This is a genomic window from Solibacillus merdavium, assembly GCF_014836935.1.
Classification (GTDB): domain Bacteria; phylum Bacillota; class Bacilli; order Bacillales_A; family Planococcaceae; genus Solibacillus; species Solibacillus ferritrahens.
The window spans coordinates 173,015-227,339 of sequence record NZ_JACSPW010000003.1; the positions used below are offsets into that span (position 1 = coordinate 173,015).

The window sequence follows — 54,325 nt, forward strand, 5'->3', positions numbered from 1 at the left end:
TATCAAAGAAAATGTTGATTGATTTGACGGAATGGGGCGTAATTTTCAAAGAGGCAGAAAATAAAGTAGTTACTAAACAGGGACAATACCGTTTGGGAATGTTTGGATCCTTGTCAGAAGAAGATTCAACAACCTATACAGAACCATTAAAACTAACTGTTGAAGAGAAAAAAGATTTTGTTGAAGCATACGAACGCTTTCCAATTGTTTATGTAGTAGTAGTCGAAGTAAATTAAAAAGTATATTCAAAAGAGTATTGCCGGGATAGGTGCAATACTCTTTTTCGCTATTTATACTTCCTTCTAAACACTAAAGCAGACAATGTACCAAGAACAATAATCGTACTAAGTACAAATAGTAAACTCATCAAACTCGAAAGGATGGAACCATCAATTTCATAAATAACCCCGTAATCGACTTTGTACGTTTTAGCGTAAAGTTCATAACCGGCAAATACTTTTTCAACGGATTGTGCCGTAAATACATCGCGCAGTAATACAGTTATATGGCTTACTGGGAAGAAGTGAATGGCAGATTGGATCGCAGTTGGCAATACCGCCATTGGCACGTATATGCCGCATAAAAAACCTAATAATGTTCCACTAATGGTGCTCACTGTAGAAAATGCCGTTTCCGTATTAATGAATAACACGATAAATAAATTGATCATACTGCTCATGACCACCGCTAAAATTAAAATACCGACCGCTTTTAACATTGCGATGGGAGAAAGCAATTCACCGCCGATTGAAACGATGAAAATTTCACAGCAAATAAAGCCGACAAAAGTCATGGAAAACCCAATAATACAAGAACTGATTACATAGCTTAACTGAATTTTATAACGCGACGCAGCAGTTACTAAAAAATCTGCTGTCGTTTTTGCCTCTAAATCTTTAATATAAATCCCAAATACCCCGAGAGTTGCCGACATGGCGATTATTGATAAAAGTCCAGCGACCATCCATTCACTGACTAATACTTCAATTTCAGGTGTAACAGGAACATATTCAGCAATGGAGTTTAATTGAAGGTTCTGCAAAAAAATGGCGTAAAGCCCAATTAAAATAAGTACCGAAAGCAAAGAGAAGAAAACGAGCAATTTATTGCGAAAGAATACCTTGTTATTTCGGCTGACTAAACTAAGTAGCATTCATGTCACCTGCTTCCTCATTGATATGAATAAATACTTGATCAATCGAGCCTTTAATCACCTCAAATGATGTAAGGAATGGTTGAATCCGTTCGATAATCGGAATCGCATGTAAAGTAGAGGGGATATTCACTTTATAAACATCACCGAATTGCACCATTACATAGCCGAGTTGTTCGGCTATTTGTTGAATATCAGCTTCCTTTTTAAAGGAAAGTACCATCTGGTCAGATGCAAACCGTTCTTTCAATTCATTTGGTGTGCCTTGAGCAATAATTTCTCCTTTTTTAATAATGACTATTTGATCCGCATTTGCTGCTTCCTCCATGTAATGGGTAGTTAAAAATATTGTCATACCAATCTCTTTCCGTAGTCGTTCAATCGTTTCCCATACGAACTTTCGGGTGTGAGGATCGAGCCCAGTAGTCGGTTCGTCTAGAAATAAGATCGATGGCTTATGGATTATTGCACGGGCAATATCGGCTCGTCTACGTTGACCACCAGACAATTGACCATATTTTTTAAGCTCTATTTCTCCAAGCTTTAAATATTGCCAAACGAATTGATAATTTTCAATTAACTGTGCCTTCGTTAAATGATAAAAGCGTCCACGGTGGATGATATTTTCCTTTACAGTCAGCTCTTTATCAAGCAAACTTTGCTGAAAAACAATCCCAATTGATTTCCTAATCCGTTCATTATCCTTCATCGTTCCGAGTCGGTGCCCATTAATCGTTACTTCACCGCTTGTTTTCTCAAGTAATGTACATAAAATTTCAATTGTCGTTGACTTACCGGCACCGTTACTGCCTAAAAAGGCGAATAAAGAACCTTTTTTCACTTGGAAATGAATCCCTTTAACTGCTTCAATCGTACCAAAATGCTTTTTTAAGTTCGAGACTTCAATGGCGTAAGTCAATGTTATTCACCTCGGTTTTGTTTTAAAACATCGTTCATTCGTTTAATATCACGCTTAAGCGAAAAGAAAATAAAGCACCAAACGATAATATAGATGGCTGTAGATTGTATAAACAGAAGGATTAATGTTGATGGTTCATTAAATGAAAACCAATTCCCAAAAAGCCCGATAGTATATACGGAACATAAGACAACTCCATAATGAAGTGTTAAAACCGCTATATAAGGCCAATGTTTAATTAAAAATAAACTGTTTGCACAACCAATGATAACGCCTAATGAAAGGGCTAATAAAAATTGGTGTAGCAAATCTGCACCGGACCAGGTAATTGTCGCATCATTGTAAGTAATAAGTGCAATGATGAAATAAGACATAAAGACACTGACAAAGCAGCTTATTAAAAAGTTCCTCATTTGCCAACACCTCCTAAACCGAGTGCTTCTTTTAGTAGTTTGAAATAATTACGACTGACAGGGAAGACTGTTTCATTTGCTAAAACGACTTGAGGGTTGCCGAGTACTTTTGCTTGGATGGAGACAATTTTATCGATATTTACGAGCATCGATTTATTGACTCGTATAAAGCTTGATTGAAAGCGATCCTCTAATTCGTACAACTTACTTTTCGCTTCAAATTCCTCTTCTTCTGTCTGTAATAATACTTTTCCATTCTCGGTGAAAATTGAATAAATTTCCGATAGTTTAAGTAGGTGAATGTCTCCGTCTGAGTAACCTGCAATACTTTCGGGTGATGAACTATTAATTTTTCTCATCAATTGTTCGATTGTTTCATCAAATTTTGGGGCGTGGATATGAACTTCGATTTCTTTACAGTCATTTTCAATATGTAGATGAACTTTCATCAGTAACTCCTTTCATGAACAAAAGTGTAGCACTATTTTTTTCATGCTTTCTAAAATCGTTAGTAACAGGTTAAAAATAGTTAATAACAGGTTTAAATATTCGAGTGAAATGTGCCAAGTATTTCTCTGCTGTTCTTATTGTACTAAATTATGGTAAACTAATTATATATCGTAATTAACGATATAATCATTTCGAGCGATATAAAGGGGGTTATCAATTGGATAAAGAAATAAAGTTATTGAACCAGTACTGGACGGATATATATTTTTCCCTTCACTATGCACATGAAGAGCAGATTTCGCATCAAGCTGTACGTATTTTGCAAATGATAGAGAAAACAGATTTAAATAGTGTGGGAAATATCGCAGAGTATTTAAAGGTTTCGCATAATACTGCATCTGAACATGTGAAAAAATTAGTTGGCAAGGGATTTCTTTTTAAGTCAAGAAGTGATGTGGATGAACGAAAGGTAATTCTGCATTTAACGAAATTAGGTAAAGAGGTTCTCAAAAAAAACACCAGCTTAGATGAGTCGAAGCTTGAAAATATTATGCATTCTTTAAGTGATAAAGAAAGATTTGATTTGATGAATAGCCTAAAAATATTAAGTGAGCGTGCAAAATGATGTATACGATATTCAAAATAGCAGTTTCGGCTATCCTTATCGGTTTAGTGACAGAAATTGCGAGAAGATTTCCTACTTACGGAGGAATAATAGCGGCTTTACCTTTAGTTAGCTTATTAAGTATTTTATGGCTATCGATTCAGGGCGAACAAGCTGAGACATTAAATAAATTTATAGTAGGTGTTTTAATGGGGTTACCAGCAACGATGGTTTTATTGGTGATTGTATACATAGGAATGAAAAATTCAATGCATTTAATATGGTCAATCTCATTAGGTATAGCAGGGTGGATGATATTTTTAGCTATTCAAGAAATCTTTGTTAAAGTTTTTAAGAATATTTAAAAAATGATATAACGCTAAAATTATAAAAGAAAAGCCGAGAAACGTTAATTTAATTACGTTTTTTGGCTTTTTACGTTTTTATAGAAACTCCGGTTTGCTTAGCATTTGCTAAAAAGTCAAAAGTTTATGCAACGCGTCATCCAAAAATCACCAATAAAAAATCATTAGTTATTTATTCGAAACGAGTTCGTTCGTTTATAATGTACTGCTTCAATAATGAATTGCTCAGATTTCACATTCGAAATTCTTTAACTCATTTGGGGGAAAAGCTCTATCCAACGATTAATAAACCAGAATGGGGAAGCAAGTATATTGATAACTGCACAACAGTAGGAAAATAACTGAATCCACCGGCTCCCATTTAACAAATAAAAAAAGGTGAAATTTTCTTTATCGCTCCGCCAGCCAATTGTAAAATGGAACCGGTCTTGTACTTTGCTTCGGCTGTTGCTCTTTTGCTTCTGGTAAAACTGGACGTGCCAATGCCTTGTCATACGCCCCTTTATAAATTGCACGTAAAGTCGTCCGAACCGTTAATTTTCCGTCATAAATGTCTTGAATAATTCGCCACATGGCATCTTTAGCAACCGTAAATTCACGCATATTTTGAATCGGTGTTGCTAAAATAGCTGACCGTAACCCATCTTTTAGTTCATCATTTAACGGCAAGCTTATTAAAAACTCATACAATGTTTTTTGCCACTCATTCATCTGTGTGAGCGTATTATTATATATTTCTTTTAAAGAGCTTGTTTTAAAAAGATTAAAAGAGATAGTTTCGTTAGTTGAAAAACCTCCACAGTCCTCGATTTCATGCACTTCTTCAGCTAGGACCCGCTCGGACATTTCCGATGGGACATGTAAAATCTGATAAATGTTAGCCCCTTTAATCCCATTTAGTTTCGTGCTTGCAACAACACATAAAATCCCAAGTTCCGATGCTTTTTTTACAGTGCGATACACTGTTTTCGTGCTAATCCCGACACTATCGGCAATTGTTTTAGCCTTTAAATGCGCGGCCCCAGGATAAGCAAGTGCAGACTGAGCGATACGTAAAATTACATTACGCTCACTACCTGTTAATTCATGATCGGAAAGGTGAGTGGCTACTGCCTCGTCCATTTCTTTTACTGTTTTAAAAGTTTGATATGTTTTTAAATAATCGAATACCATAATGTGCATCTCCCTTCACCATACATATGTCAGTATTGAAGGTAAAAGGGGACATTTTTTTTTGGGGAATTTCTAACGATAAAGAAATAAGGGGAGATTTTACCGTTATTTGAATAATGTTGCTCATTTTTAGATAAATAAGGGGAAGTTTTACCATTTATGCACGTAGGGACCAAAGATTTTTTGTGGGAGTTTTATTTTTATCAGAAAATTGGGTAAAGAGAGGAGAAAGTTGAGTTCGGCTGACTAAATACGAGTTAAGAGATGTTTACTAAATCATTGGCTTTCTGTTACTCAAATGGAAGAATGTTTTTGATGAAAATTGTAGGTCATGCTTAATTTTTTTTAGAATAATGTCAAAAATCAAACAGAAAAAGCTTGTATTATGGTGTGGTGTCTGAATATGTTCTACAATAAGTATCTATTATTCTATAATACGTAAAAATTATCTAAGTAAAAGGAAGTGAGTTTATGAAACTAGCAACAAAAATTTTATGGGCGTTAGGGTTAGGGGCAATTGTCGGTATAGGATTAAACCTTGCTGCGCCTTCATTCTTTACTGAAGCAGACCGATTTTTCTTCACACCATTAGGGACGATCTTTTTAAACTTAATTAAAATGCTTATCGTACCACTAGTGTTTTTCTCAATTGTAGTAGGGGTAGCAAATATTGGTGACCCGAAAGCATTAGGTCGGATGGGAAGTAAAGCGATGCTGTTTTTCTTAACAACGACAGCTATTGCTATTACAATTGGTATTGCTTTAGCAGTGATTTTCCAACCAGGTAATAAAGGTCAATTCGATGTACAGGAAGCAAGCTATGAGGCTACTGAAGCACCACCTGTATCCGAAACACTGCTTGGTATTATCCCGGCGAACCCGATTGATGCAATGGCAAGTGGCGATATGCTGCAAATTATATTCTTTGCAATCTTTATTGGACTAGGAATAAGTTATTTAGCTTCAAAAGTAGATTTAGTAAAACGCTTTATGGAACAGGGAAATGAACTAATGATGTTCCTTGTAACCTTAGTTATGAAATTTGCACCGTACGGAACATTTGGATTAATTGCATCAGCGGTAGGTAAGCAAGGCTTTGATGCATTACAGGCGATGTTCTGGTATATGATGGTTGTATTATTGGCTTTATTTATACACTTCATACTGATTTATGGAAGTGCGTTAAAAGTATTAGCAAAACGTAATCCGATTGAAGTTGTTAAAGCTTATCTTCCTGCAATGACCGTTGCATTTAGTACATCAAGCAGTAGTGCTACACTACCAATTTCGATGGAAGTTGCACAAAATAAATTAAATGTACCAAAAGGAATTAGTAGTTTCGTTCAACCGCTTGGTGCCACTATCAACATGGACGGTACAGCAATCATGCAAGGTGTTGCAACAATTTTCATTGCACAAGTATACGGCGTGGACTTATCATTTTCTCAAATGTTAATTGTTGTTATGACGGCGGTATTGGCATCAATTGGAACAGCTGCAGTTCCGGGTGCAGGTATGATTATGCTTGCCATGGTATTGGAATCAGTAGGCTTACCTGTAGAAGGTATTGCATTAATTATTGGTATTGACCGTCTACTGGACATGACACGTACAATGGTCAACTGTTTTGGCGATTTAACATGTGCGCTTTATATAACGGAAAGTGAAAAAGACAAAGAAAAGTCAGCATTGGCTGAATAATAGTCTAAATAATAGAAGGGCAACGAGTTTATATTATCTCGTTGCCCTTTTTACTAGTTACCCAAGCCATTTCTAAACCCATTATATATTCCGTTACGTGACTAAAATTTTTATGGTAATATTTTGAATAATTTAAAATTATTGTTTGGAGGTTAGGTATAATGAAAGTGTAACATGTGTGTTTTATAAAAAAGAGATTGGGGGATGAAGAGTGGTAACTTTTAAAAAAGCAGGTGCAATGTTATCTGCAACAGCGTTATCTGTAGGTTTATTAGCACCAATGGCAAGCGCTTCAACGTTAGGAAATGAGCGTATGGAGACATTGCCAATTCAAGTAGCGCAAACGAATTCAACGGTAACAAAAGAGGATTTAATGAAGCGGTTTAGAGAGTTATTTCCGAATGAATTCTCAAATGTGAGTGAAAAAGATTTTCGTACAGGTGCAGGTTTCTCACGTACTACAGATTCTACGGTTAGTTATGAACTGAGTTTTACGAAGCATATTGATAATCAATATGTACATGGAAGTTTTAGATTTGTTGGAGAAACGTTAGAGTTAGAGAGTTTTTATTATCAACCAGTAAACACTAAGGATGTATTGTTCCCGGCAAAATATTCAAAAGAAGAAGCGCAAAAGGTAGCAGATAAATTTTTAGAAAAGTTCAATAAAGGCGAGGGGTATGAGCTTGTGCCAAACGCACATGATTTTTACTCATCTTCAATTTTAACGCAGCCTGTTGAATACTCGTTTATGTATGAAAAGAAAAACTCCGGTATACCAATTTCGGATCAAACTATTAATATACGAGTGTTAGGGGATGGCACAGTGTCATCATTTTACAGAACAACACCTCCAAAAAATAATTTTACGTATGATGATCCAGCCAAAAAACAAAATGAATCTTCCATTGCTAACCGCTTGCAAGATGCTTTAAAAGCACAGTTGTCATATACAATTGTACCTGATTATTCAACAGGGGATCACAAAGTAAAGCTTGTTTATGAACCAAATAGCCAAGTTATTTCAGGTATCCATGCGCAAACAGGGGAATGGTTAACTTTGGACGGGCTGTCATCAACATTATCTGCTAAACCAATTACATCAATTGTTTCTGCGCCCTTAGCGGCAAAACAGCCGAACATGACAGCAGAGCAGGCGCGAGCATTGGCTGAGAAATTACTTGCCACAGATATAAAAGGTGTTCAACTAGAAATTGGAGCAGTTGATGAAACAACATCGGAGACTGGTAAAGAAGTCTTCAACATTCAATATATGTATAACTATCGGAATGGTGGAACAGGAACTGTACTAACAATTGATAAAGCAACAGGAGAATTCATTCAGTATAGTGATATTAAAAGTCATCTCGAAGTAGAAAGTGATGACAGCGAGGCAGATGTAAAATTAACACAAAAACAGGCATTGGATAAAGCGATCGCCCTTGTGAAAGAATGGATACCTTCATCTGCTCACAAGTTTGCATTGCCTGTAAATGATGGCTACCACGAGAGTTACAATAACAGTTATAACTTTACGTTCCCACGCATCGTGAATGGCTTAACAGTAGTAGGAGACAATATCTCAGTAGGTGTCGATGCCAATACAGGTGCTTTAGTAAACTTGTATATAAGCGATTATGGTGATTTGGAGTGGCCAGCAGCAACTGATATTTTATCAGAACAGGAAGCAACAAAAATGTTGAAAGATGAGTTGAAACTAAAGCTGCAATATGTGAATCATCCAAAAGTGGGTAATGAACAGCATTATAGCTTAGTCTATCAATCGGTATTCAAAGAAGGGTCCTCTGCTGGGATTGATGCCAAAACAGGAGAATGGTTAGATGCTTATGGAATGAGCAGTTCAGACAAGCCTAAAATCACGCATCCAACAGCTGCAGAGGAATTAAATTATTTAATTCATGCAGGGATTTTAGAGGTAGATGAATCATTTAATCCAGATGCATCCGTTACAAAAGAGGAAGCGCTAAAAATATTATTGAAATCAGTAACCTATATGTATTATAGCTCGAGATATAACGAGTATGAAACGACGGATCAAACGTTTACAGATATAACGTCTGAACATCCTTTGTATTCATTTGTAACACGCGCCTTAAGTATGGGGATGCTTGATACCTCTACTAAAACATTTAACGCAACTTCCCCTCTTTCAAATCAAGAACTGGCAAAATGGGTAATCGGTACGCTGAAGCTTGATAAGCCAGCGCAACTTAGTGATATATATGATTTAAAATACAGTGATGCAGCACAAGTAAATCAGGAGCTACGCGGTTATGTTGCATTAGCGTATGGATTGGGATTACTTGAGGCAGAAAATAATCTGCTGAAGCCAAATAGTGAAGTAACGTATGCTCAATTAGCACAAGCAACAATTCGTTTAGCCCATAAAATGAACGAATATCAGATTAACAACTATTAATGAGTGAATGTTCAAAGCGAAAATAATTTTAAAAAAAGACAAGTGCTATATATAACAGCATTTGTCTTTTTTTAGATACAGTTGGTCGCTATAACGTGGGGAAGATTTTCTAATAAAATTTCACTTTATAAATGGGCTACAGCAAGACAGCGCTAAAACCACGTCTGCATGTCTTTATCACTGCACTTATTGCCGTTTGCGAGGCCCGCCAATCCGAAAAATTCCCCTGGTAATAAAGTGATGGAATAGAAGCGCTGAAGCTTCCGATAGATAGAAAGCGACATATCAAGTTTTTCGGTGCCCCCCTAAAATAAGGGAATATTTTACCGTTATTTGTATGATGTAGCTCATTTTTAGGATAAATAAGGGAACGTTTTACCGTTATTTCAAATAAAATCGTGAAATTTCATCTTTTTTAGGTCAATAACGGAAATTCTTCCCCTTATTTTTACTGTTTTTTAAGTTTTTTTAAAATAACGGAAATTAGTTCCTCTATTTTTCTGACTACGCAATTCAATCCAAAGAAACTTTGGAACCACGCCGCCGGGAAAGTCTGTTTTCCTTATTTTTACGCTTCCATAGAAACACGATGAAATAAATATAAAAGCAAAACAACAATACATTAGTTGCAAGAAGAATGATCTCGTAAAGGTCAACTGCAAAGTGTATGCCAATGTAAGTAAACAACTGAAATAACAATAGTAAGCTAATATAGAGCCTAGGAAACATACTCTCTTCACCACGTAAAATTTCTTTTGAAACAGAAAAAATACAGGAAAGATAGAGAATTGAAAGAAGCCCATTTAATATAGCAACGATTTGGAACGTTAAATTTGTAGATGGAACGAACATTTCAGGCTGTACTATTCCAATTATTGACGTTATGGCAAGTACCGTAGCACAGATCGCACCTAGTTTGGCATATTGGGCCTCCACTTTTGAAAACGCATAAACAATAATAATGAAGCCGATAAAATCCGGAAAAATATCAAAGGTGCCAAAATTGATGTCAAAAAACTGAAACAAAATCCCGATTATAATAAGTTTGTGAAAGTTCATAGCTCGCCACGCTCCTTCACTAAATTGTTTACCCAGTCCTCACTTGGTTTCGTATTTAAAAATTGGGTCAAGGTCAAAATTTTATCTTTTTGCTCGGCATCCATAATATGCAGTTCCAGTTTAAATAGCTCCATTTCATATTGAGCCTCGCCGTCTGTTGTCTCAATATATAGTTTATCTTCGGTGTTAAATTGAAGTGGTGCAGTTAGGGGAAGCTGTACATCCTTACCATTTATTTTGAAATTCAGCAGGTCAACCCGATTATCCACGACCGTTACTTGTTTTAAAGTAAAGGGTTCTAATACTTTATAAAAACCGGACGTGCCATCTGTCCCGACAGAACTAGATAATGACTGAAGCTGCGGGATCTCCTCATACTCATAAGTTGTAAGTGGGATCGTTGTTGTAATTCCATTCTTAAAATGAATTGTCCCTTTTGTAACGCCCTCTAAAGGAGTTAAATCTTCATTGTCATAAAGCCATATAACCGGTGAAATCATACTGTAATACGTATATTTAACATATGTTTCAAGCGTAGTCTGTGGCTGCGCATTAAACATCGAAAATGGCTGTTCCGGGTAATAATGGTGCCCGTTAAACTCTATCGATTGGAATTCATGCGGATCTAATGAATTTGTTACATATGAAAATTTAATCGTTTTGTTTGCAAAGTCAATCATACCAGCCACAGGAATCGGTTCATCCAGCATCTTTGTGTCATAGTATAGCGTACTCGCTATTTGTATAATACCAACTACAGCAAGTATCAGTAATAATCTTTTCATAAAATTCTCCTAACTTTACTCTTTGTTATAGTAAATAACCCGCTAAATTAGGGAATTATTACATAAATAGTATACGCTATGTTATTTTAAAAAGAATGAGCTATTGTAAGTGTTTATAACCGAAGAAGTTGCAAAGGGGAAAGATAACTTTCACAAATTTAAACATTTATTTAATTTAGGAATGTATTAAAACTTTCGTACTCGATGTTAAACAATAAAAGGCACTGTCTAAATTATTCAAATGAAAAAGTGGTATGAATTTTTAAATTCGTACCACTTTTCAAATTGATTAGCTAATATTTAGTTACTGTTTTTCCTTCTTATCCGCTTTAGAACCCCAATACGTAGCAAGAACTGGTCCGGAAATATTGTGCCAGAAACTGAAAATGGCACTTGGAACCGCTGCTACTGGATCGAAGTGGGCCATTGCTAATTGTGCGCCTAAGCCAGAATTTTGCATACCCACTTCAATTGAGACAGCTTTTTGATCATCGTACTGTAGTTTAAATAGTTTCGCTACTAAGAACCCGAGTAAGTATCCTAAACCGTTATGTAAAATGACAATTGCAAAGATAATTAATCCTGTTTCTAAAATTTTGTCGCGGCTTCCGCTTACTACAGCTGCAACAATCATGACGATGGCAACAACTGATACTGTTGGAAGAATATCAACACTTTTTTCAACAAGTGGTTTAAATAAGAACTGCGCAATGATACCTAAAATAATTGGAATTAATACCACTTTTATTACCGACATAAACATGGCCATAAATGAAACCGGTAACCATTCGCTTGCTAATAAGTAAATAAGAGCCGGTGTTACAAAAGGGGCTAGTAATGTCGTACATGATGTAATTGTAACGGATAATGCTGTATTTCCTTTTGCGAGGAATGTCATAACGTTAGATGAAGTTCCTCCCGGGCAGCAACCTACTAATATAACCCCAACCGCAATTTCCGGTGGCAGGTTGAAAATCTTGGCTAATGCAAACGCTAGTAATGGCATAATAACAAATTGTGAAACAATCCCAATGATGACGCCTTTAGGGTGCTGAAGAATTAACTTGAAATCATCTACTTTCAACGTCATCCCCATACCAAACATAACAATTCCGAGTAACAAGGTGATGTAACTGCCAATCCAAGTGAAATATTCTGGTAACCAGATGGCTAAACCAGCTGCGACGAGTACCCAAATCGCAAATGTATTCCCCGCAAACTTACCTATTTTCTGTAAAACTCCCATAATGATGTGACCTCAGCTTTCTATTGAATTCTAGTTATTGTAATATATTAAATTTTTAATTGCAATAAAATTCAGAAAATTTTGTTTATCAATATTGGTAATAATGATATTAATAATTAGTACATGCTCCAAAACATATAAATATCGTAATTTTTAATTAATCAAACATATTTCAAAAAATAGGTTTACTTAACTTTTAATAGGGGTATATGAAATTATTGGTTTTGTCTCAGCCAGTAAATTTCCCCAAGTGTAACATCTCCAATTTTAAGTGCAATCCTATTACAACCACCATTAGTAAACTAAAAAATAATAAATAAAGAGTAGGAGTGAGAATTGAATAAATAAAATTCTTTTTATTATGCAGTCATTTAATAAGTTCTTGAATAGACCTTAAAAAGATAACTATAACTGCGTGTTACATAGTGAACCGATTTTGTTGTCATGTAAATATTAATCGAATAATGGAAGAAAAAAGGGGGACTCCAAGTATGAAAAGGATGTTTTTAGTTAGTATTTTAATATTGTCAGTTGTTTTATCTGGTTGTGTAGGGAGTACAAGTAGTAATTCTGATAGTGGGGCCGGCGATGGTAAAACGAAAATTAGCTTCATTCATTGGCGAGGCGAAGATAAAGAGGCTTTCGATAGCCTAATAGCTGAATTCGAAGAACAAAATAAAGACATTGAAGTAGACATGACAATTTATCCATCAGAACAATATCAATCTACAGCGCAAACGTTATTACGTGACGGCTCAACAGGAGATGTTTTTACAAGCTATCCGGGTTCTCATTTTGAAATAATTAAACAGGCAGGTTTATTTGAGGATTTATCCAATGAAGATTTTCTTGAAAACTATAATGAGCGATTAATTTTAGCTGGTCAGGCAGATGACAAGCAATATGCAGTACCGTTACAGCTTGTATTTAATCAGCCTATATACAACGCTACATTATTTGAGGAATTAGGATTAGATCCAAACCCTAAAAGCTGGGAAGAATTTTTAGCCCTTTGCCAAGCAATAGCCGATGCAGGACATACTCCGATTGCCTTCCCAGGTGCAGATATTGGCCCGGGACAGTTCATGAACTCTATGATGATGAACAATGCTCCTGAAGAAGATGTTTTTGACAAGCTAATAGCCGGGGAAGCTAGGCTTACAGATGAGTGGTGGGTAAAAACACTTACACAATTTAAAGAGTTAAACGACAAAGGCTATTTAGGAAATGGTGCTCTAGGAACAAATCATCCAGGTGCTATTGCCATGATTGCAAACGGTGAAGCAGCTATGCTTGCAACTGGTTCATTTGCAGTAGCGGGCATTAAAGAGATCAATCCAGATATTGAATTAGGTTTACTTGCGCCAATTACAGTTTCAGAAAGTGAAGCTGTGTGGGAAGGGATTCATACAACTACATTCATGCTTGCAGTAAATTCGAAATCAAGTAAAAAAGAAGCGGCCAAAAAGTTTGTATCTTTCTTATCTGAAAAAGAAAACGCTGAGGAATACGCAAATAAAACAAGTCAACACGTAACAGTTAATGACGTAGAGTATACATCTGAAGAATTAAAATCAGCAGAAGAATGGTTTGAGAAAAACACCCGCTTCCAACCACGTTATTTAATCCCGAATGCTAATGTAGAAAAAGCTGTTATTGCTTCAATACAAGCTGTATTAAATGGAACGGATCCGGTAAAAGCAGCTGAAGATTCTCAAAAGATTGTAGATCAAAATATTTGATAAAAGGGGGATTTTTTTCCCCTACTCTATTTAATGTAAAGGGATGATTGGATGAACTTAAAAAGGAATAAGGTCTTACTACTATTTTTAATTCCAGGTTTAATTTTATATTCTATTTTCTTTATCATTCCTACTATTAATGCTGTAATATACTCTTTTACAGATTGGGACGGACTTTCGCCAGACTATAACATAGTTGGGTTTGATAACTACATAAATATACTTACAAATGATTCAATATTCTTAAAGGCAATGGGCAATAACTTGAAATTTATGCTCTTTGTATTAATTTTCCAAACAGGCTTTTCGTTACTGTTTGCACTGTTTTTAATTAAAAACACAAAGACGAATGTATTTTTACGTGCATTATATTTTTTCCCGACAATTTTAAGTTCAGTTTCTGTAGCGTTTATTTGGTCATTTGTTTATGACCCAAATATCGGCATATTAAACACGATTCTTGGTTATTTAAACCTTGAGTTTTTACAGCAAAGTTGGTTAGGTAATCAAAATATAGCTATTTATTCAGTAGCTGTAACACAAGTTTGGTTCCATACAGGTCAAATGTTAGTCATTTTCGTAGCAGGACTACAAGCAATTCCTAAAGATTTATACGAAGTGGCTAATATAGAAGGCGCAAGTCGTTGGCAGCGTTTTAGGTATGTTACTTGGCCGATGATTGCCCCATCAGCGACTATTGTTATGGCATATACGACCATTCAGTCCTTTAAAGCGTTCGACTTGATTTTCGCAATGACTCGTGGTGGCCCTAATTATTCAACGGAAATTTTGGCAACTCTCATTTATACGACTGCATTTAGAAGCTTTGAGTTCGGTTATGCTTCAGCTGAATCGGTATTATTTATGATTATTATTGCTATTATCACAGTACTGCAATTTAGAATTTTGAGAGCTAGCAAGGTCCAGGAATAGGGGGGAAGGGATATGCGGATTATAAGATTCATACTTCTAACATTATTTGCTTTAGTCGTCATTATACCTATGATGATTGTCGTACTTACAACATTTAAATCTACATCAGAGGTATTTTCAAATATATTAGGATTACCGAGCAGTTTAAGCTTTAAAAACTATGTATCTATTTTTACAGAACAACCAATGTCCCGTTATTTCTTGAACAGTGTAATTGTTACGTTTTTCTCTGTAACGCTTACTCTATTGTTTGCAAGTTTGATTGCATATAGTGTAACGAGAATGTTTGGATGGATTGGTGTCATTATCTTTTCTTTATTTACGCTGGGGATGATGGTGCCAGCTCAAGTAAATATGATACCGCTCTATCAGCTAGTATATAATTTAGGGTTAACTAATAGTTTGCTAGGTTTAATATTAGTTAATATTGCTGTCACAATGCCAGTAGCTATTTTTATAATAACTGGATTTATGAAATCTATTCCTAAATCATTATTTGAAGCAGCTACAATTGACGGAGCCAGTGAATTTAAAATGTATTATAAGATTGCTATACCTTTATCATTGCCTTCCATTGCAGCAACAGCAATTTTCCTATGCGTAATGCACTGGAACGATTTATTGTATCCATTATTATTTATTACGAACAATGATTATAAAACGCTTCCTCTTGCTTTGTTGGAATTCCAAGGAGAATATGCTACGAACTATCCGCTGTTATTTACGGGAGTCTTAATAGCATCAGCTCCTATGATTCTTGCTTATCTATTCCTACAACGTTACTTCATTGCCGGGATTACAGCAGGTTCTGTTAAAGGATAATTAAATGTAATATAGCCAAAGGGATTTGGAAATTGCTCGTTTTCCAAATCCCTTTGGCTATTACTCCCGTTATTTCATATTAAAATAAAAATGCATAAAAAATGAGCTAGGAATGTATCTCCTAACTCGTTTGTATTGCTGTCCAGTTTTACTAAAATAAAGTAAGTTTACTCGCCTAAATTCAATAACCATTTACGCAATTTTTCCTTCGGATAGTACACCTTACCGTTTATTATAATATGCGGAATGTCTGAATGCTCTTGAATTAAAGATTTTGCATCTTCTTTTGATATTCCCATAAAATAATGGACATCATTTTCTTTAATGAGTTCGTGTTCATCTTCTTCATCTAAAGAATCGAGAAGATTTTTTGCATCCGGATTTTTAAAATTTTTCAGTCCATCTCCGATAAAATATCCTGCAACTGCAATTCCTACGGCTACAAAAATAAAACCCCATTCCATCATTTTGCCCCCCTAAAAATAAATGTCATCTTATGTAAGATTGATGTTAAGATTCTATTTTTCATTAACCTGTGCTTTTAGTTTAAGTACATTCATTCAAAATCTCATTCTTATTTTAACGTAAATATTCAGTTTAGGTAAAATTAATTGTTGATCTTGAGTCTAAAGTACAAAAAAGCAGATAGAAAAGGGGACTAGTCAAAGTGGTTGTGACATATCGCTTTTTGCATATACATACACTGCTATAATAGGGAAATATCTTAAAGAAGGCAACATTACTTGCGGGAATGACGTTCTATTTTAAAGGAGAACATACATAATAGCGGTAGGTTTTCACATTTTCTATTGTGAAACGTTCCAAGTTTTTGTATGCTAAATGAATGTAGAAGTGGACTAAAGGGATAAAATCGGTTTCTGTCGATTTTGACTTTGAAGATTGCAAATGATTGGAGTTGTTTTTGTTGTTAGATACAATCATTTTACCAATGATTGAGTTTTTTAAAGGGTTTGGCTATTTCGGTGTATTATTGGCACTCTGCTTCGAGTTTATTCCGGCAGAAGTCATTTTACCGATGGCCGGGTTTTGGATTGCTCAGGGAGAATATAAATATTGGCTAATGGTGCTTGCAGGTACTGTAGGTGGAACAATTGGTCCATTGACATTATACGCAGTAGGTCGCTATGGCGGTCGTCCGATTGTATTGAAATACGGGAAGTTCTTCTTGGTTAATGAAAAGCAAATAAATGCTGCGGACAAGTTTTTCGCAAAATATGGTGCAGGTGTCGCCTTTTTCGGACGCTTTATGCCAATCGTCCGTACAGCGATTTCCGTTCCTTGCGGGATGACAAAAATGAATGTATGGAAATTTACAATTTACACGTTTTTAGCAATGTTTCCGATTACCGCACTTTATGTGTATTTAGGCATTAAGCTAGGTGAAAATTGGGAACAGGCTGGAGAGCTGTTTAAACAATATTTACAGCCATTTGTTATCATCATTTTAATTTTAGCAGTAATTTATGCAATTTATAAATACCGCATCAAGTTATTGGAACGTAAAATGAATTTACCAAATAAGAAATAGTTTGAAAAGGTAGCCTGATTATATAAGGGCTACCTTTTTTAATTACAATTTTCACCTCACTTTCTTTTAAAAAAACCCCCGAATATTCTAATAGGAATTTTATAGACTCATCATCATAACATGGGGGTTCTTTTCTAATTCGGAGCGGAGGGTGAGCCGCCAAAAATACTTACTTCAACGAAAAGAGTTGTGCGAAGTGTAGGGGCGGACTCCTTGGCGATTAAGCGTGCGCGGAAAATCCACTTTTGATGCCGCCGTCAGAGGCATCAAAAGTTAGTTGGAGCCACGCCGCCCGGAAAGCCTGCCCCGGAACGGAGTACAACGGACGCGAGCTTCCAAAAAACTTGCCTTATCGCATTTTCCCCGTAGCGCAGCAGGACAGACTTCATTATAAAATCTTATTATTTCAACTTTGTCCCCCAACTTATAGAATGGTGTTTAACTATTTTATACATATTTTGGATTAAAAATGGTAAAGTGAACATAAAAGAACAATAACTTAATAAGATTTAAATTTAGTAGATGCAAAATCATATGAGTGGAGGGGGACAATTGAAAGATATAATCCATTTTCTTATGAAGGGATGGCTAAAAAGCAAGTATATTTTCCTGTTTCCGATTGCAATGGGGCTTCTTGTTTGTATACTGCTGGGCATTAATAGTACGCAGTCGGGTGCAACGAAGAACGAGTTGCAGGAAACATTCGACAATCGTAAAGAAACTGTTCGTCTTTTAATTTCCAGTATGTTAACGAAAGAACGCGTTATTGGCCTTACACCTGATGAACGGGAATCGTTGGACATTCTTTTGTTAAAAGAAGAGCATATAAAAGAGATATTAGCAAAGATTAATGAAGGGGATCTAAAGATTGCACAAGAACAGCTTGCCTATATAAATGAGTACGAAACATATACCGCCACAACCAAATTTATACCTTACCTCAATCAAGATGCATTAAAGCTTGAGCGTCTTATGGCTGAACATTTACTTGATTATGATCTACCATATTCAGAGCAAATCACTCCCTATAAAACGGCCCTCTTTACAAAGCAGTTATTCCAGATTTTTTTTAGCCCAATTACTATATTTATGCTACTGCTTGTATTTTGTTTTAAATATATGGCTGATAAAGAAAAACGGCTATTTGATTTCTTTAAAATAAACTCATTATCCAATACATCCATTTATTACGGATACTTAGTTCCATTACTAAGTATAGTATTTATGTATATTTTAATAGCAAGTATTCTATCGTTTTTACCTCCGTTATTAACTGGGAATATCAATACAATTTTTTACCCGCTGGAAGTAGCTGTCGGTTCAGAAATGATTTTGGTGCCTGTATGGAAGTGGCTAGTTTTTATTCCGATTGGCTGGGGAATTTTCATTTCATTTCTATTGCTTATAACAATTTGCCTGTTCAAGCAGCAAGCCAATTTAGGCATCCTGTTCTCTGTCATTAGTATGCCGGTTTTCATCGGTTACCTGATTTCATTAAAGACTGGATTCCAAATAGGAAACCCGATTCACTTAATTGCTTCATATGAACCGCACTTGTTGACTTCAAATCGTTTTGTTCTGTATTTACTTAGCATGCTATTGCTGCTCATTTTTAGTAGTATCATTGCGTATGTTATTATTCGAACTAAAAATATCAAGCTTACAATACCTCAACTTAATACAACAAAAAAGCAGTATCAATCAACACAGAAGTTTAAGCTTCTGCAATTCGAGCATATAAAAAAGAAACGCAAAGGACATATTCTTTTTACCATAATTTTATTATTCGGAATGATTGGTGGGGTCGTTGTTGCGGTGAATGAGCAGTATCAAACATTCCCTGACAAAGCATTAAAAGCGATTGAAAGTTATCAAAATCAAATTATTAAAGATCAGGCACATTGGAAACTGGTCGCGGAAGAATTTGAACTCGAACAGGCATTGCAACGGCAAATGGCAGAGCAAGCCGGAGAAGAAATGGAAATACTGGATGAAAACCCGTTCCTATTGATGATAAAACAATTGGAAAATCGGTATGATGCGGTGGAAAGTTTAAAAGGCGAGATTCATTCCCCTGACTTTTCCGAAACTTATCGTAAAGTTATGAAGTCGCTGGCACCAGGTTCATATAAAGATAGCGAAAGTACAAACACATTGACAGATATGGCATCTGAAGAACAGCAAATGATTCTGGAAGACAAGGGAATTACACCATGGCCACTTGGACATAAATGGGTTTCCAATTTTCATGATCCGAGTCAAGCTGTGGATAATGACCATTTTAAAAGATTAAAGCTTTACCAGGAACAAAATACTAAATATGACAACAGCAGTTTGTTTGCTGTCTACAAGTTTATGGATTGGAATATGATGCTGTTTGTATTGCTTCTATTTGTATTACTGTTATGGACAACGATGGCTGAGGAGCGCAGTCCTAATCCAACGATTAACTTTTTAGCTACGAAGCCGATTCGACTTACATCCGTTTATATAACGAAATGGCTCTATAATTTCGTGATTGCCTGTAGTTTACTTCTTATTAGCAGTACGATCGTTCTCCTCGTTGCCATACTTATTGGGGGCTTTGGAGAAGCGAATTATCCGATTTTGATTTATGCGAGGGAAAGGATAGGGGAACATTATTTCCTTTCAACAGCCGATTATGCCTATTTTTACTTTGAAAGCCTAGCTGCACTTCTTGTGAAAAGCGGAATTCTTATCATCGCTCAAATTTACTTTTTGAATAGCCTGTTCAGTTTCATAGGAAAAGTGATTAAAAACCATTACGCAGCTATTATTGTGACGTTCTTGATTGTCATTGCAGGCTATACTGCTGGAAACTATTATATTGAATTAACGAGCAGTTTTTATAATCCGTTTGTCTATTTTGATACTTGGAATGTGATAGATGGCTGGAAATCCATTGAAGCGAATAACGGGCAAGTAAATTTTCTAAGTGGCACGGCCATTTTATTCGTTAGCGGAAGCTTGTTGTTCGTTATCGGTCTTTTATTTAGAAGGAGGGTGACATCTTAATGGTATTGCATGTTCATCAGCTCGAAAAAAAGTATAAAAATAAGCTAATCCTCGAAAATATTAATTTTTCGATTGGAGGTGGGGAAATCATTGGTCTTGTAGGACCAAATGGGGCAGGGAAATCAACGTTAATGCGTTCAGTATTAGGGCTGGAAGAAATTAATGGCGGCTCAGTTCAAATAAATAACATTTCTCATAATAGCCCTGAATTTTTTAAATATATCTCTTTTTTACCGAGTGATAATTACTTGTATATGCAGCTAACAGGTTATGATCATCTGTCGTTTATTGCCAATGTCTATAAGATTCCCCCTAATGATATCGAGGATATTATAGATCTAGTCGGAATTCGCTCCTATGTGAATCAGCCTGTGAAGTCCTATTCTTATGGGATGCGCCAACATTTATTTATTGCGGTAAGTATTCTGACAAAGCCGCTCATTATTTTAATGGATGAACCGTTTAACGGATTGGACCCAACAAGTACTATAGAATTAAAACAATTAATCCGCACACTGCATGGACAGGGAATCAGCATAGTCATCTCCACACATAACCTCGATATACTGGAGGATTTGACAGATACAATCTGGTTTATTAAAGAGGGAAAGCTCCATACAAATCAGCTTGAGTCAAAGATCGATGTACCTTATGAGATTAAGTGTAATCCTAATCATGACCTTGCTCAATTAATGCAAGATAGTGAACTTCCATTTCAGATAAATGAAAATCGGCTTATTACAGATGCGGCACACTCGATTGAAATTTATCTGCAATGGCTACTTAAGCAGGATATACAAATTCAGTCGGTAAATCCGTTAAAACGTAATTTGGAAGAGTTGTATCGCGATTTTTATGATGTGTAGTTAATATAGGAAATTATAAAAAGCCGTTGTCGCATATCGTGACAACGGCTTAAACTGTAGACGACCTCTTAAAAAGTATTTGTTTAAAATTACATATATTGAACCGTTGATTTCCATTCCGGGACCGAAGCTTTCCCCGGGCACGGCTCCAGCTAACTAAATTGTGCCTACAACGGCAGGTACAATTTAGTGGATCTTCCGCGCGTGCGGTTCCCGGTGGAGTCACGGTCCCTCCACTCCAATCAACTTATTCATCGCTTTAAATAAAGTGAGATATGATTTCAATGATGACTAGTAATCAAACAATGAACGTGAACAAATTTTCCGGCTAACCATCTAGTTAAAATTTATAATAAAAAGACAAAAGGTCTCGAGGGTTTATCTCTCGAGACCTTTTGTCGACAATCTAAGCCATTGTCATGTATCGCGAAAACGGCTTAATTTATGGTGAAATGAAACTTCTGAAACCAAAAACTTCAATTAAATCTTCGATAAGTTCTATTTATCCTCCCCAATAAAAAAAGTTATGTGATATTAATTAACATTAAAATTGGGATAGACTATATTTTAACGTCCACTATCAAACAAGGGACTTTGGAAAAGATAACTTTGAAGCAATATGCTTGCATACCTAACGTTATAAGTAGCTCAAATAAAAGGAATTTTGTAATTTAAGAACTATATTTACATAATTTTATTAACTAATATTAGAGGTTAAAGTAATTAATTACCAAATTGGGATTCGTCATACTTCTTATATTGAGATAAGAATGTTCTGAAAATGGAATTGATACAGACTGAATTATTCTATAGAATTTCACATGTAAGGAAAACTAACATGAAAATCCTTGCGTAATAGTTTGAGGGGGGTTAGTGAATGAAAAAGCTGAAAAATATATGGTTTATGGCATTGTTGACACTTATGTTTGTCGTATTAACAGCATGTGTCGGTGAAAATGCCGCAGAACCAGCAAAAACGGGAGCAGAATCAACATCAGATGGTACAGCTACTAAAACAGAAAAGCCAGAGGGTGATACTGTAAAAGTAGGGATTTTACACTCATTGAGTGGCACGATGGCAATCAGTGAGGTATCACTAAGAAATGCCGAAATGATGGCAATCGAAGAAATCAATGCCGCTGGTGGTGTTTTAGGTAAACAAATTGAACCAATTATTGAAGATGGTGCATCAGATTGGCCTACGTTTGCTGAAAAAGCAAAAAAATTACTTCAAAGTGATCAAGTAGCCACGGTATTCGGTGGTTGGACTTCCGCATCACGTAAAGCAATGCTCCCTGTATTTGAACAAAATAATGGCTTACTTTGGTACCCAGTGCAATATGAAGGAATGGAATCTTCGCCGAACATTATGTACACAGGCGCTACTACTAATCAACAGATTGTTCCAGCAGTGGACTGGCTGTTAGAAAACAAAGGGAAAAAGATGTTCTTATTAGGTTCAGATTACGTTTTCCCTCGTACTGCCAATAATATTATAAAAGCTCAATTAAAAGCAAAAGGTGGCGAATTAGTCGGTGAAGAATATACTGCCCTTGGCCACACTGACTACTCGACATTAATTTCAAAAATTAAGGCGGCAAAGCCAGATGTTGTGTTTAACACATTAAATGGCGATAGTAACGTCGCATTCTTTAAACAATTAAAAGATGTTGGTATTACAGCTGAAAATCTACCTGTCCTTTCAGTATCAATTGCTGAAGAAGAAATTCGCGGTATTGGTGGAGATGTTGTAGCTGGACATTATACTTCTTGGAACTATTACCAAACACTTGATACAGCAGAAAATAACGACTGGGTTGCAAACTTCAAAGCGAAGTACGGAGATGAAGTTGTAACAGACGATCCAATTGAAGCGGCATACTTTGCAGTTTATTTATGGGCTGCAGCAGCAGAAAAAGCCGGCTCGTTTGATGTAGATGCTGTGAAAGAAGCAGCGAAAGGCATTGAGGTGTCTGCTCCAGGTGGTACCGTGAAAATCGATGGAGATAACCAACATACTTATAAAGTCGTTCGTATCGGTGAAATTCGTGAAGACGGTTTAATCGATGAGCTTTGGAATTCAGGTGAGGCTGTGAAGCCAGATCCATACTTAGAAAACTATGATTGGGCAGCATCTGTAAAACCAGGTGAATAATGGCTAACCATCATAACATGGGAATATTTTCTAATAAAATTTCACTTGATTGATTGGTGGGCTACGGCAAGACAGCGCTAAAGCCACGTGATACGTGTCTCTATCACTGCCTTTATTGCCGTTTGCAAGGCCCACCAATCCCAAAATTTTGCCCTCGTTATAAAGTGTAGTAAAAACACCCAATCTAGCCGCTTGCGCTATCGCGAGGCGGCGGAGAGCAAAATGCTATATTTTGAATCTTCATTTTTGTAGAAATTTACTTTATGCCAAAGTGTAGAGTGACGCGGAGCGGAGGATGCGCCGTCAATAACTTTTTTCAACGAAAAGAGTTGTGCGAAGTGTAGGGGCGGACTCCTTGGCGATTAAGCGTGCGCGGAAAATCCACTTTTGATGCCGCCGTCAAAGGCATCAAAAGTTAGTTGGAGCCACGCCGCCCGGAAAGCCTGCCCCGGAACGTAGTACAACGGACGCGAGCTTCAAAAACACTTGCTTCAACGTTCTTTCCCGTAGCGCAGCAGAACGAACTTGATTTTTAACATCCCCAACTTATGGTGATGAACCTGAATAATTGAAATAGTACGCTCCTACATCAAGTAGGGGCTAACTTTTCAATCGAGGAGGTCTATGATGGAGATTTTGTTGACACAGCTATTTAATGGATTAAGCTATAGCTCATTTTTATTACTGATTGCGTTAGGTCTTTCGATTACTTTTGGCTTAATGCGTGTTATGAATATGGCACATGGTGACATGATTATGATCGGAGCATATGTTACCTACTCTGTTCAATTAATTTTTGTCAGTATGGTACCTGAATCTTTATTTGATTATTATTTTATTCTCTCTATTCCAATTGCATTTATTGTAACAGCTTTAATTGGCTTGTTAGTTGAAAAAAGCTTAATTCGATTTTTATATGCTCGACCACTCGATAGTTTATTAGCTACTTGGGGATTAAGCTTAATTTTTCAGCAAATTGCCCGGATGATTTTTGGGGCTCCAAACGTTGCCGTAACAGCACCTTCTTGGTTGAATGGCAATGTGGAAATTGCTTCGGTGGTGTTGCCATATAAACGATTATTTATTCTTGTACTTGTATGCTTGTGTGTGCTGGGGCTTTATTATTATTTAGTTAAAACGACTGCGGGTAGACGAATGAATGCCGTAACTCTTAATCGACCAATGGCAGCAAGCTTAGGTATTAATACACGAAAAGTAGATGCAACAGCCTTTGCGTTAGGCTCTGGCTTAGGCGGAGTGGCAGGGTGTGCGCTTACTTTACTTGGTCCAGTTGGTCCAACTGTAGGAACTAATTATATTATCGATGCATTTATGATTGTTATTTTAGGCGGTGTCGGCAAAATTAAAGGCACGGTGCTTGGTGCCCTATGTATTGGCTTATTAAGTACATTTACTGAATACGGTACAAGTGCCACGATTGCAAAGGTAGTTGTGTTTGCTTTCATCATTATCTTCCTTCAATGGAAGCCATCAGGACTAATTTCAACTAGAACACGAGTGCTGGACTAAGGGGGGAACGATATGGCCAAAAGTACGAAAATTAGTTTTTCAATATTATTTTTAATCCTTGCATTAGCACCACTTCTTATGTCAGATTTCCGTATTTCTTTATTAGCGAAATTTTTATGTTTTGCAATTATTGCAGTAGGGATTAGCTTAATTTGGGGATATACAGGAATTTTAAGTTTAGGGCATGGCGTGTTTTTTGGATTGGGTGCCTATGCAGTAGGAATGTATTTGAAAATTCAAGCGTCACCAGGTGGGATTCCAGACTTTATGCAATGGTCAGGTGTGAGTGAGCTGCCACTTTTATGGAAGCCTTTTGCTAACCCCGTTTTTGCCTTGTTTATGATGATCGGGGTGCCTGTCGCCTTGGCATTTATTATTGGATTCTTTACATTCCATAACCGAATAAAAGGGGTGTACTTCTCTTTAATTTCGCAAGCTTTAGTCGTTGTGTTTGTAACGCTATTCATCGGTACCCAGGAGCTTACGGGCGGTACGAATGGTTTGACGAATTTTACGACAGGCTTCGGGGTGTATTTGACGCATCCAGTCGTACAAAAGGTGCTGTATTATATCACGATTTTAATATTACTCTTAATAGTTCTCATTAGCTTATGGCTAACACAAAGTCGTGCAGGGAAGCTATTGGTTGCGATTAGAGAAGGGGAAAACCGTGTGCGCTTCCTTGGTTTTAACCCTACAACGTTTAAAGTATTTATTTACTGCGTATCGGCAGCGTTTGCCGGGATTGCAGGTGGATTATTTGTCCTGCAGGTCGGCATGATTTCACCAGAAATGATGGGGATTATTCCTTCAATTGAGATGGTGCTGTGGGTAGCTGTTGGTGGACGTTATTCGATTTTTGGTGCGGTAATTGGTGCAGTGTTAACAAATAGTGCAAAAACATTTTTCAGTGAATCATACCCGGATATGTGGTTGTTTTTATTAGGGAGCTTATTCATTTTAGTCGTACTCGTGATGCCAAATGGATTAGTCGGTGTGGCGCAGTCGCTTTATGCAAAATGGTTTAGATTCAAAACGTCTAAAAAAGCAGGGGGAACGTCCTATGACGCAAATACTAACTTGCAATGATGTGAAAGTTGATTTTGATGGATTTTTCGCTTTGAAAGGTGTGGATTTACAAGTGGAGCAGCAGGAGGTTCGTTTTTTAATCGGACCGAATGGCGCTGGAAAAACGACCTTGTTGGATGTGATTTGCGGGAAAACACGAGCAACGGAAGGCTCTGTATTTTTTCAGGAAATGGAGGGCTCTATTCATAAGCTAGAGGAGCATAAAATTGCGCTTGCAGGCATTGCGCGTAAATTTCAGGCACCGTCAATTTTCCCGCAGTTAACTGTGTTAGAAAATTTAGAGCTTGCGATGAAACAAAAGAAAACATTGTGGCATATGCTGTTTGCCAAAATGGACGAACCGACAAAGGAAAAGATTGAGTATACGCTTGAAAAAATTAATTTAACTCAGGAACGTAACCGTTTGGCGGGCTTTTTGGCACATGGTCAAAAACAGTGGCTGGAAATTGGTATGCAGCTCATTCAAGATCCACAACTGCTTCTGCTTGATGAACCAATCGCCGGTATGTCCGGACAGGAACGTGAAAAAACAGGTCGCCTCATTCACGATGTGTCAAAGGAATGCTCGGTACTAATTGTTGAACATGATATGGAGTTTGTACGTAATTTCTCCAAGCAAGTAACGGTGATGCACGAAGGAAAGGTACTTTGTGAGGGGGATATGAATACGGTACAAAATGACGAGCGTGTTATTGAGGTGTATTTAGGAAGGGGGAAAACACATGCTTAATGTCAAAGGAATCTTGGCAGGTTATGACGGCAGCATGGTGTTAAATGATCTTACCTTCCAAGCACAAAAAGGACAAATTGTTGGAGTATTAGGACGAAATGGTGTGGGGAAATCGACATTATTAAAATCAATTATAGGATTAGTCCCATTAAAAGAAGGTGACATCCATTTTCATGAGCAAGGCTTAAAAAAGCTGCCGATTGATAAAAGAGCACGACTTGGTATAGGATACGTACCCCAAGGACGTGAAATTTTCCCGTCACTAACGGTTGAGGAGAATATATTACTAGGTTTTGAGATGATGGGCAAAGCAGGGAAAAATAAAAAAATACCTAATGAGGTTTTTGAGTGGTTCCCTGTCTTAAAAGAAATGCTCCATCGTAAAGGTGGCGATTTATCAGGTGGGCAGCAGCAGCAGCTCGCGATTGCCCGCGCATACGTCGGACAGCCGGATATTTTACTGCTGGATGAACCGATGGAAGGAATTCAGCCATCCATCGTGCAACTGATTCAGCAAGTTATTACGAAAATTGCTCGTGAAAAAAATATCGGTGTCGTGCTTGTAGAGCATGATTTGGATTTGGCCATGGAAACGGCAGACTTCATTTATGTAATGGATCACGGTCATATGGTCGTAGAAGGTGAAACGAATAAACTCAACATTCAGGATATTGAGAGACATTTAGTTGTGTAATGTTTTAAATATATGGAGCACTTGCTGCTCTTTATATTTTTGGAAACATCGTGTCACGAATAGAAAGATAGGTGTTATGAATGTGGAAATATGTCAGCAAGCGATTTGGGAAAAGTGCGCTAGCATTAATTATTTGTTCATTTATATGCTTTATACTAATTCGCCAGCTCCCGGGAAGTGCAGCTTACAGTATTTACGGGGCTAATGCCCAGCGTCTAACAGAGGAAGAGAAAGTAAGAATTGAACAAGCATTGCTCGGAAATGAGTCGTTGATTATGCAATACATACAGTGGATAGGAGATATTTTACGGGGGGATTGGGGATTTTCCTTTAGTAAGCAACAGAACGTACTAACTTTAATAATGGAACAATCACTATATACCGCAATAGTTGTTACGCTTGCACTAATTTTTACAAATATTTTAATGACACTGTGGTTTTACCTTTTGCAGCGATTACGTCATAAACTGTTGCGCTCTATTTTAGGGGGGCTTCTACTAGGGGCTATGGTTGTGCCTGGTTTTTGGCTTAGCTTCTTTTTACTGTGGCTATGTGGTGTTATCCTTGGCTGGTTTCCGATCTATGGTGTAGGGGATGGCAGTATGGGAGCACTCATATACCACGCAATATTACCGAGTATAGCCCTTGCGTTACCGGCTGTCTATTACGGAGTGAAACTATTAGAAGACCAATTTGCTGGGCTGAAGCAGCAACCCTTTATGATTCATCTTCAGAGGCGCGGTATTTCGAGGAGCCGATTGGCAAGGCATGTCTTTCCACATGTAGGTTTAGTTTATTTGCAACTTAACGGTTATTTTGTAACAGCGTTTATTGGAGGGACAATTGCTGTGGAAACAGTTTTTTCGATTCCAGGCGTAGGAAAGCTAACAGTTGAAGCGACGAAACTACATGATTATCCAACATTATTGATGATTATTTTAGTGAGCTTAGCTGTAATTCTAGTGGTGCAATTATTGATTGATTTATGTAGCTGCTGGATTGATCCGAGAGTATTTAGAAGTTTAAAGGACTGAGTAACACATGTTAATAATCACTATTATAGTAGGGCTAATAGTATTAAAGGGAAATCCATATGAAATGTATATAGGTGAAAATAACGTAGCACCGTCCATCACACATTTCTTTGGCACAGATGCATTTGGACGAGATGTATTTAGTAGAACGATAGCCGGTGCAGGATATTCTATTTTAATGATAGTAATTGCGATAAGCGTCGTATTAGTTATTGGGGTGAGCGTAGGTGTATTGAGTAGCCTAGCCCCAAAATGGCTTGGAGATAAAATTATTCTTGTACTTGATTTTATGAACAGCTTGCCGTCCATTGTCTATATTTTGCTCGTCGCCTCACTCGTAAAGCCTACACTATGGACGATTCCGATCATTATTGGCTTATGTAGCTGGATGACGATTGCCCGACAAGTACGTATGCAATTACTACAAGAGAAGCAGCAGCCATATATCCTAATGGCAAAGCAAATTGAAACAACGAGGTGGCATCGTTTAAAGCGCTATTATATCCCTGCTATCTATCCTATTTTAGGTATCACAGTCATTCATGAGGCGATTCATGTGCTATTTGCAGAAGCTACAATTAGCTTTTTAGGCTTTGGACTCGCAGTGAATACACCGACGCTCGGCAATTTACTCATGGATGCGCAAAGCTACTTTTTACTAGGTGCATGGTGGAATATTTTATTTCCGGGACTTTTTATTGCCGCTATTACTTTGTATTTGCTACATCTGAAAAAGAAACACTTTGAAGGAGGTGCAAAAGATGCTGCACGTAACGGGACTTTCCGTTTTTTGCGAAGGAAATTGCATCGTAAAAAACGCAACATTTCACATCAAGGCGGGCGACAAAATAGTCCTTACAGGGAAAAGTGGGATTGGTAAAACGATTCTAGCCAAAGCGCTTTACGAAGGTGGCGATGAAGTAGCAACAGAAATTACAAAAGATGATATCGTCCTTTTACCACAGCATGCAGAGCAAAGCTTTAACCCTCTAAAAAAAATAAGAGAGCATTTTGAAGATATTCGTCTATCAAAAGGCATCGAAAAAGAGCAGTTCTGGACTAAAATTACTGATTATTTTGACTTATTTGAGTTGCCAACATCCTGTTTACGCTACTACCCATATGAATGCTCAGGAGGCATGCTGCAGCGAATTCAACTTATTTTAGCGCACTGTCAGCAGCCGAAGCTATTAATAGCCGATGAGCCGACCGCTGCATTAAATGAGGCATTTATTTCTAAAACTTTATCCTTTTGGGAGGAATCATGCGCAGCAGGGATGGCTATTCTCGTTATCACTCATCAAATTAAGTGGTACAGCGAATTTGCAACCCAATTTTTAAAGCTTGAGAATCAGAAACTCACATCTTTTCTTGAGCAGCCGAAGCCTCTTATAAAACCGATGAGATTCCAGCAAAAAAGCTTACTATGCTGCAGGATGGACGGGATCGCCTATCGACAAACAGGTGGCTTTTGGCGGAAACGTTTAACACCAGTATTAAAGATTGAACAATTTTCTTGTCAGCAAGGTGAAATCGTCGGTGTTTGTGGTGCAAGTGGTAGTGGGAAGACGACCTTATTACAAGTATTGCTATCGCAGCTTGTATTTAAAGGGGAAGCAGTACGACCAAGTATTCAATATGTACCACAAAGCTATACAGAAAGTCTCCCTGCTAAATGGACTGTAGCACAGGTTATACGCGAAGCACAGCAGGCAGCCGACTGCACTAAAGAGGATTGTATCAGTCTACTTGAGCAGCTACAGCTACAGCCTGCCCTTTTAAAACAAAAGGTATCTACGTTATCGGGAGGACAATGTCAAAAACTTGCATTGTTCCGCGTACTACTTAAACGCCCAAAACTCCTTCTATTAGATGAAGCTTTTGCTAGTTTAGATGAGCAGACAACGGAGGCGATTAGCGACATTCTACTTCAATTCGTTAAGAATGGCTTAACGATTGTTGCAGTCAGCCATGATGAGGTTTGGTTAAATACCTACGCATCAAAACAATATATTGTAGACCGTCAGACCGTAAAGGAGCATCACAATGAAAAAAGTTATTCTACTAATCATTATGTGTCTCATGCTAACAGCGTGTAACACAGCATCAAACACAGCGAATAGTAACCCAACAGAAAATGTACTGCGCTACGGTATTACGAAATCAATCGAGCATTTAAACCCGATCTTAACGGAAGAGGGACATAGTGAGCTTCAGTCTCTTGTGTATAGAGGTTTAATGAAACAAACAGAAACAAACGACGTGGTAGGTGATGTAGCAAAAAGCGTTACCATTTCTGAAGATGAATTAACCTATACATTTATGTTACATGAAGCAACTTGGCATGACGGGCAGCCAATTACGGCGGATGATGTGAAATTTACACTCGATCAAATCAGAACACCTGAAGTAGCATCACCGTATTTTAGCGATTTTCAAACGGTTGTAGCTGTAGAAATAGTCGATAAACACACAGTACAAATCAAAGTAAATGAGCCGACGCCTACGTTATTACATAAGCTAAAGGTTGGATTACTCCCACAGCACATTTATGAAGGGCAAGATATATTAACAGCCCCACAAAATACAGCACCTGTAGGAAACGGGCCATATGTATTAAAAAATTGGAGTGCTGATGATGTGTTGACTTTTGAAGCAAATGAAAGTTTTTACGGTACAACGCCTGAGATTGAGAGAATAATTGTTTACACAAAACTTGATGAAAACGCAAAGCTATTACGCATAAAATCGGGTGACTTACATATCGCACAAATTACACCCCAGCAAAAGAAAGCGGTAGAAGCGTATGAGCATGTCGAGGTGAAAACTTTACAAACCGCTGATTATCGTGCACTTCAGTTTAATCAGCAGCATGCACAATTAGCAGATGAAAGTGTACGTAAGGCGATTAATCACTTGATTAATCGGGATCAATTAATACAGCTAGTTTTACATGGTACAGGTGAACAAGCGTTTGGACCGTTGCAGCGCAGCTTTGCACGTGCAGATGCTGATGTGTACCGATTGGACGTCACACAAGCAACGAAACTGTTACAAGAAGCGGGATATAAAAAAGAGTCGAAATATTTCGAGAATAATGACGGCAAAGTCCTGCAATTTAATGTTATTGCACCGATTACAGATGCTGTACGTGTTTCTTTAGCAACAGTCATTGTCGAGCAGCTGCAGGCACAAGGTGTAAATGCCATCCTGCAAACAAAGGACTGGTCAAATATTACGATTGAATCTGAGGACACATTTATGATTGGTTGGGGTAGTGAAGACGATCCGGATACCCATACGTATAGAGTGTTCCATAGTACAGAACATGCACCAGCAGGCTATAACTATGCACTCGTTGATAATCCCGATATCAATGAAGCGTTAGAGAAGGCAAAAGGCGGGACAAGGGAGGAGCGTATAGAGAATTATGCTACGTTCCAACAGCATTTAGCACAGGAAATGGCGTTTAGTTTTTTAGTATATGTAGATGGCATTTATGCGATATCAGATAAGCTTGTCGGTACAAGCGATCGAATACTAGGGCACAACGGCTTTGGCATCATGTGGAATATAGAAGATTGGAAATGGGAGGATTTGGATGGGTGATATATTAAAACGATTTGGTGTATCCATGGAGCCGACATTATTAAAACAGCTGGATGATTTTGTTCTCCAAAAGGGATTTCAAAACAGATCCCATGCCATCAGAAGTATCGTCAGAGAGACATTAATAAATCATCTAAATGAAAAGGATGTTGTATATGCCTCCATTCAATTATCTAAAGAAGCGTTGGATTCACGATTTGGCCAAATTATACAGCGCTGTGAGCACTGGGGTAGCATCAAGGCTTTTACAACGGTATTTACTGATTATCAAACGATTAGTATGCATTTTATATTGGAAATGGCAACAGAGCGTATCGGTGGCTTGCAAAATGACCCATTCCTACATCCAATAATAATTCATTCAAAGGGGAGAGAGAAACGTGAAATTAACGAATAGAGAGCAAGAAAAATTAATGATTGTTGTGGCTGCTGACTTAGCCTATCGCCGTAAAGCACGTGGATTGAAGCTAAATTATCCAGAAGCAGTTGCTATTATTACGTATGAGATTTTAGAAGGTGCACGAGACGGTAAGACGGTAGCAGAGCTCATGGATAGTGGTCGGCACATTTTACGCCAAGAGGATGTAATGGAAGGTATTGCACAAATGATTCATGACATCCAAGTAGAAGCGACCTTCCCTGATGGGACAAAGCTTGTCACAGTACATCATCCAATTCAATAGGAGGGATTTTTAATGATACCAGGAGAAGTAAGATTGGCTCAAGGCGACATTGTAGCAAATGTAAACCGTAGTGTAAAAAGTTTAGTAGTTGTAAATAACGGAGACCGTCCTGTACAAATCGGCTCACATTTTCATTTTTATGAAGTCAATGCACAGCTCGAATTTAATCGCAAAGAGGCATTTGGCTATCACTTAAATATTCCGGCAGGCACAGCACTACGCTTTGAGCCAGGTGATAAAAAAACAGTCGAGCTTGTGACGTTCGGCGGTAAGCAAGAGGCGTACGGATTAAATAATAAAACAAATGGTTCGATGAAGGAGGGAATGTAATGCTACGTATACCACGTGATCAATATTCTGATATGTTTGGACCGACTACAGGTGATCAGATTCGATTAGCTGATACTAACCTTTGGATTGAAATTGAAAAGGACTATACAGCGTATGGTGATGAAGTAAAGTTTGGCGGTGGTAAGGTTATTCGAGATGGTATGGGCCAGCATCCGCTTGCAGTAGAGGCAGATTGTATGGATTTGGTGCTGACTAATGCTGTCGTTATTGACTATACCGGCATTTATAAAGCAGATATCGGTGTGAAAAACGGGCGGATTGCCAATATCGGAAAAGCGGGCAACTCGCTTTTAATGGATGGTGTCACAATGACAATCGGTGCTTCTACAGACATTATTGCGGCAGAGGGTAAAATTGTCACAGCAGGCGGGATTGATGCACATATTCACTTTATATGTGTAGACCAAATCGAAACGGCACTGCATAGTGGCGTGACGACAATGATTGGTGGGGGCACAGGTCCATCTACCGGTACGAACGCTACAACATGTACACCCGGAAGTTTTTATTTACATAAAATGCTGAAGGCTGTCGAACAATTCCCGATGAACTTTGGGTTTTTAGGAAAAGGGAATGCTTCAAGTGAAGCGCCGCTGATTGAGCAAATCGAGGCGGGAGCAATCGGACTGAAGCTCCATGAAGATTGGGGAACAACGCCTGCTGCAATTGATACAAGCTTAAAAGTAGCAGATAAATATGATGTGCAAATTGCGATCCACTCCGACACATTAAATGAAGCAGGCTTTGTAGAGGATACAATTGCAGCGATAGGAGACCGTGTTATTCATACGTACCATACAGAAGGCGCGGGTGGTGGACATGCGCCAGATATTATTAAAATGGCGAGTTTCCCTAATGTACTGCCGTCCTCTACAAACCCTACGCGTCCGTATACGATTAATACGCTAGAGGAGCACTTAGATATGCTAATGGTCTGTCACCATTTGGATCCAGCCATTCCAGAAGATATTGCCTTTGCAGATTCACGAATTCGTAAGGAAACGATTGCCGCGGAGGATATTTTACATGATATCGGTGTGTTTTCGATGATTAGCTCGGATTCGCAGGCGATGGGACGCGTCGGAGAAGTAATTACTCGTACGTGGCAAACTGCGCACAAAATGAAGGAGCAGCGCGGGGCGCTACCACAAGAAACGACGACGGCTGATAACTTCCGCGTGAAGCGTTACATTGCAAAATATACGATTAATCCGGCGATTACACATGGCATTAGTCATGAAGTGGGCTCGATTGAGGAAGGTAAATTTGCCGATTTGGTGCTATGGGAACCTGCGTTCTTTGGTATCAAGCCTGAAATCATCGTCAAAGGTGGCATGATTGCTGCGAGCATTATGGGAGACCCAAATGCCTCTATACCAACACCGCAGCCAGCGCTTTACCGTCAAATGTTTGGTGCATACGGCAAGGCGGTACATGATACAGCAATTACCTTTATGTCACAAGTTGCGATTGAGCAGTTACTTCCTCAAAAGCTTGGTCTTCAAAAAAAGGTGACCGCGGTTTCTAACATTCGCCAGCTACGAAAAAGTGATTTACAGCTAAACAATGAAACACCTTTGATTGATGTAGACCCGCAAACATATGAAGTAATGGTGGACGGGGAGTTAATTACATGTGAACCAGCAGAGAGCCTTCCAATGGCACAGCGCTACTTTTTATTTTAAGAGGAGGAAAAAATATGATTATCGAAAAAGTACTAGGCAACATTTATAAGGATGATTTACGAAGTGGGCATGTAGAGAAGATTTATTTAAACAGTGAGGATTTAGTAAAGCGTATTATGCGTGTGAAAACAGATCACGGGAAAGAAATTGGCATCCGTCTTGATGGACATAGCGATTTAGAGGACGGGGATGTTTTATATAAGGATGAAAAAAATATGATTGTCATTTATACGAATAAAGATGACGTCATTTCGATTCAGCCACGCTCTATGCTGGAAATGGGCGATATCGCACATCAACTAGGCAACCGTCACTTACCGGCACAGTTTGAAGGGGAAGAAATGTTTGTACAGTACGATTACTTAGTAGAAGAGCTGCTGACACAGCTAGGCATCCCGTTTAAGCGCGAGGAACGTAAAATGAAAAAAGCATTCCGCCATATAGGGCATTAATATGCACAACTTTTTGCTGCTCATGCAGCTAACAGATTCGAATTTCCCTTCAGGCGCGTTTTCACATTCCTTTGGGATGGAAACGTTTGTGCAACAGGAGCATATAAAGGATAGCATGCAGTTCCAGTCATTTTTAGAAGGCTATATTGAGCAGCTTTGCTATGCAGACGGTTTGAGTGCAAGGCTAGTGTACGACTATTTAGCAGACGGGGCATGGGAGAAGGTGCTAGCACTTGATGAAGTGTTGTATTGTTCAGCGAGTGCATCAGAATCTAGACTTGGAGCACAGCGTATCGGTCAGCAAATGCTACGCCTATACCGGGCTCTCTATCCTGAGACACGATTAAATGACTATGCAGCAGCCATTCAGCAAAAGAAGGCTTACGGGCATAGCAGTATATGTCAGGCAATTTTACTTTTTGAGCTAAAGTTTCCGCTAGAGATTGCAGTGCAAACGATTATGTATACAGCATGTTCTACCATTATTCAAAATGCGGTACGCGCCATTCCACTCGGGCAAACAGACGGTCAAAAAATGTTTCAGCTTGCAGTGGAAAAGTGTACCGAAAGTATCACGAAGATTATACAATTAACAGAAAAGCATGTAGGGTGCACATCACCAATGCTTGAAATAAAGCAAATGCAGCATGAGCACATACCTGTACGATTATTTATGAGCTGAGGAGGAATTAGTATGAAAAAAAATCCAGTAAGAATCGGTGTTGGAGGTCCTGTAGGGGCTGGAAAAACAATGCTTGTTGAAAAATTAACGCGTGCAATGCATGGGATGTATGAGATGGCTGTTGTCACAAATGATATTTATACAAAAGAGGATGCAAAATTTTTAATGAGAAACGGGATTTTACCGGAAGACCGTATTATTGGTGTGGAAACGGGGGGGTGCCCACATACAGCTATTCGGGAGGATGCTTCCATGAATTTTGCAGCGATTGATGAGCTAAATGAGGCGCATCCGAATTTAGATTTGATCTTTGTAGAAAGTGGTGGCGACAATTTAGCGGCAACATTTAGCCCGGAGCTTGCCGATTTTTCGATTTATATTATTGACGTAGCACAGGGTGAAAAAATTCCTCGTAAAGGTGGACAAGGAATGATTAAATCCGACTTGTTCATCATCAATAAAACCGATTTAGCACCATATGTTGGAGCAAGCTTAGAAGTGATGAAAGAGGATACACTTGCAACACGCGGGCAAAAGGACTTCTTCTTTACGAACTTAAAGGATGAGGAAGGCTTGGAGGATGTAGTGAACTGGATTAAGCGCGAAGTGTTTTTTGAAGGGCTTGCACCAGCATGAGCACAGGAGAGCTGCGTTTACGATTAAAAAATGTAAATGGGCGCATGCTCTTTGAGGAGAGCTATGCGCGCGGTGCCTTTAAGCTTGGAAAGCCTGTATGGCGCAACGGTACTCCTCTCTATTACTTACTGCATGTCGGTGGTGGTTATGTGAGCGGTGATACATATACACAGCAAATCGAACTGTTAGACAATACGCGTCTTTACTTAACGACACAGGCAGCGACAAAAGTGTATAAAGGAACGACACCTGCTGTTGTATCAACGAGTATAAAGCTTGGTGAGCATAGCCATTTATCACTGTTGCAGGACCCGCTTATTTTGTATGAGCATGCAACATTTCATCAAATGACTACAATCGAGTTAGCCAAAACAAGTACATTATATTATAGCGAAATAATGACACCCGGTTGGTCACCGACAAAAGAGCCGTTTACGTATAAGGAACTTTATACCGAACTGGCCATTAGACGTGACGATAAATTATTTTATATAGATCGATTATGCTGGGAAAAAGGGCAGCAACAGCATCTACTGCAACTTGGTAACTATACACACTACGGTTCCTTTGTTTGCGTCGATAAGCTAGCAGATACATTTTATGATGAACTGCACAAGGTTACCCATCCGGACTGTGAAATTGGCTACTCACAGCTAGATAAAGAAGGATTTGTTTTGAAAATTGCAGCTAAAGAAACACAGCATATTGAAAATGTGTTCCAACGAGTCGATGATTTACTAAAACTGACAAAACAGGAGCAGCCATTGCGACTGCGTAAATATTAATAAATCAAGTGAACAAAAGCTATAAGGGGATATTCTCTTTATAGCTTTTTGCTGTAATTGCAACAAAAGGACCGCACGATAGCTGCATTCCGGAAATTATTTTTTAACAAAAAAAGGGGCTTACTAGATAGCCCATTTATATACTAGGAAAAATTAAATTGTTAACGCCCCTCTGAATCCTCGCGCACTATAGTAAGAGTCTGCACCATTATGATACATGAAAACCGTATCATAGCGACGATCGCAGAAAATCGCTCCTCCAAGTTTACGTATTTCCGGTGGTGTTAAAACCCAGCTGGAAGTTTTCAAATCAAATTTTCCAAGCTGCTGTAATGAGCGATATTCGACTTCTGATAAAATTTCAATGCCCATCGATGCCGCCATATTCATTGCACTGTCTTCGGGTTTGTTTTTCTTTCTCGCATTCAATGCCTCCAGGTCATAACAAATACTTCTGCGACCTTTAGGGCTTTCAGGCGAACAGTCCATAAAAGTATACGTGTCCGTTTCATAATGATAGGCAACGACATCCGGCTCTCCCTCTGTACGTTCCATTTCATGAAGAGACCAAAGCTTTTCAGGATTTGCTTCCAGTTTTGCCTGCACATTTTCCCAGTCAATATTCGGATGCCGCTCCATATGCTGTTCGAACCTGGCTTTTAAAGTTGATAGTAATTGTTCATTCTGCGCTGTTGTTAAAGTTTTTCCTATTGCCATTGGTAGAAACACCTCTTAATAGTTATTTTAACCATAATATAGGGAAGATTTTCTAATGAAATTTTACTTGATTGATTGATGAGTTACGGCAAGACAGCGCTAAAGCCACGTTATACTTGTCTTTATCATTGCCTTTATTGCCGCTTGCGAGGCCCACCAATCCCAAAGTTTTGCCCTCGTTATAAAGTTAAGGAACAAAAGCACTAAAGCACTGCTCCAATTTAGTGTAGCACATTCAAAACGCCTGAGTAGATAGAAAGTGCCTCATTAAGTTTTTCAGTGCCCTCCTAAAATAAGGGAAGATATTACCGTTATTTGAAGGATGTAGCTCATTTTTAGGTTAAATAAGGGAACGTTTTACCGTTATTTTAAATAAAACCGTGAAATTTCATGTTTTTTAGGTCAATAACGGAAATTCCTTCCCTTATTTTTACTATTTTTTATGTTATTTTCGAAATAACGGAAATTCATTCCTCTATTTTTCTCATTACGCAATTCAATCTGCCTCTATCTAAATCAACCACTCCCTTTTAGGAACAAAAGCGCTTAAGTAAATTGCTCGACCACTTTTGTGCTAGGGCACAGAAAAATGAGCGATTTTCAAAAAGCGTTGTAAATAGCTTTAAATATTAATGTTTACCGCTAGTGGTACTGTAATAATGGTAAAATTTAATGAAAAGGGGGTATTTATTTGTTTCATGAAATAAAAGATATGCTAAATCACTTGGAGGATGAAGAACTGAGATCTTTATTAGCTCAATTCTTTTTACGTATGCAATTAGTTGAAGAAAGAAAGGGTTATTCAGAACAGCAATTCTTTTTAGATATTAAAAAAACATACAACGAACTATTAGCCTACAAAAAAGAACAAGCAAATAACGAACTGCACACACAATTTCATACTACTCATATTGTATTTGGCGATTCACCAACTGGAAGCTTAAAAATTGCTTTAAAAAAATTAGGACTAGATCAGCAGGAAAGGATTATTACCTTTTCCGATTTGTTTTCAATTGGTCCAATTTTGCACTTACATAACGCACAAGGTATTACTAATCGATTTGAATGGTTACGAACAAATATAAATATTGATGAAGAGGTGCTATTCAATTATGAAGATCACTTTAAACGTACTTTATTAGAAATCGAAAAAATCCCAAGTCACCATCCGATTATTATTTGGGCAGGAGAAAATGCACATGAACAAACTGGATTAAGGTTTGTTCTCTATTTATTAAAAGAGAAAACAAACGACATCTATATCATTCAAACAAATGAGGCATATAAAGCTCATTTTGATAGACCTGAAATCGATTTTACACCAAGAAATATGGGAGAGCTTTCAGGTGAACAATTAAAGCAAATTTATGAAAACGAGAAGATGGGTCATACACTGACGCAAAGGGAACGTAAAGCATTTGAACAGCAATGGGAGCAACTTTGTGAGGGGAAAGAAGTTTTACGCATTTGGAAAAGTCATCAAATAATGAGTGTCTCCGAAACTTTTTACGATGAGTACATCATCCAGACAGTGAAGAAGCTCCATCAGGAGAAAAAGCACAATGACTTTATAAAATCAGCTAGAATCATCGGCGAAGTAATTGGTCATTTAGATCAATATGTTGGCGATCAATTTATAGAATATCGCGTCAGACGTTTAATCGTCGATGGGATATTTGATATGGAAGGTGTCCCAAAGGCAATGCGCTTCTATAGCGTAAAAATACGATAATGTTTCAATTTCTAAATATCACATAAAGGGGTACTTACTTTGGAATTTAAACTTATGGAAGAAACCGATTTAGTTAAATGTATTGAAACTTTTATTAAAGTGTTTAATGATGAGCCGTGGAATGATGAATGGACATTTCCGAAAGCTCAAAAGTATTTATTGGATTTTTATCAAACACCTGGATTTTTAGGGGTTATCGTAAAAGAAAATGAAGAAGTAATGGGCTTTATAATGGGAGTACAAAGAAAATGGTGGAGCGGGGATGAATTTTATATTCATGAAATGTGTGTTGACTCCGAACGCCAAAATCGGGGAATTGGTAAAGCGTTGTTGGATTATTTAATTAAATCTCTAGGAAATAATATAAGCAACATCACGCTTTTAACTGATAGAGGTATTCCAGCTGAAGCATTTTATAAGAAGAATGGGTTTGAAGAAATTGAAAGACTTGTTTTCTTAAGCAAAAACCTTAAATCATAGATGGAGGTGTAAATAATTGAAAAGAATCCTAGTATGCTTAAGTTTTATGTTTATTCTCGTTGGTTGTTCAAATAAAAATGAAGATACGTCCACACAAATTTTGGACGAGAACAATGCTCAAATCGACAAATTGGAAGTCCAGAATGAGGAACTGCAGGCAACTTTGGATAATCTTCAAACGGATTTTAACTACAAAGAAGAGGAAGCGGAGTATTATAAACAAGTGATTGACGACCTTATTAAAGATTATAGTGATGCCGAATTAAAAGATTTAGCAATAAATTTATGGAATTATGAATTGGAAGTTAACGGGGTACCAGTTCCGACAAATGGTTTAGTCGACATACAAGATCAGACGATTGAAATTTCTTTGGTAGAAAGGCAAATGGATTATCCGATTTTGCCACTAGAAATATTTATGCAAGGACAAATTAGCGGGGATTATATAGACCATTTAAATGTGAATACTAATCCTTCTGAAACCTACGTTACTGATGGCACGGTTGTGACTGCTGTACATCATAAATATGCAGATGTAGAAAAAGGTTCAACTATTTCATTTTCAATAACGGAAGAATTAAGAAAACGATTAGGACTGGAAACTACCGAAATTATGATTAATAAAAAATAATATTACATTTCCTAACATTGATTTGGAAAACATCTGTTTAAATCCCCAATGAATTGAAAAACACCCCTGTCCTTTAATTAGAACAGGGGTGTTAATTTACAATAAGCCGGAAATTATAGATCGTGAAAGATTTTTGCGACTTCAATAAAAGTTTGTACACTCACATTTTCTGCAGGTACAACAGGAGTCCAAGGATCCCAAACTGATATTAAATAATTTTCCTCCGCAGTTTCTTTAACAAATAATAACTTTTTTTGCTCTTCACTATAATAAGCATCTGTTTCCAGCACATTATTCAATTTAATAAAACTAGACAGGTCTTCGTTTGTTTTTATTCCCTTATTGATAACTTGAATATCAATATTAAATAACTTAATAATTGGAAATTCATTATATTCATATTGTAATGATATAGAGTGAACGGAAGATAATAACTCTCCTTCTAATACCGCATAATGTTGATTTTGTTCATGCGCTTGCTGTTTTAACTGCTCTACAATTTCCATCATTTTCTCGTATGATGATTCAGGGCTATCATACGTTAATCTTCCTTCTTTAAATTCGTATTGTTCTAATATAGTTTTTGGAAATGTCCATCTAGCTGTTATATCAACAGGTAAATAGTCGAATGAGCGAAACGTATCAAAATTATGCAGATGGAACAAATTGGGCTCACCATATTGCTCATATGCCTCTACATCTAAAAAGTGTAAAAATTTCCCAGGCTCAATTGTTTTTCTTAATCGATCCATTAGCTTTCTATTTTTCATTGATATATCATCCGCCTGATGATGGGGAATCATTTCTTCATCTGTCATTGTTTCTATCTCAATAACGGAAGATGCATTCTTATTAAAAAACGTCAATCCATTGAAATTCATTGCACCGACTGTTGCGACGGAAAGAAGTAAACCGAAACAAATCATAGCAAATGTCGGTAATCGTCTTATCTTTTTATCTTTATGAGATGAGATTTTTTGAATAACTCGCTGTTTGTTTGGGCTCTCGATTTGCTCGTATTGTTCCTTCAATTTTTTCTCAAACGTATCGAAATCTTTCATATAATCAACCCCTTCTATAATAAATTTTTCACTTTTACTTTTAAACGTTCGTATCGTTTTCGGATTGTTGCTGGTGGTTTTTCAAAAATCTGACCGATTTCATCAAAACTATAATTTTCAATTACACGTAATAGCAGGAGTGATCGTTCTTCAGGCTTTAAATGGATAAGTATTGACTCAAGCTGATCATCATTGTCGTGATCAAAGACTGCTGTAGTTGTTTCCTGCTCAATAAAGGGAATGAAAGACTTTAATTTTTTTCGCTTTATTTTATTGAGACAATGAAAATACGAAACTTTATAAAGCCAAGCATTCGGATTTTCAATCGAGGCTAATTTGCCGTACTTCATCGCCTTTATAAAAACTTCTTGGACGGCATCTTCAGCGTCATATGTATTTCGTAAGAGGCTGAAGCAATATTTATAAATTTTGTCATAGTACGCTTCAATGAGTTCATCCATCTCACGTATTAAAAATTTTTCATTAGTCATGGTCATGATTTTTGGCTGCAATTAAACCACTCCTTTCATAAACATTAGACAATTTAGCGGTTGGAAATGTGACATGATTTGGAAAATATGTATATAGAAAAAATAATGATTCAGTGATAAAATCAAAATCACTATTAAATTAGAAAATTATGTTAATAAAGAATAATTCAAATTCTCTTAAAAATAAAGGGGGACAATCGCTTGAACAATATTATTGAAAACAATAAAAAAAGCTGGGATATCGTAGCGAAGCATTTTGCTGGGGGAGACGCATTACCGGGCTATGGGCCTTTAGCGCAAACAGAAGAGGAGCTGCATTTAATCGGATCTGTTGCAGGGAAGAAGGTGCTTGAAATTGGCTTTGGTAGTGGGCATTCTCTTTTATATATGAATAACAATGGAGCAAAGGAGCTTTGGGGAGTCGATTTTTCGAGCGAGCAGAAAGAGCTGGCGCAAACGACGTTAAATGGTATAAAAGCAACATTACATACAGCCCCAATGGAACAGGAGATTGGTTTACCGAAAAACTATTTTGACTTAGTGTATTCCATTTATGCAATCGGCTGGTCAAGTGATTTGTCCGCAACGTTTAAGCTGATACATAGCTACTTAAAAGATGGGGGCGAGTTTGTTTTCAGTTGGGAGCACCCTTTTTATAGCCAAATCAAGTGCCGAGATCATCAGTTTTTATTAACCGATTCTTACCAGCGTGAAGGATATATTGAAACGACGACATTTAAAGGGGAAGATGCGCCTATGCAAATACCCAAATATAAAATGGCGACCTTTATTAATGCACTGTTACGGGCGAACTTTGAACTTGTGGAGATTATCGAAAGTGATATACCTGAACAAGCAAAAACTGAAGAAGTAACGTATTCCGAGAGATATTATTCACTGCATAAAGCCAGTCACTTTCCTACGACGTTTATCGTAAAGGCTATAAAACGCAGTTAATATAGGGGGGAAGTATGATGATAAGAAAATTAACAAATAATGACCACGAACTAACAATGGCACTAGTAGAAAAAAGGCCGGCAGAAAATTTATTTATAATTGGTGATATTGAAGCTTATGGGATGGAATCTGATATTCAGGAGTTATGGGGACAATTTGAGGAGGATCAGCTTATTGCGGTTTTACTGCGCTATGATCAAAATTATATTCCCTATAGTGAAGGGGACTATGATGCAGCAGGGTTCGCAGATATTATTAATAAAAACAAAGGTCCTATTGAAATATCGGGGTTGCAGCATTTAGTTGCACCATTACGTAAATGGATCAATCGCGGGATTCGTCGGGATAGTGAAACGTATTATGCAAAATGTACAAAATTGACGGTTCCGATTACAGATGTGGATTTTTCAAATGTAACGTATTTGCAGTCGCATGAATATGAGGAAAATATTGAAATGCTTAAATCCATTCCTGAATTTTCAACAGGTACCTTTAGTATTGAAGGAAGAGAGCGCGCTGAAAAGTTTAAAACAGGGCGTACATATATTATTCGGGATGAAGAGGGCGTTATGGTTTCATCAGCATCAACTACTGCGGAAAATTCTCAATCTGCCATGATTGTAGGCGTCGGAACGAGACCGGGTTACGGGAAAAAAGGGTATGCGACACACTGCATGCTTAAGCTTTGTTGGGATCTGCTCGCTGAAGGGAAATCGATTTGTTTGTTTTATGATAATCCGGCTGCAGGGCACATTTATAAGCGAATTGGATTTGAGGATATCGGTTTTTGGTCAATGGTTCGTTATGAAGAGGAAAAAGGAGGACAATGAATTGCGCACTTTAATTGCAGAACAACCAATTCAAATAAATGCCTATGACATCGATGCAATGGGCATTGTAAGTAATATTGTATACGTACGATGGTTTGAGGATTTACGTATGGCTTTTTTAAATGAGCATTATCCATTAGCAGAAATGATGGCTGTACAAATTTCACCCATCCTGATGAAAACAGAAATAGAATACAAAGCCCCTTTAACAATTTTTGATAAGCCAGTCGGACGGTGCTGGATGGTGAAAATCGGGCAATCCAGCTGGGAAATGGAGCTGGAAATTACTACAGAAAAACATATCCATTGTACAGGCAAACAATCCGGATGCTTTTATCATTTAGAAAAGAAAAAGGTTGCGAAAATACCGGAGCCATTGAAGAAGCTTTTTGAAATAAGCAGTAAATAGTTAATGTAGGAGAATGCAAAAGATGACTATTAAAATGCAACGATTTAATTCAGAAGTTCAAGATTTAACGGATTTCCTTACTAACAACGAATGGCCGTTTTTCGCGAACCCTATAGTAAATCCTACAGAAATAAAAGAAAAAGTAGCGAATGGTTATTATGAAAAGGGTCGCGAAACATTTTGGATTTTAGTCGACCATGAAAAAGTAGGGCTAGTAATTATTGATGATATTGATGATTCGATTCCATTGTTTGATATCCGGTTAACTCCCAAGGCAAGAGGAAAGGGAACAGGTGTACAAACTTTACGCTGGCTGCAAAACTATTTATTTGGAGAAAAAGGGAAAATCCGGATTGAGGCTTATACGAGAACAGATAATGTACCAATGCGGAAATGCTTTACTAAATCAGGATTTGTAAAAGAGGGCTACTTGCGAAAAGCCTGGGAAAATGAAGACGGCACGGTTGTAGATAGCGTGTTATATGCAGCTATCTATGATGACTGGAAGACAGGTATTATAACACCGGTTCAACTGGATGATGTGCCTTATTAAAAGGAGAAATGAATAAAGAATGAAAGAGTATCTGGAAACTATCGTAAGAAAAGAAGAAATAAATTTAGACCTAATCAATATAGACGAAATGCTCCAATTCATGCTGCATAATATCGGGAATCCGGATGCTTATTTACGTGATGACCTAATTTATAGGGGATTTTGCGAATTAATTCTGAACGAAAAACTAACGGTGGAACAATTAGTTGTACTATTAAATACATGCATGGATGACGAGCATCTTTATTTAAATATTTCGAATAACGATCCTTCAGATGATGTATTTACTCGATCTTTTTCAGCACTTGTCATCCCGCTTATTTTTGGTAAAGACCGTGAAAACAGAAAATTGCCAGAAGTACTTATTCTAGAGGCGATTCAACGTAGTGTTGATTATTTAAAGCTTGAAAAGGATTACCGAGGATTCGTCAATTCGAAAGGCTGGGCACATGCGGTTGCACATGGTAGTGACTTATTAGCTGAAGCCATTGCACACCCGCTTATGCAGGATTTACATTTGTGTCATAAAGCATTGCAAAGTTTAAAAAGCTGCCTGCATACGGACTATGCTTTTATTGATAAAGAAGAAGCGCGCATGCTACCTGTAATTGACGCTTTACTGGACAAAGGATTGACAGATGAACAGTTGTTAGTGTGGGTAAAGAAATTAAATGAAATTGAAATAGATGAATGGCATATAAAATATCGGTACGAATGGAATGTGAAGAAGTTTGAAGCCACATTATTAAGACATTTATTAAAAACTAACAAATGCCTACTTACGACCAATTGGATTATTAAGAATTAGCAGAAGGGAGATGAGAGGTTGAAACGAGCTACACTAATAGTTCTGCCGTTCATTTTATACATATTGGGTTTACTGCTCTATTATTTCGACAAGATTAATATTTATCTGTTTTTTATTTTGATAATAACTGGCTTAGGAATCGCGCTTTTAGGATTTTATCTTTACCGGAACAACAATAGGCAGAAGCAGATTTTTGTGGGAATTTTTTTTGTGATATCTTTAATATGTGTATTTGAATCTCGCTTAATTAATTATGAAGTCTATACTTATTTCGTAACGTCCTATAATGAGCCTTTTGAAATTGTTGAAGATTCAGGTATACATATACTTTCAGTGGATATCTTCGAAGCGGCGTATATTGATGATTTAGATTACTTAATAAAGACGCTAGAATTATCAAATGATAAAGAAGTATTGGATGCGGAAATGGTAACAAATAAAATTCGTTATACTTCGAAAAATGATGAATTATTAAGTTATATACGTCCCGCGGAGAAGCATTTTGAAACGATGAAGGGAAATGTTGTGGCTTATCTGCCGGGAACCTCTTCTGCTATTGAAGATTTTTTAAATAGAGAAGATTTTGAAGGTGACAGTGCAGGACTTGCCGCTGTATTAAGTGGTCTTATCGAAAATGGCAGTTTCAACAATAACGTACCGATTGCCGTAACAGGTGCGATTGACGGAGAAGGAAATGTGAAGGAAATTGGCTCGATGAAAGCTAAAATTCTCATTGCAGAAAAAAGCGGTTTTTCGCATATTTTCATACCAGAGGAAAATGCAAAAGAGGCGAGAGAAGTAAAGGACATACATCAACTTAACATCGAAATTATTGAAGTAGCATCGGTTGATCGTGCTGTAATGGAAATAGAGAAGCTAAATACGTAAGTCTTTAGAGCGCTATGGTAATTTTTCCATAGCGTTCTTATATTTAAAATAAATGGATAAATTTAAAGCCAAAGTGCATGTTCAATCGTTATATAGTCAAGTGAGGTGAAGAAATGGATTTTGAACGACTTGTTCATACATATACGAATTATTTATTAAAGTTAAGCTTTCTATATGTCAAAGACCGACAAGCAGCCGAGGATATTGTGCAGGATGTTTGGCTAAAAGTCATGCTTTCAAAAAATGAAATAACGAATGAGAAAAGTTATTTAGTCCAAATAACAGTAAATCAGTGTAAAGATTATTTGAAAAGTTGGCGTTATAAAAAAGTGCGGGTAATAGATGTGCTTGGTTTTGAAAGAGGCACTTCACAACAAGATGAACTGATTATTTTAGAAGAGAAAAGTGCAGTTGGAAAGGCAGTCTGGCAGTTGCCCTTTAAATACCGTGAAATAATTATCCTCTATTATTACGATACACAAACTGTCCGTGATATTGCCTTTACTTTAAAACTAGCGGAAGGCACAGTAAAAACAAGGTTAATTAAAGCGAGAAAGCTTTTAAAGGAACAATTAAACGAATCAGATTGGGAGGTGTTGAATAGTGAAGAATGAATTAGACAAATTAACAGGACCGATGCATGAAGAAACAAAACGTGTACAGCAAAAAGCAATGGAACAATATTACGGACATAAATACGGCAGGAGAAAATTCAGGTGGGGTTATCCGGTAGTAATCGTTCTCTTATTATGTTTTGTAGCGATGATATATCCTCTGCAAAAGCCTGAAGAGACAGCAAGTAACCTCTATATAGAACCGCTAGATGAACAGTATTTTTTAATTGCTGCTTATACCGAGCAATATAACCAAGGTCAATTTAAGAAGTTAGCAGATGTCATTGAAAATAACTTGTACTTCACTATTGAACGTAGTGCGCTCTTAACCTATGCAAAGCATAAAAATATTAAAATCGATCATGAATTAATCGAAAAAAATATAGAACAGTCTCTTTCCTATATAGAAAATAATTCGTTGGCGAAACACAAACATGAAAAAATGCTACAAATATTAAATTTATCGAACGATGCATATAATGATTTTCTCATAAAGACTGCGACGGTCAATACAATTGTTGAAAGCTTCATTGAAGAGCAGGACTTAAAAGGTCCAAAAGGGAAACATATTGCCCAATTTCATCAAGAGGCACGGCAGTTTTATTATAAGCATGCAGCAAAGGAAATCGAGAAGTTTGAACGGGACCAAAGAACGAGGGTTATTGAAAAAACGCCATTAGTAGAGGTCCCAACACCTGAAACATTTCGATTTGCAGAAAAAGACCATAAAGCGCTAAATCTGGGTTTGAATGACGAGCAGCAATATGAGTTTATAAATCCGCATATAACGTTTGACTATATTTGGGGAACTTATGGACCATTAATCTATGAGGCTGCCCCATTCAAAGAATATCCGTTTCATTTTGAGCCGTTGTTTTATATGGATTACAAACGAAATATTGAACAGCTGGCCTTACAATCGAAATGGCGTGATGAAGCGTTGGAGGTACTGGAGATTTTAGAGATATTTGAACGTAGCTATAAAGATGATTACCCATTTTTACAATAAGCAAGGGGATAGGTTATGGGGGAAAAGGTAAAGGAGAATTTCGGTAATGTGATAAGTAAGAGATTAGTTTTAGTTCACACAAAAAATCGAAACTGCATCAGGCAATTCGATTTTTTGTGCATTATGGTAAGAGTTCTAGAGAGGGTTTAAACCCTCTTTACACACAATTATTTATTATGATGATAATGTTTTATTTCCCCGTTTTTGAATTTTACTTCAAGCTCAAAGGACTTATAGTTTTCATCGAGAGCAAATGCTTTTAGTACTTCTTTACGAACATCCTCATCACTAGTAGTTTCGTCAAATGTTAACTGTTTTAACGCATCGACAAACTTTTCGTACGCTTGATCACCTTTATACTCGATACCTTTAATTTCATCATCTAGTTCTGCATAAATATTGTTTCCATCGTTCTCATATTCAACATCATATGAATTGCGATTCGCATATTCTACGTCTAAATCAAATTCAGTAAAAGCATAATTTACATCTGCGACCTTAATTCCAGTACGTTCATTTTCATTTTCCGAGTTATTAGTGGTATTTTTGTTATTCGCTGTTTCATCAACAGTACTATTATTACCTGTAACATCCTTATTTGTCTTTGTATCATCGTTGTTACATGCGTACAATAACCCCAATAATATTGGCATTGTAAGTAATAATTTAAATAATTTCATTTTATACTCTCCTTTAAAAGTGGCTTGATAACTTAATTTAAGCCTCTAATTTTTAATAAAAGTATTCCCAAATTAAAATAAGCTATCCATTCGTACTGTAATTAAAAATTTTTAATTATATAAATCACTAAAAACGCTATGGCAGAAGTTAGCCATAGCGTTTTAAATTTAAAATTTAAATGTATCATCCGTAATTGGGGCGACTTTAGCAACGGCATACGTCGCGCCTTTTTGACTGAAGAAATCATAAGTGGATCCTGTATTGGAAATTCCGTTCATTACTATAGGGTTGACTTCCTCGTCAGGGAACATTGTATCGTGCCCCAAATTCATGAGCGCTTTATTTGCATTATAGCGCACATATTTTTTCACTTCAGGGGAAAGTCCCGTTTCTGCGTATAAATCATCGGTATACTTCATTTCATTTTGATATAAATCGAGTAAATATTCATAGCCCCACAAAGTTAGCTCCTGCTGTTTTTCTGTTGGGAACGTTTTGAAAATGTTCTGGGCGAAAAAGCCGACTGCTACTCCGTGGATTGATTCGTCCATTTTGTTCAAGTAAGTTCGTCATTCTTACTTCTGCTATATGCAGCTTATAATTTCTTATAAGATCAGATCATATCATATATAACTTTTGCTATATCTCTCCGCTTCGGATACCATTATTGACTTGTACCCTACTCTACTCGCTTCCATGTAAAACCATGTGCTTTCGATGATCGTTGCACCTTATTGATATATTTCAACCTTTTAACTATCAATCTTGGCTCAAGATTGTCCTCGACTTAACGTTAGGATGTTCCTTGAATTCAAAGAGTTTTACTTGCGCCACGATTTAACGCAAGATTAAGCTAATTACTTCCGCACTATTTCGCAGTACACCTTGTCCGCCTAAATAAAGCGGGTAGAAGAAGCCGGAATAGAATAGGAAGCTTTCCAGCATAACTGAAGCGTACATCGCTTTCCATAAGCTTTCCGGGTCATCTTCTTTTATAGCAGAATATACTTCTCCAATACGGTTAGCTTTATATTGAAGAAACTCATTTTTTTGCACCCAATCGAACACTTCGTCAATTTCCGTATTTGTACAAAGTGTTGTGAAAATATACGAATAAGACTTCGCGTGAATCGCTTCAAACGATCCGAAAACTGTTAATACCGCTTTTTCCTGAAAATCAGGTGTATACTTAGCGATTTCATTCATGCCAATGTTCGTTTGTACTGTATCAAGCAATGTCAGGCCGCCGAACACTTTTTTGTACGTATCTTGGTGCTCGAATTCCTTCCATTGTTTGACGTCTTTACTGACTGCAATTTCCTCTGGGAACCATATTTGTTTCCATTGCTGATCCCAAAAAATACGTGCGAGTTCACTCGTTGGGGTATTCCAGTTGACCGCTTTATACGTTAAATTTGACATGCGACACACTCCTCAATTGTAAGTAAACGTTGGCGTACGTAATAAACGGTTTTAATACCACGCGTCCACGCATAAATGTAGGCTTTTGCTAATTGTTCTGTGTTCCACTGGTCCGTTACGTAAAGTGTCATGGAAATTCCTTGGTCAATATGCTTTTGCGCGGCTGCGTAAAGGTCGATCAGTTCATACGGATTTACATCATAGGCTTCTGTATAGAGTTCCTCATTGTCATTTGTTAAAAATGGCATCGGATAAATGGTACGGCTGTCCGCATAGTCACGTACTTCCACACGTTCCGTAACAGGGGAGATAGAAGCCGTACAGCTGCGGATGTATGAGATACTGCCTGTCGGAGCGATCGCCAATCTGTAGGAGTGGAATAACCCATGCTCCAATACGTCAGACTTCAACTGGTGCCACATATTTTGAGTAATAATCGGTGTAGCCCCAAGTGCTTTAATCACACCAGGTGTAAGTTCTATTTCTTCTTTGTTTATATACTTTTCAAAATAAACCCCGCTCGCATAATCGCTTTCCTCAAATTGGTAAAATATTTCGTTCTTTTCCTTCGCAATTTCCATTGATGCTTTTAACGAGTAATAGTTCAATGCTTCCATAAACGCATCGATAAATTCGATGGACTCTTTGGAACCATAACGGATTCCGCTTTGTACGAGGTGCCCATGCAAGTTCATAACACCTAATCCAACAGAGTGCATTACTTTGTTCGCTTTAGATACAGAAGGAACGTTGACGATATCTGTCATAGTTGAAACATTCGTCAAAAGACGCATTGCTGTATCGACAAGCTGACCGAAATCCTGAACTTTCGTTGCTTCATGAATGTCAATTGAACCTAGGTTACAAGAAACATCGAGGCCATATTCATTCGGCTCATTTTGATCGGTAACAACACTTGTTTGTTGGTACTGAAGTATTTCGGTGCATAGATTGGACATCTTCACACGACCGATTTCCTTTAATGGATGAGCGTTATTAACATTATCATCAAATATTTCGAACGGATAACCCGATTCAAATTGAGCTTTTTTGATTTCCGTATATAATTTACGTGCATTTAATCGTTTCAGTTTACGGATGTTCGGATTATCCAATAGCTCGTAGTACATTTCCGTAATCGAAATTTCCGACATGCGTTTTCCGTATTCTTTATAAATGTCATAAGAACTAAACAAGACGATATCTTTATCGCGGCGCATCAGTTCAAAGAAAATATCCGGAAGAATAATCCCTGTTGAGAGTGTGGCAAGACGGATTTTATCGTCTGCATTTGGTTTTTTGGAAGAGATGAACGCCTCAATATCTCCGTGGAAAACATTTAAGTAGACGACTCCAGAACCATTTCGTTGCCCAAGCTGATTCGAATAACTAAAGGAGTTTTCCAGCAGTTTCGCAACTGGCATTACCCCGCTCGCACGGTTTAATATCCCTTTAATCGGATCACCTAAAGGACGCAGATCGGTTAAGTTTACTCCGACACCGCCTCCTAATCGGGAAAGCTCCAGGCAATAGCCGATGTTTTCGGCAATCGAATTCATCGTGTCGTCCATCGTCAGTTTAAAGCATGAGACAAGCTCACCGCGTGCTTTTTTCCCGCTGTTTAAAGCAGTAGGTGTTGCCGGCTGATAGGCAGTCATGACCGCTTTAATGGCCTTTTCTGCCAATGCTTCATCACCCTGTGCTAAATAAAGGGCAATAATAACGATTCGGTCTTCATATTTTTCAAGAATTTCTTTTCCGTCTCTGCTTTTCATTGCATAGCTATCGTAAAATTTCGAAGCACTCATAAACGAGGGGAAACGGAATTTATACGCATACGCTTTTTTGTACATCCGTTTAATAAAATCCATTGAGTACATTTCAAGAAATTCTTTTTCATAATAGCCTTCATCAACTAAATAGCGTACTTTTTCCTCAATATCGATAAAGTAGCGTAAACGGACATTCACGTCTTCTAGGAAATAGCGGCGTGTTGCTTCTTTATCTTTTGCTAAATCCAGTTCACCCGTAGCACGGTAACGATTTAATATGTCATTGTTTAATTTTAAATATTGTTTCATCATTAAACCTCTTTCCAAATGGAATAATAGTAATTTTTAATGGTTTCGTAATTGAATGGGGTCCCACGTAATTCTAGTTTCTCGATTAACGGAATGCCGTATTTTGTTGCTAAAAGATCACCTGCTCGGCCGAAAAAAGCATGACCGAAATTACGGTTCCCGCTTACGATAATTCCTTTGCATTGATTGTAGTTCGCAGTCATGAACTGATCGACGATAGGGGGGACAGAGCCTAATCCATCCGTATATGTAAATAGCAGATACGGCGCATCGATTTTATCCACATCGGCTAAATCCTTTGCAGGCAAGCCAAGTTTTTGCACGATGTATCGTACATTGCCAGTTCGTGAAGCATAAATAATCATGCAGTTATTTCAGAAATTCGGTTAATAATGGAAGTTGGCTCTGCGATAAATTCTCCGTTGATTTCGAATAAAGGGACAGATAGAAAGCCTGCATCGAGTACTTTTTGCTTTGCCGTTTCGTCCTGGTCAATATTAATAATCTCGACTTGTAAGTTCGCAGCATCAAGTTCGGATTTTACCCATAGGCATTTTGGACAGATTGTTTTCGTATAAAGTTTCATTAATAGAATCCCTCGCTATAAAGATATTTATTGTGCTGTACGTTCTAAAGAAAATATAAAAAGGCTATCCCGGGAAAAAAAGGATAGCCTGAAATGGAAACGTAAATGGAAAAATTGCGCCTCCATTTCCTATTCCCCGAAGAAATGTACGTAGTTTTAACACGGCAGGTCTCCTGGCTTTGCGTCATCCATCAGACGTACCTTCCCATGCACGTGGCACAGTGGCAATTTTAGTCTTCAGTCAGCATTTACAGTTGCGGGGACAGCGTTGGTTTTGCACCAAACTTCCCTTTTAAACTACATTTAGTAGTACCGTGATAAAAAAACACAATATATGGTTGTGAATTGAGTATAAGCCGTTCCAAAGTAAAAGTAAAGGAAAGAAATATAACTTGATCAGCTATTGTACTTTTTAAAGAGAAAGTTGACAGAACTAATACCTATACAAATCAAAAAGGAACTAAAAAACACATTGCCCAAAACTTCGAATGAACAATGTGTCATATTAATGCTTTAATTCTCTTTTCCACATGACGTAATTATAGGTTGCTTGAATAGCAAATAAAATGGTGATGAAAAATGTTATGAAAATAAACAACCTAGAAAATCCTAGCATTAAATAAATGACTCCGATTGAAAGTATACATATTGGAATCGAATAGACAGTACGCCAAAATTTTCGGCGGTATGAAAGGGCATAATAATTGAACTTAAAACCTTTATCAACTTTCGGTTTTTTTCTGTAATAAAGATATAAGCCAATCGAAATAATAAAAGAAGTAACAATAGGGATGGCGAGGATGAATAAATTTAAGTTTTGGAAATTCACTGTAGTCCTCCTTCTAAAATCCTTATGTTGGTTCATCACCATAAGTTGGGGATGACATTATTGAAAAAATAAGATTCGCTACGGGAAAACGCGTTGAAGCGTCTGTTGTACTACATTCCGGGGCAGGCATTTCGGGCGGTGTGGCTACAAAGCCTTTGTAGATTGAATTGTTAAT

General features: G+C 37.4%; 57 protein-coding genes and 1 riboswitch (1 of these 58 only partly in view). Of the genes, 39 read left to right on the forward strand and 18 right to left on the reverse strand.

The genetic code is table 11. The features are described 5' to 3' along the window. Window positions 1–236: the 3' end of a hypothetical protein gene (locus H9632_RS05395; RefSeq protein ID WP_191703091.1), read on the forward strand. It extends 310 nt beyond the left edge of the window; only the last 236 of its 546 coding nucleotides appear in the window; its start codon lies beyond the left edge, outside the window; its stop codon occupies window positions 234–236. Window positions 237–286: 50 nt separating this feature from the next. On the opposite strand, the gene H9632_RS05400 is transcribed toward H9632_RS05395, so the two are convergent. The 4 genes from H9632_RS05400 to H9632_RS05415 are packed head-to-tail and all read right to left on the reverse strand — an operon-like array spanning window position 287 to window position 2,934. After that, window positions 287–1,153 (reverse strand): ABC transporter permease, encoded by an 867-nt coding sequence (locus H9632_RS05400; protein WP_191703092.1) that lies wholly within the window; start codon window positions 1,151–1,153, stop codon window positions 287–289. Continuing rightward, window positions 1,143–2,072 carry an ABC transporter ATP-binding protein gene (locus H9632_RS05405; protein WP_191703093.1) on the reverse strand — a complete coding sequence of 310 codons (930 nt, stop codon included), beginning with the start codon at window positions 2,070–2,072 and terminating at the stop codon, window positions 1,143–1,145. The genes H9632_RS05400 and H9632_RS05405 overlap by 11 nt, the downstream gene beginning before the upstream one ends. A 2-nt stretch (window positions 2,073–2,074) precedes the next feature. After that, window positions 2,075–2,485, reverse strand: a complete 411-nt coding sequence (locus tag H9632_RS05410) for a DUF3021 domain-containing protein (protein WP_191703094.1) — start codon at window positions 2,483–2,485, stop codon at window positions 2,075–2,077. Next, window positions 2,482–2,934 carry a LytTR family DNA-binding domain-containing protein gene (locus H9632_RS05415; RefSeq protein ID WP_191703095.1) on the reverse strand — a complete coding sequence of 151 codons (453 nt, stop codon included), beginning with the start codon at window positions 2,932–2,934 and terminating at the stop codon, window positions 2,482–2,484. The genes H9632_RS05410 and H9632_RS05415 overlap by 4 nt, the downstream gene beginning before the upstream one ends. Before the next feature lie 218 nt (window positions 2,935–3,152). On the opposite strand from H9632_RS05415, the gene H9632_RS05420 reads away from it, so the two are divergent. Both H9632_RS05420 and H9632_RS05425 read left to right on the forward strand, forming a co-directional pair. Further along, window positions 3,153–3,560 (forward strand): MarR family winged helix-turn-helix transcriptional regulator, encoded by a 408-nt coding sequence (locus H9632_RS05420; RefSeq protein WP_191703096.1) that lies wholly within the window; start codon window positions 3,153–3,155, stop codon window positions 3,558–3,560. Then, window positions 3,560–3,904, forward strand: coding sequence for a DUF3147 family protein (locus H9632_RS05425; protein WP_191703152.1), 345 nt, complete (start codon window positions 3,560–3,562; stop codon window positions 3,902–3,904). Before H9632_RS05420 ends, H9632_RS05425 begins: the two co-directional genes overlap by 1 nt. Window positions 3,905–4,294: 390 nt before the next feature. Here the strand turns inward: H9632_RS05425 and H9632_RS05430 are convergent, their stop codons facing one another. Continuing rightward, a complete protein-coding gene (locus H9632_RS05430) occupies window positions 4,295–5,077 on the reverse strand; it encodes a helix-turn-helix domain-containing protein (protein WP_191703097.1) in 783 nt (260 codons plus the stop codon). A gap of 471 nt (window positions 5,078–5,548) precedes the next feature. On the opposite strand from H9632_RS05430, the gene H9632_RS05435 reads away from it, so the two are divergent. After that, a complete protein-coding gene (locus H9632_RS05435; protein WP_191703098.1) occupies window positions 5,549–6,778 on the forward strand; it encodes a dicarboxylate/amino acid:cation symporter in 1,230 nt (409 codons plus the stop codon). A gap of 211 nt (window positions 6,779–6,989) precedes the next feature. Then, entirely contained in the window at window positions 6,990–9,218 is a 2,229-nt protein-coding gene (locus H9632_RS05440) for a YcdB/YcdC domain-containing protein (protein WP_191703099.1), read from the forward strand. Window positions 9,219–9,731: 513 nt separating this feature from the next. Here H9632_RS05440 and H9632_RS05445 read toward each other — a convergent pair. The 3 genes from H9632_RS05445 to H9632_RS05455 form a co-directional block, all read right to left on the reverse strand. Further along, window positions 9,732–10,277 carry a hypothetical protein gene (locus H9632_RS05445; protein WP_191703100.1) on the reverse strand — a complete coding sequence of 182 codons (546 nt, stop codon included), beginning with the start codon at window positions 10,275–10,277 and terminating at the stop codon, window positions 9,732–9,734. Continuing rightward, entirely contained in the window at window positions 10,274–11,062 is a 789-nt protein-coding gene (locus tag H9632_RS05450) for a hypothetical protein (RefSeq protein ID WP_191703101.1), read from the reverse strand. Before H9632_RS05450 ends, H9632_RS05445 begins: the two co-directional genes overlap by 4 nt. A gap of 304 nt (window positions 11,063–11,366) precedes the next feature. Continuing rightward, on the reverse strand, window positions 11,367–12,308 hold the full coding sequence (locus H9632_RS05455) for a bile acid:sodium symporter family protein (protein ID WP_191703102.1): 942 nt from the start codon (window positions 12,306–12,308) through the stop codon (window positions 11,367–11,369). 491 nt (window positions 12,309–12,799) lie between these two features. Here H9632_RS05455 and H9632_RS05460 point away from each other — a divergent pair, with 491 nt between their 5' ends. The 3 genes from H9632_RS05460 to H9632_RS05470 are packed head-to-tail and all read left to right on the forward strand — an operon-like array spanning window position 12,800 to window position 15,805. After that, window positions 12,800–14,050, forward strand: a complete 1,251-nt coding sequence (locus H9632_RS05460) for an ABC transporter substrate-binding protein (protein ID WP_191703103.1) — start codon at window positions 12,800–12,802, stop codon at window positions 14,048–14,050. A gap of 51 nt (window positions 14,051–14,101) precedes the next feature. Next, a complete protein-coding gene (locus tag H9632_RS05465) occupies window positions 14,102–14,983 on the forward strand; it encodes a carbohydrate ABC transporter permease (protein ID WP_191703104.1) in 882 nt (293 codons plus the stop codon). Between the two features lie 12 nt (window positions 14,984–14,995). After that, on the forward strand, window positions 14,996–15,805 hold the full coding sequence (locus H9632_RS05470) for a carbohydrate ABC transporter permease (protein WP_191703105.1): 810 nt from the start codon (window positions 14,996–14,998) through the stop codon (window positions 15,803–15,805). A gap of 167 nt (window positions 15,806–15,972) precedes the next feature. Here the strand turns inward: H9632_RS05470 and H9632_RS05475 are convergent, their stop codons facing one another. Continuing rightward, the gene (locus H9632_RS05475; protein WP_191703153.1) at window positions 15,973–16,269 is read right to left on the reverse strand and encodes a DNA-binding protein; all 297 of its coding nucleotides are present in this window, start codon (window positions 16,267–16,269) and stop codon (window positions 15,973–15,975) included. 485 nt (window positions 16,270–16,754) lie between these two features. On the opposite strand from H9632_RS05475, the gene H9632_RS05480 reads away from it, so the two are divergent. The 20 genes from H9632_RS05480 to H9632_RS05575 all read left to right on the forward strand — a co-directional run bounded on the left by H9632_RS05480 (window position 16,755) and on the right by H9632_RS05575 (window position 37,371). Continuing rightward, on the forward strand, window positions 16,755–17,354 hold the full coding sequence (locus tag H9632_RS05480; protein WP_191703154.1) for a DedA family protein: 600 nt from the start codon (window positions 16,755–16,757) through the stop codon (window positions 17,352–17,354). A 552-nt stretch (window positions 17,355–17,906) separates the two neighbouring features. Further along, window positions 17,907–20,390, forward strand: coding sequence for a hypothetical protein (locus tag H9632_RS05485; protein WP_191703106.1), 2,484 nt, complete (start codon window positions 17,907–17,909; stop codon window positions 20,388–20,390). After that, complete coding sequence (locus tag H9632_RS05490; protein ID WP_191703107.1) at window positions 20,390–21,256, forward strand: ABC transporter ATP-binding protein; 867 nt, start codon at window positions 20,390–20,392, stop codon at window positions 21,254–21,256. Before H9632_RS05485 ends, H9632_RS05490 begins: the two co-directional genes overlap by 1 nt. 877 nt (window positions 21,257–22,133) lie before the next feature. Continuing rightward, window positions 22,134–23,411 carry an urea ABC transporter substrate-binding protein gene (urtA, locus tag H9632_RS05495; RefSeq protein ID WP_191703108.1) on the forward strand — a complete coding sequence of 426 codons (1,278 nt, stop codon included), beginning with the start codon at window positions 22,134–22,136 and terminating at the stop codon, window positions 23,409–23,411. A gap of 627 nt (window positions 23,412–24,038) precedes the next feature. Next, on the forward strand, window positions 24,039–24,941 hold the full coding sequence (gene urtB, locus H9632_RS05500) for an urea ABC transporter permease subunit UrtB (protein WP_191703109.1): 903 nt from the start codon (window positions 24,039–24,041) through the stop codon (window positions 24,939–24,941). Window positions 24,942–24,953: 12 nt separating this feature from the next. Next, complete coding sequence (urtC, locus tag H9632_RS05505) at window positions 24,954–26,030, forward strand: urea ABC transporter permease subunit UrtC (protein ID WP_191703110.1); 1,077 nt, start codon at window positions 24,954–24,956, stop codon at window positions 26,028–26,030. After that, the gene (urtD, locus tag H9632_RS05510; RefSeq protein WP_191703111.1) at window positions 26,005–26,760 is read left to right on the forward strand and encodes an urea ABC transporter ATP-binding protein UrtD; all 756 of its coding nucleotides are present in this window, start codon (window positions 26,005–26,007) and stop codon (window positions 26,758–26,760) included. The genes urtC and urtD overlap by 26 nt, the downstream gene beginning before the upstream one ends. Beyond that, the gene (gene urtE / locus H9632_RS05515; RefSeq protein ID WP_191703112.1) at window positions 26,753–27,454 is read left to right on the forward strand and encodes an urea ABC transporter ATP-binding subunit UrtE; all 702 of its coding nucleotides are present in this window, start codon (window positions 26,753–26,755) and stop codon (window positions 27,452–27,454) included. Before urtD ends, urtE begins: the two co-directional genes overlap by 8 nt. A gap of 80 nt (window positions 27,455–27,534) precedes the next feature. Continuing rightward, window positions 27,535–28,488, forward strand: a complete 954-nt coding sequence (locus H9632_RS05520) for an ABC transporter permease (protein ID WP_191703113.1) — start codon at window positions 27,535–27,537, stop codon at window positions 28,486–28,488. Between the two features lie 7 nt (window positions 28,489–28,495). Continuing rightward, the gene (locus H9632_RS05525) at window positions 28,496–29,368 is read left to right on the forward strand and encodes an ABC transporter permease (protein WP_191703114.1); all 873 of its coding nucleotides are present in this window, start codon (window positions 28,496–28,498) and stop codon (window positions 29,366–29,368) included. Then, on the forward strand, window positions 29,250–30,587 hold the full coding sequence (locus H9632_RS05530) for an ATP-binding cassette domain-containing protein (RefSeq protein WP_191703115.1): 1,338 nt from the start codon (window positions 29,250–29,252) through the stop codon (window positions 30,585–30,587). The genes H9632_RS05525 and H9632_RS05530 overlap by 119 nt, the downstream gene beginning before the upstream one ends. Then, window positions 30,535–32,097 carry an ABC transporter substrate-binding protein gene (locus tag H9632_RS05535; RefSeq protein ID WP_191703116.1) on the forward strand — a complete coding sequence of 521 codons (1,563 nt, stop codon included), beginning with the start codon at window positions 30,535–30,537 and terminating at the stop codon, window positions 32,095–32,097. The genes H9632_RS05530 and H9632_RS05535 overlap by 53 nt, the downstream gene beginning before the upstream one ends. Beyond that, on the forward strand, window positions 32,090–32,494 hold the full coding sequence (locus H9632_RS05540; protein ID WP_191703117.1) for a hypothetical protein: 405 nt from the start codon (window positions 32,090–32,092) through the stop codon (window positions 32,492–32,494). The genes H9632_RS05535 and H9632_RS05540 overlap by 8 nt, the downstream gene beginning before the upstream one ends. Next, window positions 32,478–32,780: an urease subunit gamma gene (locus H9632_RS05545; protein WP_191703118.1), complete on the forward strand. Its 303-nt coding sequence runs from the start codon at window positions 32,478–32,480 to the stop codon at window positions 32,778–32,780. Before H9632_RS05540 ends, H9632_RS05545 begins: the two co-directional genes overlap by 17 nt. Window positions 32,781–32,792: 12 nt before the next feature. Then, window positions 32,793–33,110: an urease subunit beta gene (locus H9632_RS05550; protein WP_191703119.1), complete on the forward strand. Its 318-nt coding sequence runs from the start codon at window positions 32,793–32,795 to the stop codon at window positions 33,108–33,110. Beyond that, window positions 33,110–34,816, forward strand: a complete 1,707-nt coding sequence (gene ureC, locus H9632_RS05555; RefSeq protein ID WP_191703120.1) for an urease subunit alpha — start codon at window positions 33,110–33,112, stop codon at window positions 34,814–34,816. The genes H9632_RS05550 and ureC overlap by 1 nt, the downstream gene beginning before the upstream one ends. Window positions 34,817–34,830: 14 nt before the next feature. Continuing rightward, the gene (ureE, locus tag H9632_RS05560; RefSeq protein ID WP_191703121.1) at window positions 34,831–35,268 is read left to right on the forward strand and encodes an urease accessory protein UreE; all 438 of its coding nucleotides are present in this window, start codon (window positions 34,831–34,833) and stop codon (window positions 35,266–35,268) included. 1 nt (window position 35,269) lies between these two features. Further along, window positions 35,270–35,950: an urease accessory protein UreF gene (locus H9632_RS05565; RefSeq protein ID WP_191703122.1), complete on the forward strand. Its 681-nt coding sequence runs from the start codon at window positions 35,270–35,272 to the stop codon at window positions 35,948–35,950. Between the two features lie 12 nt (window positions 35,951–35,962). Then, window positions 35,963–36,586 (forward strand): urease accessory protein UreG, encoded by a 624-nt coding sequence (ureG, locus tag H9632_RS05570; protein ID WP_191703123.1) that lies wholly within the window; start codon window positions 35,963–35,965, stop codon window positions 36,584–36,586. Beyond that, a complete protein-coding gene (locus H9632_RS05575; RefSeq protein ID WP_191703124.1) occupies window positions 36,583–37,371 on the forward strand; it encodes an urease accessory protein UreD in 789 nt (262 codons plus the stop codon). The genes ureG and H9632_RS05575 overlap by 4 nt, the downstream gene beginning before the upstream one ends. A gap of 153 nt (window positions 37,372–37,524) precedes the next feature. Here H9632_RS05575 and H9632_RS05580 read toward each other — a convergent pair whose 3' ends face one another. After that, a complete protein-coding gene (locus H9632_RS05580) occupies window positions 37,525–38,088 on the reverse strand; it encodes a DUF4256 domain-containing protein (RefSeq protein WP_191703125.1) in 564 nt (187 codons plus the stop codon). A 691-nt stretch (window positions 38,089–38,779) separates the two neighbouring features. On the opposite strand from H9632_RS05580, the gene H9632_RS05585 reads away from it, so the two are divergent. Genes H9632_RS05585 through H9632_RS05595 form a run of 3 tightly spaced genes read left to right on the forward strand, consistent with a single transcriptional unit; the run spans window position 38,780 to window position 40,931 of the window. Further along, entirely contained in the window at window positions 38,780–39,820 is a 1,041-nt protein-coding gene (locus H9632_RS05585; RefSeq protein WP_191703126.1) for a DUF1835 domain-containing protein, read from the forward strand. Window positions 39,821–39,859: 39 nt separating this feature from the next. Beyond that, the gene (locus H9632_RS05590; RefSeq protein ID WP_191703127.1) at window positions 39,860–40,300 is read left to right on the forward strand and encodes a GNAT family N-acetyltransferase; all 441 of its coding nucleotides are present in this window, start codon (window positions 39,860–39,862) and stop codon (window positions 40,298–40,300) included. A 16-nt stretch (window positions 40,301–40,316) separates the two neighbouring features. Next, window positions 40,317–40,931 carry a putative periplasmic lipoprotein gene (locus H9632_RS05595; protein WP_191703128.1) on the forward strand — a complete coding sequence of 205 codons (615 nt, stop codon included), beginning with the start codon at window positions 40,317–40,319 and terminating at the stop codon, window positions 40,929–40,931. A gap of 113 nt (window positions 40,932–41,044) precedes the next feature. Here H9632_RS05595 and H9632_RS05600 read toward each other — a convergent pair whose 3' ends face one another. Both H9632_RS05600 and H9632_RS05605 read right to left on the reverse strand, forming a co-directional pair. Beyond that, on the reverse strand, window positions 41,045–41,992 hold the full coding sequence (locus H9632_RS05600; protein WP_191703129.1) for a hypothetical protein: 948 nt from the start codon (window positions 41,990–41,992) through the stop codon (window positions 41,045–41,047). Window positions 41,993–42,006: 14 nt separating this feature from the next. Beyond that, window positions 42,007–42,504: an RNA polymerase sigma factor gene (locus H9632_RS05605; RefSeq protein WP_191703130.1), complete on the reverse strand. Its 498-nt coding sequence runs from the start codon at window positions 42,502–42,504 to the stop codon at window positions 42,007–42,009. 180 nt (window positions 42,505–42,684) lie between these two features. Between H9632_RS05605 and H9632_RS05610 the strand changes: the two genes are divergently transcribed. The 8 genes from H9632_RS05610 (at window position 42,685) to H9632_RS05645 (ending at window position 48,551) form a co-directional block, all read left to right on the forward strand. Next, the gene (locus tag H9632_RS05610) at window positions 42,685–43,440 is read left to right on the forward strand and encodes a class I SAM-dependent methyltransferase (protein ID WP_191703131.1); all 756 of its coding nucleotides are present in this window, start codon (window positions 42,685–42,687) and stop codon (window positions 43,438–43,440) included. Between the two features lie 17 nt (window positions 43,441–43,457). After that, entirely contained in the window at window positions 43,458–44,270 is an 813-nt protein-coding gene (locus H9632_RS05615; RefSeq protein WP_191703132.1) for a GNAT family N-acetyltransferase, read from the forward strand. Window position 44,271: 1 nt separating this feature from the next. Then, on the forward strand, window positions 44,272–44,679 hold the full coding sequence (locus H9632_RS05620; RefSeq protein ID WP_225223688.1) for an acyl-CoA thioesterase: 408 nt from the start codon (window positions 44,272–44,274) through the stop codon (window positions 44,677–44,679). Between the two features lie 22 nt (window positions 44,680–44,701). Further along, complete coding sequence (locus H9632_RS05625) at window positions 44,702–45,232, forward strand: GNAT family N-acetyltransferase (RefSeq protein WP_191703134.1); 531 nt, start codon at window positions 44,702–44,704, stop codon at window positions 45,230–45,232. Window positions 45,233–45,251: 19 nt separating this feature from the next. Next, a complete protein-coding gene (locus tag H9632_RS05630; RefSeq protein ID WP_191703135.1) occupies window positions 45,252–46,040 on the forward strand; it encodes a DUF2785 domain-containing protein in 789 nt (262 codons plus the stop codon). Between the two features lie 210 nt (window positions 46,041–46,250). Then, window positions 46,251–46,928 (forward strand): S16 family serine protease, encoded by a 678-nt coding sequence (locus H9632_RS19050; RefSeq protein ID WP_318247673.1) that lies wholly within the window; start codon window positions 46,251–46,253, stop codon window positions 46,926–46,928. A gap of 113 nt (window positions 46,929–47,041) precedes the next feature. Further along, complete coding sequence (locus tag H9632_RS05640; RefSeq protein WP_191703137.1) at window positions 47,042–47,542, forward strand: sigma-70 family RNA polymerase sigma factor; 501 nt, start codon at window positions 47,042–47,044, stop codon at window positions 47,540–47,542. Next, on the forward strand, window positions 47,532–48,551 hold the full coding sequence (locus tag H9632_RS05645) for a hypothetical protein (protein ID WP_191703138.1): 1,020 nt from the start codon (window positions 47,532–47,534) through the stop codon (window positions 48,549–48,551). The genes H9632_RS05640 and H9632_RS05645 overlap by 11 nt, the downstream gene beginning before the upstream one ends. A 167-nt stretch (window positions 48,552–48,718) precedes the next feature. On the opposite strand, the gene H9632_RS05650 is transcribed toward H9632_RS05645, so the two are convergent. From H9632_RS05650 to H9632_RS05675, 6 genes are all read right to left on the reverse strand, one after another. Continuing rightward, entirely contained in the window at window positions 48,719–49,231 is a 513-nt protein-coding gene (locus tag H9632_RS05650) for a YusW family protein (protein ID WP_191703139.1), read from the reverse strand. A 168-nt stretch (window positions 49,232–49,399) separates the two neighbouring features. Beyond that, window positions 49,400–49,783 (reverse strand): ribonucleotide-diphosphate reductase subunit beta, encoded by a 384-nt coding sequence (locus tag H9632_RS05655; RefSeq protein ID WP_225223701.1) that lies wholly within the window; start codon window positions 49,781–49,783, stop codon window positions 49,400–49,402. 286 nt (window positions 49,784–50,069) lie between these two features. Continuing rightward, window positions 50,070–50,654, reverse strand: coding sequence for a ribonucleotide-diphosphate reductase subunit beta (locus H9632_RS05660; protein ID WP_225223689.1), 585 nt, complete (start codon window positions 50,652–50,654; stop codon window positions 50,070–50,072). Beyond that, entirely contained in the window at window positions 50,642–52,735 is a 2,094-nt protein-coding gene (gene nrdE, locus H9632_RS05665) for a class 1b ribonucleoside-diphosphate reductase subunit alpha (protein ID WP_191703140.1), read from the reverse strand. The genes H9632_RS05660 and nrdE overlap by 13 nt, the downstream gene beginning before the upstream one ends. Before the next feature lie 2 nt (window positions 52,736–52,737). Beyond that, window positions 52,738–53,100, reverse strand: a complete 363-nt coding sequence (gene nrdI / locus H9632_RS05670; RefSeq protein WP_191703141.1) for a class Ib ribonucleoside-diphosphate reductase assembly flavoprotein NrdI — start codon at window positions 53,098–53,100, stop codon at window positions 52,738–52,740. Continuing rightward, complete coding sequence (locus tag H9632_RS05675) at window positions 53,097–53,321, reverse strand: glutaredoxin family protein (protein WP_191703142.1); 225 nt, start codon at window positions 53,319–53,321, stop codon at window positions 53,097–53,099. Before H9632_RS05675 ends, nrdI begins: the two co-directional genes overlap by 4 nt. Before the next feature lie 146 nt (window positions 53,322–53,467). Continuing rightward, a riboswitch (cobalamin riboswitch) is annotated at window positions 53,468–53,653 on the reverse strand. Between the last annotated feature and the right edge of the window lie 672 nt (window positions 53,654–54,325).

Coding starts and splice junctions, on each gene's coding strand:
- H9632_RS05400 (WP_191703092.1), bottom strand. CDS start 1,153: ATGCTACTTAGTTTAGTCAGCCGAAATAACAAGGTATTCTTTCGCAAT.
- H9632_RS05410 (WP_191703094.1), bottom strand. CDS start 2,485: ATGAGGAACTTTTTAATAAGCTGCTTTGTCAGTGTCTTTATGTCTTAT.
- H9632_RS05415 (WP_191703095.1), bottom strand. CDS start 2,934: ATGAAAGTTCATCTACATATTGAAAATGACTGTAAAGAAATCGAAGTT.
- H9632_RS05425 (WP_191703152.1), top strand. CDS start 3,560: ATGTATACGATATTCAAAATAGCAGTTTCGGCTATCCTTATCGGTTTA.
- H9632_RS05430 (WP_191703097.1), bottom strand. CDS start 5,077: ATGGTATTCGATTATTTAAAAACATATCAAACTTTTAAAACAGTAAAA.
- H9632_RS05435 (WP_191703098.1), top strand. CDS start 5,549: ATGAAACTAGCAACAAAAATTTTATGGGCGTTAGGGTTAGGGGCAATT.
- H9632_RS05445 (WP_191703100.1), bottom strand. CDS start 10,277: ATGAACTTTCACAAACTTATTATAATCGGGATTTTGTTTCAGTTTTTT.
- H9632_RS05450 (WP_191703101.1), bottom strand. CDS start 11,062: ATGAAAAGATTATTACTGATACTTGCTGTAGTTGGTATTATACAAATA.
- H9632_RS05455 (WP_191703102.1), bottom strand. CDS start 12,308: ATGGGAGTTTTACAGAAAATAGGTAAGTTTGCGGGGAATACATTTGCG.
- H9632_RS05460 (WP_191703103.1), top strand. CDS start 12,800: ATGAAAAGGATGTTTTTAGTTAGTATTTTAATATTGTCAGTTGTTTTA.
- H9632_RS05465 (WP_191703104.1), top strand. CDS start 14,102: ATGAACTTAAAAAGGAATAAGGTCTTACTACTATTTTTAATTCCAGGT.
- H9632_RS05470 (WP_191703105.1), top strand. CDS start 14,996: ATGCGGATTATAAGATTCATACTTCTAACATTATTTGCTTTAGTCGTC.
- H9632_RS05475 (WP_191703153.1), bottom strand. CDS start 16,269: ATGGAATGGGGTTTTATTTTTGTAGCCGTAGGAATTGCAGTTGCAGGA.
- H9632_RS05480 (WP_191703154.1), top strand. CDS start 16,755: ATGATTGAGTTTTTTAAAGGGTTTGGCTATTTCGGTGTATTATTGGCA.
- H9632_RS05490 (WP_191703107.1), top strand. CDS start 20,390: ATGGTATTGCATGTTCATCAGCTCGAAAAAAAGTATAAAAATAAGCTA.
- urtA (WP_191703108.1), top strand. CDS start 22,134: ATGAAAAAGCTGAAAAATATATGGTTTATGGCATTGTTGACACTTATG.
- urtB (WP_191703109.1), top strand. CDS start 24,039: ATGGAGATTTTGTTGACACAGCTATTTAATGGATTAAGCTATAGCTCA.
- urtC (WP_191703110.1), top strand. CDS start 24,954: ATGGCCAAAAGTACGAAAATTAGTTTTTCAATATTATTTTTAATCCTT.
- urtD (WP_191703111.1), top strand. CDS start 26,005: ATGACGCAAATACTAACTTGCAATGATGTGAAAGTTGATTTTGATGGA.
- urtE (WP_191703112.1), top strand. CDS start 26,753: ATGCTTAATGTCAAAGGAATCTTGGCAGGTTATGACGGCAGCATGGTG.
- H9632_RS05520 (WP_191703113.1), top strand. CDS start 27,535: ATGTGGAAATATGTCAGCAAGCGATTTGGGAAAAGTGCGCTAGCATTA.
- H9632_RS05525 (WP_191703114.1), top strand. CDS start 28,496: ATGTTAATAATCACTATTATAGTAGGGCTAATAGTATTAAAGGGAAAT.
- H9632_RS05530 (WP_191703115.1), top strand. CDS start 29,250: ATGCTGCACGTAACGGGACTTTCCGTTTTTTGCGAAGGAAATTGCATC.
- H9632_RS05535 (WP_191703116.1), top strand. CDS start 30,535: ATGAAAAAAGTTATTCTACTAATCATTATGTGTCTCATGCTAACAGCG.
- H9632_RS05540 (WP_191703117.1), top strand. CDS start 32,090: ATGGGTGATATATTAAAACGATTTGGTGTATCCATGGAGCCGACATTA.
- H9632_RS05550 (WP_191703119.1), top strand. CDS start 32,793: ATGATACCAGGAGAAGTAAGATTGGCTCAAGGCGACATTGTAGCAAAT.
- ureC (WP_191703120.1), top strand. CDS start 33,110: ATGCTACGTATACCACGTGATCAATATTCTGATATGTTTGGACCGACT.
- ureE (WP_191703121.1), top strand. CDS start 34,831: ATGATTATCGAAAAAGTACTAGGCAACATTTATAAGGATGATTTACGA.
- H9632_RS05565 (WP_191703122.1), top strand. CDS start 35,270: ATGCACAACTTTTTGCTGCTCATGCAGCTAACAGATTCGAATTTCCCT.
- ureG (WP_191703123.1), top strand. CDS start 35,963: ATGAAAAAAAATCCAGTAAGAATCGGTGTTGGAGGTCCTGTAGGGGCT.
- H9632_RS05575 (WP_191703124.1), top strand. CDS start 36,583: ATGAGCACAGGAGAGCTGCGTTTACGATTAAAAAATGTAAATGGGCGC.
- H9632_RS05580 (WP_191703125.1), bottom strand. CDS start 38,088: ATGGCAATAGGAAAAACTTTAACAACAGCGCAGAATGAACAATTACTA.
- H9632_RS05600 (WP_191703129.1), bottom strand. CDS start 41,992: ATGAAAGATTTCGATACGTTTGAGAAAAAATTGAAGGAACAATACGAG.
- H9632_RS05615 (WP_191703132.1), top strand. CDS start 43,458: ATGATAAGAAAATTAACAAATAATGACCACGAACTAACAATGGCACTA.
- H9632_RS05625 (WP_191703134.1), top strand. CDS start 44,702: ATGACTATTAAAATGCAACGATTTAATTCAGAAGTTCAAGATTTAACG.
- H9632_RS05630 (WP_191703135.1), top strand. CDS start 45,252: ATGAAAGAGTATCTGGAAACTATCGTAAGAAAAGAAGAAATAAATTTA.
- H9632_RS05640 (WP_191703137.1), top strand. CDS start 47,042: ATGGATTTTGAACGACTTGTTCATACATATACGAATTATTTATTAAAG.
- H9632_RS05650 (WP_191703139.1), bottom strand. CDS start 49,231: ATGAAATTATTTAAATTATTACTTACAATGCCAATATTATTGGGGTTA.
- H9632_RS05655 (WP_225223701.1), bottom strand. CDS start 49,783: ATGGACGAATCAATCCACGGAGTAGCAGTCGGCTTTTTCGCCCAGAAC.
- H9632_RS05660 (WP_225223689.1), bottom strand. CDS start 50,654: ATGTCAAATTTAACGTATAAAGCGGTCAACTGGAATACCCCAACGAGT.
- nrdE (WP_191703140.1), bottom strand. CDS start 52,735: ATGAAACAATATTTAAAATTAAACAATGACATATTAAATCGTTACCGT.
- nrdI (WP_191703141.1), bottom strand. CDS start 53,100: ATGATTATTTATGCTTCACGAACTGGCAATGTACGATACATCGTGCAA.
- H9632_RS05675 (WP_191703142.1), bottom strand. CDS start 53,321: ATGAAACTTTATACGAAAACAATCTGTCCAAAATGCCTATGGGTAAAA.